The sequence below is a fragment of the Nostoc sp. genome (assembly GCF_036917575.1).
Taxonomy (GTDB): Bacteria; Cyanobacteriota; Cyanobacteriia; order Cyanobacteriales; family Nostocaceae; genus Nostoc.
On sequence record NZ_JBALDC010000104.1, the window covers coordinates 115,344 to 158,064 of the forward strand.

Annotated in this window: 37 protein-coding genes and 2 pseudogenes (1 of these 39 running past the window's edge); 12 read left to right on the plus strand and 27 right to left on the minus strand. The window is 42.0% G+C overall.

The features are described 5' to 3' along the window. The 3 genes from V7K79_RS29675 to V7K79_RS29685 all read right to left on the minus strand — a co-directional run. Nucleotides 1-70 carry the 5' end (the start) of a hypothetical protein gene (locus V7K79_RS29675; protein ID WP_334910231.1) on the minus strand. 146 nt of this gene lie to the left of the window's left edge, so the window shows 70 of its 216 coding nt (coding positions 1-70); the start codon lies at nucleotides 68-70; its stop codon lies beyond the left edge, outside the window. Nucleotides 71-393: 323 nt separating this feature from the next. After that, complete coding sequence (locus V7K79_RS29680; RefSeq protein ID WP_335053071.1) at nucleotides 394-1,230, minus strand: carbohydrate ABC transporter permease; 837 nt, start codon at nucleotides 1,228-1,230, stop codon at nucleotides 394-396. Beyond that, nucleotides 1,227-2,135, minus strand: coding sequence for a carbohydrate ABC transporter permease (locus V7K79_RS29685; RefSeq protein ID WP_335053073.1), 909 nt, complete (start codon nucleotides 2,133-2,135; stop codon nucleotides 1,227-1,229). The genes V7K79_RS29680 and V7K79_RS29685 overlap by 4 nt, the downstream gene beginning before the upstream one ends. Nucleotides 2,136-2,479: 344 nt before the next feature. Between V7K79_RS29685 and V7K79_RS29690 the strand changes: the two genes are divergently transcribed. Then, nucleotides 2,480-3,130 (plus strand): hypothetical protein, encoded by a 651-nt coding sequence (locus V7K79_RS29690; protein ID WP_335053075.1) that lies wholly within the window; start codon nucleotides 2,480-2,482, stop codon nucleotides 3,128-3,130. A gap of 161 nt (nucleotides 3,131-3,291) precedes the next feature. Here V7K79_RS29690 and V7K79_RS29695 read toward each other — a convergent pair whose 3' ends face one another. Next, nucleotides 3,292-4,161: a proline iminopeptidase-family hydrolase gene (locus V7K79_RS29695; RefSeq protein WP_335053077.1), complete on the minus strand. Its 870-nt coding sequence runs from the start codon at nucleotides 4,159-4,161 to the stop codon at nucleotides 3,292-3,294. A gap of 747 nt (nucleotides 4,162-4,908) precedes the next feature. Here V7K79_RS29695 and V7K79_RS29700 point away from each other — a divergent pair. Then, entirely contained in the window at nucleotides 4,909-5,580 is a 672-nt protein-coding gene (locus V7K79_RS29700) for a hypothetical protein (protein WP_335053079.1), read from the plus strand. 424 nt (nucleotides 5,581-6,004) lie between these two features. Here V7K79_RS29700 and V7K79_RS29705 read toward each other — a convergent pair whose 3' ends face one another. From V7K79_RS29705 to V7K79_RS29745, 9 genes are all read right to left on the minus strand, one after another. After that, nucleotides 6,005-7,261 carry an ABC transporter substrate-binding protein gene (locus V7K79_RS29705; RefSeq protein ID WP_335053141.1) on the minus strand — a complete coding sequence of 419 codons (1,257 nt, stop codon included), beginning with the start codon at nucleotides 7,259-7,261 and terminating at the stop codon, nucleotides 6,005-6,007. Nucleotides 7,262-7,607: 346 nt separating this feature from the next. Beyond that, complete coding sequence (accD, locus tag V7K79_RS29710) at nucleotides 7,608-8,558, minus strand: acetyl-CoA carboxylase, carboxyltransferase subunit beta (protein WP_335053081.1); 951 nt, start codon at nucleotides 8,556-8,558, stop codon at nucleotides 7,608-7,610. 173 nt (nucleotides 8,559-8,731) lie between these two features. Beyond that, entirely contained in the window at nucleotides 8,732-9,133 is a 402-nt protein-coding gene (locus V7K79_RS29715) for a hypothetical protein (protein WP_335053083.1), read from the minus strand. Nucleotides 9,134-9,212: 79 nt separating this feature from the next. Beyond that, complete coding sequence (locus tag V7K79_RS29720; protein WP_335053085.1) at nucleotides 9,213-10,040, minus strand: prepilin peptidase; 828 nt, start codon at nucleotides 10,038-10,040, stop codon at nucleotides 9,213-9,215. Nucleotides 10,041-10,073: 33 nt separating this feature from the next. After that, nucleotides 10,074-10,280, minus strand: a complete 207-nt coding sequence (locus tag V7K79_RS29725; protein ID WP_335053087.1) for a hypothetical protein — start codon at nucleotides 10,278-10,280, stop codon at nucleotides 10,074-10,076. Nucleotides 10,281-10,359: 79 nt separating this feature from the next. Then, complete coding sequence (locus tag V7K79_RS29730; RefSeq protein WP_104908437.1) at nucleotides 10,360-10,620, minus strand: hypothetical protein; 261 nt, start codon at nucleotides 10,618-10,620, stop codon at nucleotides 10,360-10,362. Nucleotides 10,621-10,710: 90 nt separating this feature from the next. Further along, nucleotides 10,711-11,799: a 3-isopropylmalate dehydrogenase gene (gene leuB, locus V7K79_RS29735; RefSeq protein WP_335053089.1), complete on the minus strand. Its 1,089-nt coding sequence runs from the start codon at nucleotides 11,797-11,799 to the stop codon at nucleotides 10,711-10,713. A 366-nt stretch (nucleotides 11,800-12,165) separates the two neighbouring features. Next, on the minus strand, nucleotides 12,166-14,916 hold the full coding sequence (locus tag V7K79_RS29740; RefSeq protein ID WP_335053143.1) for a cation-translocating P-type ATPase: 2,751 nt from the start codon (nucleotides 14,914-14,916) through the stop codon (nucleotides 12,166-12,168). 103 nt (nucleotides 14,917-15,019) lie between these two features. Then, nucleotides 15,020-15,562, minus strand: a complete 543-nt coding sequence (locus tag V7K79_RS29745; protein WP_335053091.1) for a hypothetical protein — start codon at nucleotides 15,560-15,562, stop codon at nucleotides 15,020-15,022. Nucleotides 15,563-15,853: 291 nt separating this feature from the next. On the opposite strand from V7K79_RS29745, the gene V7K79_RS29750 reads away from it, so the two are divergent. Then, on the plus strand, nucleotides 15,854-16,279 hold the full coding sequence (locus tag V7K79_RS29750) for a universal stress protein (protein ID WP_335053092.1): 426 nt from the start codon (nucleotides 15,854-15,856) through the stop codon (nucleotides 16,277-16,279). A gap of 114 nt (nucleotides 16,280-16,393) precedes the next feature. On the opposite strand, the gene V7K79_RS29755 is transcribed toward V7K79_RS29750, so the two are convergent. The 8 genes from V7K79_RS29755 to V7K79_RS29790 all read right to left on the minus strand — a co-directional run bounded on the left by V7K79_RS29755 (nucleotide 16,394) and on the right by V7K79_RS29790 (nucleotide 27,735). Continuing rightward, entirely contained in the window at nucleotides 16,394-17,668 is a 1,275-nt protein-coding gene (locus V7K79_RS29755) for a CheR family methyltransferase (RefSeq protein ID WP_335053093.1), read from the minus strand. Between the two features lie 509 nt (nucleotides 17,669-18,177). Further along, the gene (locus tag V7K79_RS29760) at nucleotides 18,178-21,312 is read right to left on the minus strand and encodes an ATP-binding protein (protein ID WP_335053095.1); all 3,135 of its coding nucleotides are present in this window, start codon (nucleotides 21,310-21,312) and stop codon (nucleotides 18,178-18,180) included. 647 nt (nucleotides 21,313-21,959) lie between these two features. Continuing rightward, nucleotides 21,960-22,184 carry an element excision factor XisI family protein gene (locus V7K79_RS29765; protein ID WP_335053097.1) on the minus strand — a complete coding sequence of 75 codons (225 nt, stop codon included), beginning with the start codon at nucleotides 22,182-22,184 and terminating at the stop codon, nucleotides 21,960-21,962. Beyond that, the gene (locus tag V7K79_RS29770; RefSeq protein ID WP_335053099.1) at nucleotides 22,130-22,321 is read right to left on the minus strand and encodes a hypothetical protein; all 192 of its coding nucleotides are present in this window, start codon (nucleotides 22,319-22,321) and stop codon (nucleotides 22,130-22,132) included. The genes V7K79_RS29765 and V7K79_RS29770 overlap by 55 nt, the downstream gene beginning before the upstream one ends. Continuing rightward, complete coding sequence (locus V7K79_RS29775) at nucleotides 22,309-22,725, minus strand: XisH family protein (RefSeq protein ID WP_335053101.1); 417 nt, start codon at nucleotides 22,723-22,725, stop codon at nucleotides 22,309-22,311. The genes V7K79_RS29770 and V7K79_RS29775 overlap by 13 nt, the downstream gene beginning before the upstream one ends. Before the next feature lie 9 nt (nucleotides 22,726-22,734). Next, entirely contained in the window at nucleotides 22,735-25,725 is a 2,991-nt protein-coding gene (locus V7K79_RS29780) for a hybrid sensor histidine kinase/response regulator (protein ID WP_335053103.1), read from the minus strand. 133 nt (nucleotides 25,726-25,858) lie between these two features. Further along, entirely contained in the window at nucleotides 25,859-26,893 is a 1,035-nt protein-coding gene (locus V7K79_RS29785; RefSeq protein ID WP_335053105.1) for a response regulator, read from the minus strand. A 452-nt stretch (nucleotides 26,894-27,345) separates the two neighbouring features. After that, complete coding sequence (locus V7K79_RS29790; RefSeq protein ID WP_335053107.1) at nucleotides 27,346-27,735, minus strand: hypothetical protein; 390 nt, start codon at nucleotides 27,733-27,735, stop codon at nucleotides 27,346-27,348. A gap of 138 nt (nucleotides 27,736-27,873) precedes the next feature. On the opposite strand from V7K79_RS29790, the gene rppA reads away from it, so the two are divergent. Continuing rightward, a complete protein-coding gene (gene rppA, locus V7K79_RS29795; RefSeq protein ID WP_335053109.1) occupies nucleotides 27,874-28,554 on the plus strand; it encodes a two-component system response regulator RppA in 681 nt (226 codons plus the stop codon). A 104-nt stretch (nucleotides 28,555-28,658) separates the two neighbouring features. Then, entirely contained in the window at nucleotides 28,659-29,939 is a 1,281-nt protein-coding gene (locus tag V7K79_RS29800; protein ID WP_335053111.1) for a sensor histidine kinase, read from the plus strand. Nucleotides 29,940-30,091: 152 nt separating this feature from the next. Here the strand turns inward: V7K79_RS29800 and V7K79_RS29805 are convergent, their stop codons facing one another. Continuing rightward, entirely contained in the window at nucleotides 30,092-31,369 is a 1,278-nt protein-coding gene (locus V7K79_RS29805; protein ID WP_335053113.1) for an APC family permease, read from the minus strand. 138 nt (nucleotides 31,370-31,507) lie between these two features. Beyond that, nucleotides 31,508-31,651, minus strand: a complete 144-nt coding sequence (locus V7K79_RS29810; protein ID WP_335053115.1) for a hypothetical protein — start codon at nucleotides 31,649-31,651, stop codon at nucleotides 31,508-31,510. 233 nt (nucleotides 31,652-31,884) lie between these two features. Between V7K79_RS29810 and V7K79_RS29815 the strand changes: the two genes are divergently transcribed. The 4 genes from V7K79_RS29815 (at nucleotide 31,885) to purT (ending at nucleotide 36,514) form a co-directional block, all read left to right on the plus strand. After that, the gene (locus tag V7K79_RS29815; RefSeq protein ID WP_335053145.1) at nucleotides 31,885-32,835 is read left to right on the plus strand and encodes an ABC transporter ATP-binding protein; all 951 of its coding nucleotides are present in this window, start codon (nucleotides 31,885-31,887) and stop codon (nucleotides 32,833-32,835) included. A 44-nt stretch (nucleotides 32,836-32,879) separates the two neighbouring features. Then, nucleotides 32,880-34,646, plus strand: coding sequence for an ABC transporter permease subunit (locus tag V7K79_RS29820; RefSeq protein ID WP_335053117.1), 1,767 nt, complete (start codon nucleotides 32,880-32,882; stop codon nucleotides 34,644-34,646). 156 nt (nucleotides 34,647-34,802) lie between these two features. Then, on the plus strand, nucleotides 34,803-35,285 hold the full coding sequence (locus V7K79_RS29825) for a pentapeptide repeat-containing protein (protein ID WP_335053119.1): 483 nt from the start codon (nucleotides 34,803-34,805) through the stop codon (nucleotides 35,283-35,285). Between the two features lie 65 nt (nucleotides 35,286-35,350). Continuing rightward, nucleotides 35,351-36,514: a formate-dependent phosphoribosylglycinamide formyltransferase gene (purT, locus tag V7K79_RS29830; RefSeq protein ID WP_335053121.1), complete on the plus strand. Its 1,164-nt coding sequence runs from the start codon at nucleotides 35,351-35,353 to the stop codon at nucleotides 36,512-36,514. A gap of 208 nt (nucleotides 36,515-36,722) precedes the next feature. On the opposite strand, the gene V7K79_RS29835 is transcribed toward purT, so the two are convergent. Further along, nucleotides 36,723-36,902, minus strand: a complete 180-nt coding sequence (locus tag V7K79_RS29835; protein ID WP_335053123.1) for a hypothetical protein — start codon at nucleotides 36,900-36,902, stop codon at nucleotides 36,723-36,725. A gap of 197 nt (nucleotides 36,903-37,099) precedes the next feature. Here V7K79_RS29835 and V7K79_RS29840 point away from each other — a divergent pair. Then, nucleotides 37,100-37,525, plus strand: a pseudogene (locus tag V7K79_RS29840) (transposase); the annotation flags it as partial. On the opposite strand, the gene V7K79_RS29845 reads toward V7K79_RS29840, so the two are convergent. After that, on the minus strand, nucleotides 37,509-37,721 hold the full coding sequence (locus V7K79_RS29845) for an Arm DNA-binding domain-containing protein (protein WP_335053125.1): 213 nt from the start codon (nucleotides 37,719-37,721) through the stop codon (nucleotides 37,509-37,511). The pseudogene V7K79_RS29840 and the gene V7K79_RS29845 overlap by 17 nt on opposite strands. Before the next feature lie 105 nt (nucleotides 37,722-37,826). Next, nucleotides 37,827-38,132: a hypothetical protein gene (locus tag V7K79_RS29850; protein WP_335053127.1), complete on the minus strand. Its 306-nt coding sequence runs from the start codon at nucleotides 38,130-38,132 to the stop codon at nucleotides 37,827-37,829. 185 nt (nucleotides 38,133-38,317) lie between these two features. On the opposite strand from V7K79_RS29850, the gene V7K79_RS29855 reads away from it, so the two are divergent. Both V7K79_RS29855 and V7K79_RS29860 read left to right on the plus strand, forming a co-directional pair. Beyond that, nucleotides 38,318-41,302 carry a valine--tRNA ligase gene (locus V7K79_RS29855; protein ID WP_335053129.1) on the plus strand — a complete coding sequence of 995 codons (2,985 nt, stop codon included), beginning with the start codon at nucleotides 38,318-38,320 and terminating at the stop codon, nucleotides 41,300-41,302. Nucleotides 41,303-41,464: 162 nt separating this feature from the next. After that, nucleotides 41,465-41,899 carry a hypothetical protein gene (locus tag V7K79_RS29860; protein ID WP_335053131.1) on the plus strand — a complete coding sequence of 145 codons (435 nt, stop codon included), beginning with the start codon at nucleotides 41,465-41,467 and terminating at the stop codon, nucleotides 41,897-41,899. Nucleotides 41,900-42,009: 110 nt separating this feature from the next. Here the strand turns inward: V7K79_RS29860 and V7K79_RS29865 are convergent. Beyond that, nucleotides 42,010-42,721, minus strand: a pseudogene (locus V7K79_RS29865) (hypothetical protein); the annotation flags it as partial.

Here is a 42,721-nt window from a genome sequence, read left to right on the forward strand (position 1 = left end):
AAAACACTTGTTCTACAGGAATGCTGTAGTCGGCTGCTATCTCTGCGATCGATAGGTCTGCAAAACCCATAATGCTTGTTTACTGATAGATAGAGATTGAGTCGCTGATAATACCAATATCACGTTAGGAGTGCAATTTGTTGCCCAAAATACTGTTTGGGGATCGGGAGGGGGGAAAGAGGGCAGGGGAGCAGGGGAAGAATTTTTAACTCTTGACTAATGACTAATAGTTCGCTTTCGTGACGAAAGCTCTTTATTGGGTAAGGGGGAAGGTGGGGCCCCCTCTGGGGATAAGGGGCAGGGGGAAAGGTTTTAAATCCCAAACCCAGTTCCCTTTCCCCTTTCCCCAGCCCGAAAAAGCGCATCTTTGGGTTGGCAGACTACTAATACCTATTAACCTTTTCCCCCAGTAAAGGTGACGCTTTGAATAAAGTAACGATTAAAAAAGGCATAAATGCCTAAAGCTGGCAGGGTAAAGACCATAGAAGCCGCCATAATATAGTTCCAATAGCTGATGTATTGACCTTTGAAGGTGTTCAGCCCCAAAGGAAGGGTAAACATTTCTGGGTCGAATAGGATAACTATAGGCAGTAAAAAATTATTCCAACTCCCCATGAACACAAAAACTGCCTGTGCTGCTAGTGCTGGTTTTGCCAAAGGTAAGACAATGTGTCGAAAAATTCCAAAAGTATTTAAGCCATCGAGTTGAGCTGCTTCTTCTAGCTCTTTAGGAAAATTAACGAAAAACTGCCGCATCATGAAGATAAAAGTGGCATTAACCATGCTAGGAACAATCATACCTTGGTAAGAATTCAGCCAGTTGATCGCTTTCAAAATCAAAAATGTGGGAATTAGGGTGATTTGCGTCGGTACTGCTAATACTGCCAAAATTAAAAAGAACCAAAAGCGCTTGCCCACAAAGTGCAGTCTTGCCAAGGCATAACCAGCCATTGAATTTAACAACAAGTTTAAAAGCGTAACACTGATGGCGATCGCTACACTGTTGAATAACCAGCGCCAAAATAGCGGTTCTTGTAAAAAGATTTGCCTGTAGTTATCGAGAGTAAAATTCTTGGGGAGAAAGTTGGGTTCACCACTGACAATTTCTGTTAACGGCTTAAATGATGCTGAAAGTGCCCAGAGAAAGGGAATTAGAGTAATGATGGCATAGAGTGTCAGCAAGACGTACAACAGGGCTTTGGGCCAGGATAGGCCAGAGGTGTTAGTCAAATTCGTTCGCCTCCGAAAAGTCGCCGTTGAATCAAACTGATGGCAATGATCACTGCTGCTAACAAAAATGCGATCGCAGCTGCATATCCCATTTGTAAATTCCGAAATACCGCTTGATAAATCAGCAGCACTACAGTTAAGGTAGCGTTGTTGGGCCCGCCAGTACCGCCAGAGAAGATGTAAGACTGGTCAAAAAGTTGAAAAGTGCCAATTACCCCCACTGTCGCCACAAAGAAGGTTACAGGCTTAAGCAAGGGAAGAGTAATGTGGATAAATTGTTGCCATCCATCTGCGCCATCAAGTTCCGCAGCCTCGTAAAGTGTTTGAGGTATATCTTGCAACGCCGCCAGATAAATTACCATAAAAAATGGCGCGGTTGACCAAATGTTCATGATTGTGATGCCTTTGAGTGCAACTGCCGGATCCCCCAACCAGTTATAAGTAGGTAGCCCCACAAAAGCAAGAAAATCGTTTAGTAGCCCATCAGTGTTATAAATCCACATAAAGATAAGTGTTAGCACTGATGAAGAAGTCACTGTCGGCAAAAAATAGAGAATGCGCCACCAGTTTTTACCGTGAATCCCAGAATTCAGAGTTACTGCCAGAATTAAAGCCAGGATAGTTTGAGTTGGCACAACAATAGCTACATATTCGGCTGTGTTTCTCAAAGCAATCCAAACTCTTTCATCTTCAGCTAATCGTGTGAAGTTCCGAAAACCGATGAACTCGTACTCAATACCACCGAGAAGTTGAACTTTTTGCAAGGAAAGAAAAACGGCGTAGAGAATAGGTAAGACTACAAAAGTTCCCAAAACTAGAATGGTAGGCATCATGAACAGATAGCCAGCCAAGTCTTCTGCAATCTTCCTCCTGTGCTTCGTGTACCGCCTGCTAATTTGAAACATAGTTGAACCTCCGCCTAATCCAGCATTAACCCGACTGTAGCGATGGGTTGTGCATGATTATTTATCGTACTCCTGTCACAAAAGTATTCAATCCTGATTTGGTAAGGAAAGGGTTATTCTGCTTTGGGAGAAGATTAGAAAATTGTTGAAAAAATTTCTTAATTTAATTGTTGTTCACTTTTTGGACTATGCACTGGAGTGAAATTTTTATCTTTATAAGAGATTTCTGTATATCATCTGATAAAAAATTATCAATATTATCAAAGGATTATTCATTGTAACTCCTCCTGATGTATTGTAGGCTCGGTTTCAAAATAGATACTTTTTGAAACTGGAGATATTAAATGATACTTCATTCACTCAAGATGTGGATTGTTCCATTCGTTATCACCTCAGTTAGTCTTTGCTCAAATGTAGCCAGAGCGACAGCACAGACTATTTTTCCATTTATTGGCAACTATCGGACAACAGTGAATATTACGCCTATTTCAGGCAACGTTTCGCAGGTCTTTGAGGTTGGTTTGAGTGATGATGCCCCATATAATTTGGGATTATACAAAGGTTTGACATACTCCGTGATTGATGACAAGGGAAATCTCACTTTTAATAATAATCCAGAAGTATTTGGTGTCCAAGGTTTCCCATTAGGCTACATCGTGTTTGGCGACGGTGCTAACAAGTTATTCGGAACTAGTGATGCCAGTGCTTCAGTTAATTTTGATAATCTAACAGCAAAAGGTTCTGGCATCGTGAATATAACTGGCGGTGAGGGCATATTCAAAAACGCTATAAGCAGACTATTGTTCTCCGAAGAGGACACAGTTAATTTGGGACCAACTACTACCTTGAATGGTCTGGCTTTAGTCAGCGGTTCTATTGAAGTTTCCCAAAAAGTTCCAGAACCAACAATGATCGTGGGGGTAATAGTAGTGTTTGGTGGATTAGGTATTGGTTCGTTTGCAAAGCGAAAGAGAACTGCTAGAAAACAACATTAGTGGCAAACATTAAAGTATTCATAAACGCTTTAATTCTTATTATGGATGCTTTAATGTTTACAATATCGTAACTTCAGGCTCAGAACTCGGAACTTCGAGAATTCGAGAATAAATGAAGAATTAGGTTTAAGGAATATGAGACTCAACTTACAATCTCACCTTTACAGGGCTGTTTCGACACGATTCAAAAATTCGCTCAAGACTTGCAAGAATCGTTCCGTCTCTTCGAGATGAGGCATGTGTGAACTGTTTTCAAATAGTACCCACTCCGAGCCAGAAATACCCTGGTGAACTGTTTCAACACAAGTAGGCGTAACCTCATCGTAGCGACCTGAAAGCAGCAGTGTAGGCACGATAATTTCACCGAGGCGGTCTTCAATATTCCAGTCGATAATTTTGCCAGCACCCCGAAATTCTGTACCAACTTTAGTGTAGGCTGTAGTTAAACTGCTGGGCCAAGGGTCTAGTCGGCAAAGAAAAGAATGATTGAATACTTCCATTGCCTGTTTGTATTCAGGGTCTTGAGTAGTACCATCAGCTTCGTGTTTACGAATGACCTCTTGTACTTCGATTGGTAACTCATTCATCAGGCTATAAGCTTCAGTGACAAATTGTCGAATGCTAGAAGGCGTGTTAGCTAGAACAAGACTGACTAACCCAGTAGGTTGAGAAAGAGCATGTTCCAGTGCTAAACAACCGCCCCATGATTGCCCAAAAAGATGAATTTGGTCTAAATTTAAGGCACTGCGGACGGCGAAGAGTTCTTCTTTGAACAAATCAATGGAATATAAGTTAGGGTCTGTAGGGCGATCGCTATTTCCACACCCTAATTGATCGTAAAAAATCACCCTGTGTCCGGTTGTGGCGATGGCTTCCAAAGGTCTTAAGTAGTCGTGGGGTACTCCTGGGCCTCCATGAAGACACAGCAGCGGTAGCTTTTTAGCATCTTCTTGGTTTGGTTTAACGATGCGATACCATACCTGATGACCACGGAATGAGATAAAGCCTTCGAGGGCAAAAGTTACAGTCATGAAGTTAGTGTTTTACTGCTGAAACAAATATACTCAATTACGCGATCGCTTGAACTTCATTGAGTAAGTCTTTGGTTTAGGAAAGCGATCGCTTTTTGTTGTGCATGAGTAATTGAATAAGCTGAAGTGCCCCTACTTAAAAGCTGTGGAAGAAAAGCTACAGCATTATATAAAGCTTATATGAACTTGATTGTTGCTTGAGCAGATATGTTATCAGCTTAATATATAAAATTAACTTATGTCTGTGTTAAGCACAATCAGATATCACAAAATTATTTTTGATAGAAAAAGAAATTGTGTTTTTGTGAAGAACAAAACAAAATTTCACTAAATATGGAATTTTTAAGAAGTGAACAAAATATATCTGTATGAAGGATAAATTTTTGCTTATATCTCTGGTGAAATGTATTAGATTTTCCAGAAAATTACATCTTGAAGACTAGGTAAAGAAATTTACTTTACTTGGAAATAGTGATAAATAAATAATTGTGTTGACTAACCCTCTTTAATCACTGTCTCCAGAGAAAAAAGCAATAATTTTAATAAACAAGATTTTCAGGCAAAAGAAACGATTTTAGCCAAAACATAATGTTATAAAATAAAGCTCCAAACCGAGTTTATGTCTCTTGTTTAAAAGTTAGCTCTTATTTTCTTAAACCAGAGTGATGGAAGAGCGCTAAGTAGATAAACACAAAAAAAACTAGCTGTGTAACAAAATGTAAACTTTTGAAACTGTGAGTCAATATCATGAGAATCAAAACTCTAATTTCTTTTATTAGCGCCTTCTGCTTTAGTCTTGTTGTAGTGTTAGGTGTGCTTTTTATACCTGGAAAAGCAACTTCTACTGTAAATATCAATGGGCAACTAAACAAACCTGTTCTCATTGAAAATTTAGTGACAAAGCGGTATGTGTTTTCCGATGGAGATCCAATCAAAGGAAACCGAGGAGATGAGGGAGGCTGGTTAGCATCAAGCGGCTTTGAAAGTCCTAAAGTTGTTGGAACTGATGCCAATTACTACAATCGTGCCCTATGGACGATTACACCAATTGCTGATAATTTTCTCATTGAAAATCTAGTGACAAAGCGGTATTTGTTTTCCAGTGGAGATCTAATCAAAGGAAACCGAGGAAATGAGAGAGGCTGGTTAGCATCAAGCGGCTTTGAAAGTCCTAAAGTTGTTGGAACTGACGCCAATTACTACAATCGTGCCTTATGGAAGATTAAACCAAGTGGTAATAGTTTTCTCATTGAAAATCTAGTGACAAAGCGGTATCTGTTTTCCGATGGAGATCCAATCAAAGGAAACCGAGGAGATGAGGGAGGCTGGTTAGCATCAAGCGGCTTTGAAAGTCCTAAAGTTGTTGGAACTGATGCCAATTACTACAATCGTGCCCTATGGACGATTACAACGCCATAGTACAAAATCAAGTCTTGTCCTTTTCACTGTCCATTCGCTTATTTTTAGAGAAGAAGAGGAATTAATGCCTTGAGAGGAAAGGAATAGGGCAATCAGGGACTTCCAAAGAATAGACCTCTTGCATAATTATTTTGTGATGTGATTGGAGGTTTTGTAAAAAATCTATATCAGAATATATACATAGAACTTTTGTAAGCTCATTAGGATGTCTGATAGAGATAGAAAGTAAATTTTGAAAATCCCCCATCGTACAATAATTTATTTATGCAAGAGGTCTAATAAATTAACGGGTCATTGTTATAGCTTTTGGAAGTGCTTGTTTTTAATCTAACTTTATGACTTGGGTTCAAACTCGAATTGCAGTCATGATGTATGTTCTCTAAAACTTAGGAAAAATGCTGTGAGTAAACTTTGTTGAACGCAATTACTGCATCGCCTTGATTTGTTGATTAGCATCATTTTCAGCCCGCATGATCGCTTGCTTTAATGGTTGTTGTCCCAATAAGGCGCTGACAAACTGGTTATCAAAGTTATTGACGATCGCACTTGGATACTGACCTACCTGCCACGATGTAGCATAATTCACACCTGCTACTAATGGCGATCGCAAAGGATCTTGGTCATAGCCCAAATTCTTTGCCACTGATTTACGTGTTGGCAAAGCAAACCCTGTTCCTGTCCACTTTTGCATTCCTTCTTTACCCGTGAGATAAGAAATCAACTCCCAAGCTTCGGCTTTGTGTTGTGCTTGCTTATTCATCACGTAGGCAACGGTAAACACCATCGTACCTTTTTTGTCATTAATAGTAGGCACTTGTGCGGTAGCAAACTCTACTTGGGGAAAGGTTTCGGTTAAATAGGGAATTGCCCAGTTCCCTTCAATCACCATCGCCACTTTATTCTGACCAAACATTTCACTACCTGAGTTTGTCCCCACATCAGATTTTTGGGCAGAGGAGCGGTCTTTTTGATACTGGTTTACTACCAACTCTAAACCCTGTAAACCGGCTGTACTGGCAAAGGTAGCATAACCATTTCGATTTATAAGTTGTCCACCAAAAGCTTTTATTTTATAAGCCTGACGCGCCAATTCAGGAATTTCGCCAAAGCCATACTTGTTAAGTTTGCCTGTTAATTGTTTCGAGTAGTTACGTAATTCATCCCAAGTCGCTGGCGGACTACTCAAGCCTGCGGCGACAAATGCCTTTTTGTTATAAAACAGGGCGAGGGTGGAATAGTCTTTGGGAAGACCGTAAATTTGATTTTGGTATTTGAAACTGTCGAGTAGGGTATCCTCGAAGTCCGCAAGGTCAAATTCGGGGGTGATGTAACTTTCTAACGGTTCTAAGACATTCTGACTCATCAAGAAAGGAGCTTCTAGCGCATCTAGATAAAAAACATCAGGCGCAGCTTCTCCAACCAAACGAGTTTTGATTACATCCATGTATTGGTCGGAAATTACCTCATATTTGACCTTAATAGTTGGATGTTGTGCTTCAAAGTGTTGCAGTACTTGTCTCAAGAGTTTTTGCTCAACAGGAGAGCCTCCCCAACCACTGAGTTTAATGGTGACTACGGTAGATGCTAACGGTTTGCTTGGAAATTGTAGGCTTTGACAAGCAATAATAGCGATCGCGATCGTGATCACCAATGCCAAAAAATTAAATAATCCTTTATTAATCACAGACAAATAATACGTCTCTTTCCTCGCTCATACCTTGTGTTATTAAGGACTGATATGTTAATTATTTGAAATTTTGGTTAAAAATTGCAAGCTAAAATATCGAAAAATTATCAGCGATGCTAGTTAAAGCATACTGAGATCCTTTGCAAGCTGATTTATCCGAGGATACTTCACCCATAATCTATGTTTACGGATTCTGTTCAGATTGGTTTCTTCAAGAGCCAGGCAGAGCATGAGGGGGAGCAGGGGAGAAATCAATTCAAAATTCAAAATTGAAGATTCAATCCCCATGCCCAATGCCCAATGCCCCATGCCCCATGCCCCATGCCCCATGCCCCATGCTTTATTCTGCGGCGGTAGAAGTCAAGGACATTGTTTCCCACAACACCATGTGAGGTGTTGTTAGTACAGGCTGGTGTAGGGCAATCAACTGGGCTAAGGTGTTCTTTAATTGGGTACGGGATACGATATCATCAACAAAACCATGCAGCAGCAAATCTTCAGCAGTCTGGAAATTTTCGGGTAGTTTTTCCCGTAGGGTTTGCTCAATCACTCGCCGACCTGCAAAACCAATGGTTGCCTTGGGTTCTGCCAAAATTATATCGCCCAACATTGCAAAACTAGCGGTAACGCCACCCGTTGTCGGATTGGTCAAAATTGGAATATATAATAGTCGGGCATCTTTATGGCGCTGTAAAGCTGCGGAGATTTTTGCCATCTGCATCAAAGAGAGCATACCTTCTTGCATTCTCGCGCCCCCGGAGGTACAGACGATAACTACAGGATAGCGTCGTTGAGTGGCTTGCTCAATCATTCGGGTGAGTCTTTCTCCTACAACCGAACCCATACTACCACCCATGAAGCGGAAGTCCATAACCCCAAGGGCAATGGGCAAACCATTGATTTGACCTAAACCAGTTCTAACCGCGTCTATTAAGCCAATTTTATCTTGTGTTTCCCGCAAGCGATCACTGTAGAGTTTGCGATCGCGAAATTCCAGTGGATCGGTTGGACGCAAATGCTCATCAAGCGCTTTCCAGGTATTGTTATCTATCAATTGACGAATGCGCTCATCGCTGTCTACCCGATTGTGATGACCACATTCAACACAAACCATCTGATTAGCTTTTAAATCTTTTGTATATGTCAACACGCCACACTTGGAACATTTATGCCATAATCCATCAGCAATTTCACGTTCTTGGCGTTCGAGGCTGGTAGGGCCTGACTTCCGTCGATTTGCAAACCAGTCAAATAGAGACTTTAAACCACGTGATTCTTCGTTGTTAGCCATTTTTTATTTTATTTTAAGTGGGTACGAGGTCAAAAACATTTCAAACTGTATTTGGTTATCCTTAGTCATTAGTCATTTTTCTTTGTTAAGACTAATGGCGATATCGTCAAACTAAGCTTTTAAGCAATTGAGACCTTAATTTTCATCTTTGGTTGCCAGCTTAACGAAAATACTTATACCAATACAAGTCTCTTGCTCTTTTTTTCAGCAGACTTAATTATATGGACGTAGTGACAAAGCCATGAGAATACCAACCTCCAAATAAGATGCTCTTTCCCTGCCACCCAAATCAATAGACCTCTTGCAAAAGTTACTTTTGCAAGAGGCGGGAAAAGGGGAAAGGTTAAAGGGGAAAGGTTTTTTTTATTCCTTTTCCCTTTCCCCCTTACCCTTTTCCCTACTTCTGCAAGAAGTCCAATTATTCCTATTGCTAGGCTCTGAACAATCGGCATTTGTTGCACTAGTTGTACTTGCCAACGGTTAATCGTCGTTAAGAGGGTAATACAAGTCACAAGCTGAATATTATCAAAATGTGAAAGGTAGATGGGGTAATGTTGGTTACAGTCACGAATCATAAGAATTTATTATGAAAGACGATTGGGGATTGAGTATGGTTATTCTCCCTAGTCTCTAGTCCCCAGTCCCCAGCTCAATTCAAGATGCTGGAAAAAACAACCGCAGGTAGCTAGACAAAATGGCTTCGCCGCTAAACAGCGCAATCACAGATCCTAAAGCCAGAAAAGGGCCGAAAGGTATCTTTTGTCCTAATTTTTGTCGCGATCGCTGCATAATCAAAATACCGATGCCAATTAATGCTCCCAACGCACAGGCAATAAAACTAGCCAAGAGCAAATATTTCCAGCCTAACCAGGCTCCCATCATGGCTGCTAACTTGGCGTCACCTGCACCCATTGCAGTTTTACCAAAGGCAATTGAACTCAATAGAGCGATCGCATCAAACAGCCATAATCCTAATACTGCACCGACTATAGCGATTATCAGGTGATTTACCAAAGCCACAAAACTACCCTCTGGTAGAAAACCAACTACCATTTGAAACAAAATCCCTACCACTAAACCCGACTGAGTAAGTGGGTTGGGTAGGGTCATTGTATCTAAGTCGATGAGTGATAGTGCTAATAACCAACTACAAAAAGCCCAATAGCCTATTGTTAAAGTTGAAACTTGAAATACCAAAAAAATTAGTAAAAAAATTATGCCCGTTACCCCTTCTACCACAGGATAACGGACAGAAATTTTGCTTTTGCAATATCGACACCGCCCTCTTAAGGAAATCCAGCCGAACACTGGTATATTGTCGTAAGCTTTTAGCTGGTTTAAGCATTTAGGACAACGAGAAGGCGGCCAAAGAATTGACAACCCAGCAGGTAGGCGATAAACAATAACATTAAGAAAACTACCGATAGATGCACCCAAAGCAAAGACCATTACACTCGCCGGGATGGCGAACAAAATGTCCATACAGTCATTATGTCCTTTGTCATTTGTCCTGTGTCATTTGTGCTGTGTTATTTGTGCTTTGTCAATAACTAATGACCATTGTAGAGACGCGATTAATGAGCCAGCGCGTTGCGGTGAGGGGGTCGCAGTCTTGGCGGTTCCCGGCGATTGCGTTAGCGTAGCGTTAGCGACGTTCGCGTAGCGTCTCCCCTTGGGAGAAGGAGCGTCACCCCCGAACCCGAAGGGGGGTTCCCACGCCACTTGCTCCACCTGGGGAAACCCCAAGACCGCAGTGGCTCCCCGTTGTAGCGACTGGCGTCGCGTCTCTACTGACTAATGACTAATACATGTGCGATTCAATTTGACTTAAGGGCACAAAACACTCTTGAGGTAAAAGAACTGGTTGGTTAGTAAAAATAACCTTACCTCGATGAGTCACACGATTAATCGCTACACCGGAAGGTTGCCCAGCTATTTCGGGATGAACTTCACAGTGAGTATAGTATATCTGCCCAGCAGCTCTAATTACAGCAGGATCAATCAAAGGCGATTGGTTCTTTGGGGCGGTAAAATTTACTTGACCTTGTCGTAATGCGTACACTATCGACTGTTATTTGATTGCTAGATTTCACTTTAGTCTACCCGAAACTTATAGCAAAGGTTGCCAAGTTGCCCAAGTTAATCTATAAAATTATTTTTTTTCAATAGCCTTAATGAGTGAATCTCCCATAGCGCGGCAACCCAAGAGGTTTTTTCCTGGAGAAATTATATCCCCGGTGCGATCGCCTTGTTCTAAAACTTGCAATACAGCTTGTTCGATATGATCTGCTGCTTTTGGCTGATCTAAACCGTAGCGTAACATCATCGCCGCACTCAAAACCTGTGCTAAAGGATTTGCCTTATCAAGTCCAGCAATATCTGGGGCGGAACCGTGGACTGGTTCAAACACACCAGGCCCAGAAGCGCCCAAACTAGCCGAGGGTAACATCCCAATACTACCCGTGAGCATGGCAGCAGCATCAGAGAGAATATCACCAAACAAATTGCCTGTGACAATGGTATCGAACTGCTTGGGAGCGCGTACTAACTGCATAGCAGCATTATCTACATATAAATGAGAGAGTTCAATATCTGGATATTCTTGAGAAAGTTGGGTGATGCGATCGCGCCACAACTGAGATACTTCTAATACATTCGCCTTATCCACCGAACAAAGTTTTCCACTGCGTTTTTTAGCTGCTTCAAACGCCACCCGCCCAATACGCTCAATTTCCGATTCGGTGTAAACCATTGTATTTACACCGCGTTTTTCACCATTTTCTGTAGCAAAAATTCCTTTGGGTTTACCGAAGTAAATTCCACCAGTGAGTTCGCGCACCACCATAATATCTACACCTTCTACAATTTCGCGTTTCAAAGTTGAAGCGTCGATTAGCTGAGGCAAAATTTTTGCTGGGCGCAAATTGGCAAATAATCCTAAACCGGCACGTAATCCTAACAAACCTGCTTCTGGGCGTAAATTGGATGGCAGGGAATCCCACTTGTAACCACCAATCGCAGCGAGTAACACAGCATCACTGTTACGGCAAGTATCTAGAGTGGCAGATGGTAGGGGTTCCCCTGTGGCATCAATTGCTGCACCACCGATCAGGGCTTCTTGGAATTCAAACTTCAGATCAAATTGCTTCCCTACGACTTTCAGTACATCTACCGCCACTGCCATAATTTCAGGGCCAATGCCATCGCCGGGGAGTAGAGTAATGCGGTAGTTCTGGGTCATAGCTGATTATTACTAGGTAAATGCTTACAGATTAAATATCATACCTAGCAAAATGTACTGATGGAGTTTTTAATTTATAAATAGAATTCAGGAGTCAGGAGCCAGAATTCAGAATTGAATTGGAGTGTGACTGGCGGATAAATAACTGGGTTTAAGACCCCGTCTAAATTGTTCGCGCAGCGTCTCGTAGAGAAGATTTAGCGGTCTACAATCACCTGTAAGGGTCTGAATCCCCCACGCTCTTGATTCTTGTTATCGGATAGCTAAGGTTTAGCCCATTCTGACTTCTGAATTCTTCTTCAATTGGGTGCAGATCCAACGTAATTATTTGGCATTGGATAAAACCACTATCAGACTTCTATATCACTAGTTGAGCGGATCGAAACGCTGCAAGATAAGAGCTATAAACACCACTGGCAAACCTACACCCATGCAGATGAGAGCTTGGATAAACGTTAAAGGTGTGGTGTCAAACACTTGATTCATCATGCTCCACTGACTGAACAGACATTGTAAAATCACTACAGCCACAATTCCGATCGCAGGTGCATAAGCTACGGGTGTGCGTTTACCTTGGATTCTCACGACTAGAGATGGTAAAAACTGGGTAATACTTAACAGGTAAAAGACTTCTGCTGCCACCAATCCATTAATCGCCATTGTGCGAGCTAAGGCTTCATTGCCTGTAGTTTGAAGTATCCATTGAAACACCCCAAAAATTACCACCCAATTGAAAACAGAAATCGCTAATATGCGCTTAAGTAAACTACCTGATAAAAGCTTTTCTCTAGGGTTGCGTGGTGATTGCTGCATCACCTGTCCAGATTTTGGCTCAAAGGCGAGGGGAACAATCAACCCTACTGAACTAACCATGTTGAGCCAGAGAATTTGGATTGGTAAGATGGGAAGTACGGTGGCCAGGAGAATGGCAATTAAAATTGTCATGGATTCGCCCACGTTGATTGGCAGCAAGAAAGCGATCGCTTTTCGCAAGTTGCGGTAAACACCACGCCCTTCCTCCACAGCAGCTTCTATTGAGGCGAAATTATCGTCAGTTAGAAGCATATCCGCCGATTCTTTGGCCACCTCTGCCCCGGCTATGCCCATCGCTACCCCAATATCCGCCTGTTTGAGAGCAGGAGCATCATTGACACCATCTCCAGTCATGGCAACAATTTCACCTTGAGACTGCAACGCTTTTACCAGATGCAATTTTTGTTCTGGGGCAACTCGTGCAAATACCATACCTTGTTCAGCCGCTTGGGTGAATTCTTTTTCATTCATCTGAGTTAATTGCTGTCCGGTGAAGACTTGTGCTTCAGTCGAGCAAATTCCCATTTGACGGGCGATCGCAGCTGCTGTAAGTGCATGATCTCCAGTGATCATCTTCACCTGAATCCCGGCAGATTGACAGGCTTTGACTGCGGCGATCGCTTCCTCACGCGGCGGATCGATTATGCCCTGAAGTCCCAGAAACACCAGTCCTCGATCAATATCATTGCGATTTAAAGAGCGCTTAGTGGCAACTTCTTTGCTGGCAAAAGCTAGCACTCGTAACCCTTGGTTTGCCATACTAGCAACTTCCTGTTCCACTGCCGCAGAATTGAGACGAGCCAGTTGTCCTTGAGCATCGAACATGCGATCGCATCGTTGGAGAATTGCCTCTACAGAACCTTTGAGGTAAATGACATTGAGCGATCGCTTTGCATCTAATTCATGCAAAGTCGCCATGTACTGGAATTGAGACTCAAAGGGAATGGTGTCTATTCTACGTAATTCTTGCTCTAGATTCGCTTGCGTTAATCCCGCTTTATTGGCAGCCGCAATCAATGCTCCCTCGGTTGGGGTTCCTACTAAGTTCCACTGTCCATCTCCCCATTCGATATGAGAATCATTGCAGAGCAATCCTGCTTCTAGGGATTCCCAAAGCGCAATATGTCCATCTGCATTAAAATCAACAGGTTGTTGATCCATTAGGATTTCACCGTCTGGGGCATAACCGATACCGCTAACGGTGTAATGTTGCCCACCTGCATAAATCTTTTGAACCGTCATCTGATTCTCAGTTAACGTCCCAGTTTTATCAGAGCAAATAACAGTAGTACTTCCCAAGGTTTCCACAGCAGGTAGCTTGCGAATAATCGCCTTACGTCGTGCCATCCGGGAAACTCCGATCGCTAACGTGACTGTAACAATCGCAGGTAATCCTTCTGGAATCGCGCTGACTACCAAAGCTACACTCGCTTTGAAAACATCAATCCAAGATTCACCTTGTCCTAATCCGACTGCAAATGTCAGGGCAGCTAAACATAAAATCACATACAACAAGCTTTTGCTAAACTTGTCAATATTTCGCGTTAGCGGTGTTTTCAGATTTGTGCTGCTTTCAATTAACTGCGAGATCCGACCGGTTTCGGTGGCATTTGCGATCGCTACTACAATCCCTTCTGCCTGTCCAAAAGACACAAAACTTCCTGCATACACCATATTGCTGCGTTCTGCTAACGGTGTTTCCACAGCCAGCGATGCCCTTGCTTTCTCCACCGGAACGGATTCGCCTGTTAACGCAGATTCGTCAACTTGCAAACCACGCACACTTAATAGCCGCAGATCGGCGGGTACTTTATCACCAGATGCCAGTAATACCAAATCACCAAGAACAAGTTCAGTCGAAGCTAAACGAGTTTTTTGACCATTGCGAATTACAGTTGCTTCAGTAGTAACAGCTTTGGATAAAGCAGCGATCGCACCTTCTGCTTTCGATTCTTGAATGTAGCCAATGATGACGTTAATCAGGGTGACACTAAAAATTACTCCTGCATCTATCCAATCTTTGAGCAGCAATGTCACCACTCCTGCTGTCAGCAAAATATATAGTAGTGGTTGATTAAATTGCTCTAAAAATCGTAGCCAAGGACTTTTTCCACTTTTACCAGTCAGTTGATTTGCACCCATCTGCTGGTGTCGTTTGCTAGCTTCTTCACGAGTCAAACCTGCTTGTGTATGGCTGGCTAAGGTTTGCACAACCTTTTGTTCACCCAGAGTATGCCATTCATAGTTGAGTAAATCTTTTGTTGTCTGGGCAAAAGTATTTGTCGCGATCGCATCTGCTGTCATCTCTGTCTCCAAAAACTAATTTGTAATTCATAATTAAGACTCATCAGATTTATATAGATTTCTCTGTTTGAATCTGTACTTTTATTTTTTGAAATTGGTGTGATTACGAGAATCTTTTGCTAAATTCATAAATATGCCATTCCTGTACACCCCAATAACTGAGAATCGATTCTGCTTGCCAGATTTCATCTGTTGTTCCTTCTACCTTCACCAAAAATTTTTCTTGGCAGGTGGTTGGCTCACAGAGTCTAGGTTGCCTTTCCGGAGCAAACCAACCTTGAAATGCACCATAAACACTGCCAAAAATCGCACTTGCTCCACCCGCCAGCAGTGTACTCACCACAGATTCAACCGCTAATACTGGCCCAAAACCGGGAATAATTAATACCCCAAGTCCAGCTGTTAGTGCCAGGAAGCCCCCGGTTGTTCCTCCTGTAATTGCACCTGCTTTAGCACCTTCGACTGGAGTTATGGGATGTTTACCCGCATTCGCATCCTCGTGCAACTTTTCGTCTTCAGAGTCTAAAGTGAACACAGAAATTTTCTGCATGGGAAAGTCAATTGCTCTGAGTTCATCAAGCACCTGTGTTGCAGCCTGACGGGTAGAAATGATACCGATTGCATTTTTAACTGAGCTGAAATTCATTACAACATCTCCTATAAAAATTAATAAGTTTAAAATGAAGCTTTATTTATCTCCAAATAGTAAAAAAATATAGTTTTCTGTGTGAGCAGAAACCGTATTAGTTCGGATATTCGTTTTAAACCTCAGTTGGCTTAGTTTCGTTTCTCTGCTTCTTTTCCAGGATTACTGATGAATGTGAACGAAAAGTGAATAAATTGCTTATCGGGACTTAATTTCACTTTTAAATCACATTTTTCCCTCAAGCTAAAAGACAACAAATGTGAATGAAGTAATTGATTATTGGAGCTGGATATGAGCTTTAAGAAGATTTTGGTGGCGGTTGATGATTCACCTGCGACTGCAACAGTGTTTATAAAAGCGCTAGAGTTAGCCCAAAGAGATGCTGCTCAGTTAATGATTGGTTATAGCATTGAGCTAGCAGTTTCTAGTCAACTCACTGTGAACTTAGTAGACCTGGAAATAGAAACACAACAGGCACAAAGTTTACTTCAGTTGTACTATCAGAAAGCAAAAATACTAGGCATTATCACAGAATCCAATTATCAAACAGGAGATCCTGGAACTAACATCTGTGATTTAGCCCGGAGTTGGAAAGCAGATTTGATTGTGCTTGGTCGTAGAGGACTTAAAGGATTTGCTGAACTTTTAGCAGGAAGTGTGAGCAATCACGTCGTTCATCACGCTCCATGTTCCGTTCTGGTTGTTCAAGGTCAGTAAGTATAGCAAATCAGGCGAACATGATATAAGATGTCCACCCCACAAGTAGTAATTTATTTGTTGTCAGTCCCTTAATCCAGATTTTTTACTAAGCTTACTTCTTTAGGATGATATTCATCCTATTTCTACAGGTATTGAACGCTTGTAATTTGGCAAAGGTACTGCAATAAAAGTGAGATTTGCTCCAATTAAGCTACCACTCGGTTTTATTATTGGTGTAATGTGGATATCGAAATAACGATTGCCGTGGCTAGTTGTCCACTCTACGTTCTTTTTACTTATCAAGGAGCGATCGCGATTTAATTGCTTCATCAAGTCTGTAAGATTTGCAACTTGTCCTATTTCTAAATTTTGCACTCGCACACCTAGGTCGTCATCTTTTAAACCAAACAGGGTACTAGCCTGCTCGTTAGCCATAATTAGGCAACCACAACAATCGACTGCAAGTAAGGCAAATGGGCTATTTTGGAAAGCAGCTTGCCAAAAGCGGATAAATGGAAAATCTGAAAAGTCAAATACTTTCTTTTCAGCAGACTCAGGTCGAATCTGCAAGTATTCTTGCAAACTGAGATTCTCTGCTTTATAAAAAATCGAATGCTTCATACTAACGGGGATGAAGATTTGTTTGTCGTTAGTCAAGCTTTCTGTTTTTCCTAAAAAAAGAAAACCGTTATCCCTCAAGGCAAAATGAAAGCGAATCAGAATAGTTGCGTAAGTTTTTGCGTCATCGAAATACTTTAGGACGTTGCGGCACACAAGCAGGTCAATTTTAGATATGGGCGCATTCATCACTAAGTCTTGGCGACCAAAAATGATTGACCGACGCAGTTCAGGACAAAAAACATAAAATTGCTGAATTTGCTCAGAGTACTTAGACAAAAATTCGTAGGGGATGTCTGCTAACTCAAAGTCATTATAACTACCTTGTCGCCCTTTATTAAGCGCGTCTTCTTCTCTATCAGTGGCGAAAATTTGCACTCGTTGCAAATATTGCTCTATACCCAGAGCTTCTGCTAGCAACATACTTACTGCATAAGCTTCCTGTCCACAAGCACTGCCAGCAATCCAAACTCGAATTCTTTCGTCTGGATGCTTGCTTTGAATAATTTGGGGAATGATTTTGTTGGCTAAATAATCCCAGGAATCGCGCTCAGAAAATGAGTCGGTGGAATTTTTGATAATGGTGTCAATTAAAACATTAAGTTCTTCGGGTTTAACTTGTAAGTATTGTAAGTATTTACTATATTTCTCAACTTTTAATTGCTGCATACGGTCTTGTAACCGAGCTATCAAATTCAGCTGTTTATAATCTTCTAGATTATAAACAGAATTTTGCTGAAGGTAATCTAATAAAGTCTCTAACTCTTGCTGGCAAACTGATTTACTCATATTATTACCTCTTTGCGCTGCTAAATAATTACTCAAGCACCCAAGCTAATGTAAAAAGATATCGTTAACAGTACTCAGTGAATTTTTTTAAAACAATGTATTATTAATGTCAATGATAAAGAATTTGACTAAACATTTGTAGATAAAATTATTTAATCTTAAGCTAGAGGGCAATTATTTAGCTTATAACAAACTTTAAGTATTAAAAAATTGCCTTAAGGCATAGAAGTTGTTTGAAAAGTGATATGATTTACTGTGATTTTAATTACATTATTACTTCCCTTAATTTCTTTTATAAAAGCTACCGTGTATACACAAGTTGTATTACCCCCCTTAATCCCCCCTTTCTAAGGGGGGAAATAAGAAAAATCCGGTTCCCTCCCCTTTATATCGTGTTCGATTAAAGACTTATCATTAAGACCGCAGGGATGGGATATTTTTTTAATTTGAAGTCCCTATGGTGGGGTAAAAAACATTTGATACACAATAATAACTTTTAAAACATCTTATTAAATACTATTACCGCTCAACAGTAAGTTGACAATAAAAGTTGTACCCTGCCCAACTCCTGGACTTTGGGCATAGATAGTACCACCGTGGAGTTCTACGAAGTTACGTGCGATCGCCAGTCCTAACCCTAGTCCTTTTTTTGCACCCTTTGCTTGACGGAATGTGTCAAAAATATATGGCATAAATTCAGCATCTATTCCGCAGCCAGTATCAGTTAATACAATCTGGGCTTGAGTTTTAACAGCTTCAAGACTAATCTTAATCCTTCCTCCATTAGAAGTGAATTTAATAGCATTGGTAAGTAAATTTAAGACAATTTGTTGTAATCGGTCTGGATCGCCTTGAACTATCCTTGGTAATGAGTCAAGTGTACAATTAAATAAAATTTCTTTGGCTTCTAAAGAGTGATGCACTATGGCGATCGCAGCTTCAATCACTTCTTGCAGTTCAACTGGTTGAAGATTCAGGTTAACTTTACCCGCAGCAATCCGCGAGATATCGAGCAAATCTTGAACGAGTTTGGCTTGTAAAGTCGCATTGCGTTCTATCGTTTCCAGGGATTTCATCAGCATGGTTTGACTAGGCTGGCTGCTACGAAGTAACCGCGTCCAACCAAGAATAGCGACTAGAGGGGTATTCAGTTCGTGAGAAACTTCTGCTAAGAACTTATCCTTCATCCGGTTAATTGTTTTCTGCTGGTGAAGTGCTTGAGAGCGCAACTGTGCCATTTGAAGATGGGCTAAGACACGGGTAACAAGTTCAGTAGCAGAGAAGGGTTTAATCAGGTAATCGTCAGCCCCAGCAAGGAGTCCTTCGATTACAGACTCTTCTCCTGCACGGGCAGACAGCAGGATGATGGGTACTTCTTTTGTCTGCGCGTCGGCACGCAATGCTTTCAATAACTCAAAGCCGTCTAAGAGTGGCATCATCACATCAGAAACAACCAAAGAAGGCACTCGTTCAGTAACAATTGCCAGTGCAGCTGCCCCATCCGCAACGGCTTCAACTTCAACATTGTGTTCGCTTAATATCCGCTTGAGGTAATCGCGCATATCGGCGTTGTCATCAACAATGAGGACATGGGGAATTGGGGAAGGTGGGGCCGCCTCTGAGGATAAGGGGTAATGGAGATTGGGTACTGGAGATTGGGTATTGGGGAAGTTTTTCTCTTCTGCTCCCGGCTCCCTGCTCAAGAGCTTTTTCCCAGTCCCTATTCCCCAGTCCCTAGTCCCTTTTTCCGATATCCAGCGCTCTGCTTGCTGAACATAAGGGGCCGCATTTAATGCAGTTGATCTCAGCGTGCGTGTTGCTGTGATACGATCGCCTACGACTCGACGTAGGCGATCGCTTTGCAGGTGGGCTGTACCTAATAGAATTGTGACGGTAAAGCAGCTGCCTACCCTTGGTGTGCTGCTTACTTCTATGGTTCCACCATGTATTTTGATTAACTCATGCACTAAAGCTAGACCAATTCCCGAACCTTCATAAGTCCTGGCTGTGGCTCTCTTGACTTGGTAAAATCGCTCAAACAGATGGGGCAGTTCTTCTGGCTCAATCCCGGTACCTGTATCTTCTACCTGTAGCGTTACATGATCGCCATCCTCAAGATACACCCTGACGGCGATTTCGCCTTCTAAGGTAAACTTAAAGGCGTTGGAGAGCAAATTCAGGACAATTTTCTCCCACATTTCTCGGTCTACATAGACTAGTTCGCTTATTGGTGGGCAATCTACACTTAACTGTAGCCCAGCCTGTTCAATGGCAGAACGAAATACACTGGCTAACTCAGTTGTGTACAGTGCCAAGTCGGTTGGTTCATAAACTGCTTCCATGCGTCCGGCTTCGATGCGGGAAAAGTCGAGCAGAGTATTAACCAGTTTTAGCAAACGCAAGCTGTTGCGGTGAGCGAGTTCTAGCCGTTCTTGTTGTGCTTGAGGTAAGGGATTGGCAGAATCGCTCAAGGCATCTTGCAGGGGAGAAAGTAACAGCGTCAGTGGAGTACGGAACTCGTGACTGACATTACTGAGGAACAAAGTTTTGGCTTGCTCGACTTGCTTGCGCTCGGTGATGTCGTTGAAAAGAACCGCCACCTGATGCTTGTTTGGTTCGCCAATGCGGAAAGCGTAAACGGTGAACCATCGGTTTTCCAACTCTCTACCGCCGTGTTCAAAGCGAATTGGCTCACCCGTCAGCGCCACATCACGGTAAATCTCGAACCACGACTCCTCGTGATTCGGTTTCAGCTGGCGCATCCATTTCCCTTGCGCGTTGAAGAGGGTAGATTGCTTTTCAAATGCCTGGTTGGTTGCGATAAAGCGGTAATCCAGTGGCTCGCCCGGTTCGATGTGCATTTCGATCACGCAATAACCTTCGTCAATCGAATCGAACAGCGTGTGATATTTTTCCTCTGAATCGTGCCAGGCTTTTTCGGCGAGGGCGCGTTCGATGAAGTCTGCGGACAAGAGCGCATCTGATGCGCTCTTGTCCGCTTTTGCCTGTTGGCGATGCCGTTCCCCAATAAGAGCCTCTGGTTGAGCATTCTTCGCTAGCAATTCTTGGGCTTGTCGCTGATTGAGCAAAAGAGCTACTGCTGTTAAATCTGCCAAACTCGTCATCACCCGCACGTCTTCACTGTCAAAGTGCCGTTGCCGATCGTGCGACATAATCCAGATTGTGCCGAGAGCGTGATTGTCAGCAATTAAAGGTAACACCAAACCTTCGACAATGGTCGTGTTGGCTTCTTGCAAGTAGATGAAATACCTTTCGGGATGAGAAAAAAGCACAGGTGTACCGCGATCAAGACAGATACCACAGGGACTAAAGTTACGCGGTGTAGTGCCGCCGACGCACTGTGACAATGTTCCTGCCAACACATTCCAGCGAAAGATTTCTTCACCACTGGGGGTTGTTTCTAGCAAGCTGACTCCTGCTGTTCCGCATTGGCACAGTTCGAGTGCCATTTGTGCCAGATTTTGGAGCATCGTTTCTGGCTGATTCACCAACTGCCGTACCAATGCGTGCAATGCCTGATTTTCTGAGATGAAATTTGCAGTCCGAGGAGTTCGATGGGACAATTCCTCAGTAATTAAAATATCTTCTAGTAGGGTGAGAGTTTCTCTTTGAGGACGTTGCATGGCACTTATGGCTTTAGCAGTTTGGCAAAAATTTTATCTTACTAAAAAAGGTTTAAAACCCTATCCTCTACAAGTTGCATATAAGCGTGTTGGAGTTTAAATTATAGCAGGAGGCAGGAGGTAAAACTATTACTATTCCTAGCTTTCACTCTTTTAAAATGTCCTAACCTATGTGACTACGGCTATAATTACGAATACATCAAAAATTAACTGCGCTTCTGGATCGTTGACAGCTAAATCCTCTAAAAATTACACACAGCTTGACGATATTTTAGGACTTACGCACAAGTTTCGCTTTCCTTGCAACAACTTCCGCTTTCACGTTTACGTGTTTCGCGCAGGCTGTAGCAACTTCCGCCTTGGCTGTAGCGGCTTTTGCTTTCAGGTTTACGTGTTTCGCGCAGTCTGTAGCAGCTTTTGCTTTCACGTTATTAGAAACAGATTTGTGTTACAGCATCTTCTCTTAAAATAAACTACTAACGACTAAAACAGTCTTGTAAGTAAGTCGGCAGAATAAAACCAAACTATATAAATAAAAATTAACTAGGCTAAAACCCTCTTCCCTCGTCCCTCCTGCCCCCTGCCTCCTGCCTTCTCTCAACGATAAATTTTCCCACCCACCTACTTTTTGCCGTTTCAAATTTTCTTTAAAGCTTACTGCCATCTGTGTATAAAGCAACGGCAAGCCGTTCTCTGACGCTGGGCGATCGAAATCCTAAAACAATATCTTGGGGTGCAACACCGCGCCCAATCAGTTCTCGATCGATAAAAATTTCAGTACTGTTGTGCTGAATCCAAACTTTGCCTTCAATCAGGTCTAGCTGCATCGCACAACCGTAGATGCGGGATTCGCCGCGCCAACCATTATGCATGACGAGATAGCGATGCCTGCGGCGGGGCAAAGCCCAACGCGCTCAGTATCAAAAATCAACTGGGCTTCTGGATCGTCGGCGGCGAAATTCTCTAAGAAATCACACACATTTTGGCGATATTTGTTTACTCGATCCATTGTTCAATCACCTCTTGATTCGGATTGTAAATAATCAAGCGAACTTCATAACGTTCTATCACCGTTTTAGCTGGCTCAAAACGCAAAAAGGTTTGATGAACATCGCTTGGAACTGCCAGATAAAGAATGCGGTCTGGCTCTTTTGAAACTTCTAAGGCAATGCGATAATTTAAGAATTGACCGAGGGCAGTATGAAATTCAGAGATTGCTGAACTGCTGGCAAAGCTTTTCACTTCTACTGCAATTTTACGTCCTGCTTTTTGGGCAGCGATCGCTTCTTCTGCGGCGAGGTTAATATAAATATCGGCAATACCATAGCGCAAGCGATAAGGATCGTGGGTGATTGTCCAGCCGTCTTTTTGCAGTGCCAGCTTCACAGTATCGTGAAAAATGTCTTTTGCCATATTGCCCTGTTAAATTAATGGCAGCTTGACGGTAAAGGTTGCGCCTCGTCCAATTCCATCACTCGCTGCCTCAATTGTACCGCCGTGCAATTCTACTAGTTGACGAGCGATCGCTAGCCCCAACCCCAAACCCCCTGGCGTGTGTCTGCTAGGAACCTCTGCTTGCGTAAAGCGATCAAAAACGTCAGGCAGAAACTCGCTACTAATTCCCACACCTGTATCCTTGATTTGAATCGTAGCTAGAGAATCAATAGTATCAAGCCGAATTTCTACTACTCCTTCCTTTGATGTAAATTTAATCGCATTGGCAAGTAATTCTCTGACAATTTGCTGCAAGCGATCGCGATCGGCTAAAACGGTGTCACGTTGTTGGGAAGTTGCCTGCAAAGTTTTGACAATATTAATTTCCTTTTCCTTAGCATTTGAGGACATTGTATTAATAACTTCTTCAATAATCTTTGTGAGTTTAACTGGCTGGCTTTGCAAGCAGACTTGACCTGAGATAATCGTTGAAATGTCCAGCAAATCCTCAATTAGCTTTGCTTGGTTTTTGGCACTGCGCTCAATTGTATCCAAAGCACGTAAAGCAGTAAGCTTGTCGAGTTCCTTTGAACGCAGTAAGCGAGTCCAGCCCAAAATTGTAACTAAGGGAGCATGAAGTTCGTGCGTAACTGTTGCTAAAAATTCATCTTTTAAGTGATTAGAAGATAACTCTTGGCGCAAACGTACCATTTGCAAATGAGATTCTACACGAGTCAGCAGTTCGCGAGCAGAGAAAGGCTTAATTAGGTAGTCATCAGCTCCCGCCTGCAAACCCTCAATTGCCGCCTCTTCTCCTGCACGAGCCGACAGCAGAATAATCGGTATACCTTTTGTCTTTGGATCTGCACGTAATGCACTCAGCAATTGAAACCCGTCCATTTCTGGCATCATCACATCAGTAAGTACCAAATCTGGCAGTTGCTCGTAAACAGCAGCTAGTGCAGCAACTCCATTAGCGACAGCTGTTACCTGCCATTGCTCCCGTAGCAGACGCGCCACATAGTCTCGCATATCGGCATTATCATCGACTAACAAAATGCGCGCAGTCGAGAACTGGGAGGGCTTTATCGGGGGTGGTTTTGGGGCCGCCACTTTGTGGCGGCCCCAAAACCACAAATTTTCTTCTTTTTGCCATTGTTGTGCTTCCTCGACATACGGGGCAGCACATACTGATGTTGATGCTAGTGTACTGGTACTAATTTGATTGCTTGGCAAGTGCGATGAGCCTGTGGGTAGCGTTACTGTGAATGTCGTTCCCTTACCCAGGACACTTTCTACTTCTACAGTTCCCCCATGTAGCTGAACGAGTTCAGTTACCAAAGCTAGCCCAATGCCCGAACCTTCATGACTCCTTGCCTTCACTCCTCGTAGACGGTGAAAGCGCTCAAAAATTCGGGGTAATTCTTCGGGAGCAATGCCTATGCCTGTATCTCGTATTTTTAGCTCTACTTTGTCACCAATTGGGCGTAATGAAACGGCAATTTCACCAACAAGGGTAAACTTGAACGCATTGGAGATTAAGTTAAGAACAATTTTCTCCCACATTTCGCGGTCTACGTATAGGAGGTTGCACAGGGGTGGACAATCCACAATCAATTGTAAAGAAGCTTGTTCAATCACCGAACGGAACACTGACGCCAGATCAGCTGTGAATCCAGCTAAATTGGTTGGCTCATAGACTGCCTGTATTCTGCCTGCCTCGATTTGGGAGAAGTCAAGTAAGGTATTGACCAGTTTGAACAGTCTAATAGCGTTTCGTTGGACAATATCGAGCTGTTCGTGTTGTTCGGGCAGGAGTGAACCATATTTAAGAGCGAGTACTTGCTCAAGTGGATTGAGAATTAACGTCAGGGGCGTGCGAAATTCGTGGCTGACGTTGCTAAAAAAAGCCGTTTTTGCTTGGTCTAACTCTGCCAATGCTTCTGCCCGTTTACGTTCTGATTCATAAGCACGGGCATTAGCGATCGCTGACGTCACTTGCCCTGCAACTAGATCGCAGAAACCTTGGTAATCATCATCGAATGGTCTTAAAGGGCTAATCCCAACAATAATCGCCCCTAAGATTTCTTGTCCAGCCCCGGTAAGTGGCAGTGCGATCGCAGTGTTTGGTGATTCAGTCCAAGCACCGCCTGGAAGCGGCCCAAATTGTTCGACTAAATTCTTAATGACTCGGCTTTCACCAGTGGCTAAAACAGAGTTGAGTGACCAACAATCAGCCGATTTCAGCACGGAGGTAAGCTCAATTGCAGTTGGGCTGGCAAGGGTTCCGACGGCTAAATTTGTTGTACTCGCAAGTTGGGCAAAGCTTTCATTCTCTAGTAGATAAATTAGAGCAAAGGGGATGTCGTGAAGGTTGTTTGCTAACACGCTGGTGGAAATGTTGCAAGCCTCGTTCACAGTCTTTGCTTTTGCCGTCTCTGCACCTAATTCACGCAATGTCCGCAGGCGGCGATCGTCCAATACTCGCCTAGTGTCTTCAGTGCAGGCGCAAAAAATACCCCCGACTCCACCATCGTCATTGCTAATCGGACTGTAAGAAAAGGTAAAGTAGGTTTCCTCTGGATAGCCATTGCGCTCCATAATCTCCAGGAATTCTTCATTCCATGAAGGGTTGCCTCGATTCAATACGTCCTCTGCAAACGGCCCAACCGAATGCCAAAGCTCTGCCCAGATATTACGAGCCGATTCACCCAAAGCTTGAGGGTGTCGCTTACCCAGGACAGAAATATAAGCGTCGTTGTAGAAGTTGAGTAGTTCCTGTCCCCACCAAACGAACATTGGATAGCGGGAACCTAAAATAATCCGAATAGATGTTTTTAGGCTTTGCGGCCAGTTTTCAACTGAACTGAGCGAAGTTTTTGACCAGTCCTTGCGTCGCATCAACTCACACATCTCGCCATCGCCAGCAAACACTTCCATTGCATAAGCGGCTTTCTTTCCTTCAGTTAAGCTGTCCATATTTCCTGGGGAAAAGATATTTACTTAAGTCTGAAATCTTTCGGTTAAGAAAATTCTAGACTTTTACTTAATTGATATAAAATTCTGCTTTTTCAAAAACTAAAATCTTTTTCTCCCCTGCCCCCATGCCTCTTTAAGCTCGCCCAGCAAGCTGTGCAACCATTGCTATTAACTCCGTTGGTTCAGCAAGTTTGTGCAAGTGCGACTGGAAACCTGCTCTTATTGCCTTTGCGCGGTCTTCTGCAAGATAAGCACTCAAGGCAGCAGTAGGAATCTGCCATCCCTTCTCTATTTCTAGTGCCTTTATTTTGCGAATCAAAGCATAGCCATCTTCATCGGGCATTCTGATATCACTAATTATCACATCAGGGCGCGATCGCTCCAACTCAGATAGCGCCTCAGTAACAGAGGCAACTGTTGTCACCATCACCCCACATTGCATTAGCACTGCTGTAATCAACTCGCGGGTATCAGCTTCGTCATCTACAAAGAGTACGTGTAAGCCACTAAGCTTATGAGGCGTTTTTACAGGTTCGCTCAAGACAGGTTGCTGACTTGCTGCTAATTGCGATCGCTCTAGATGCTTGTACTTAGTAATATCATGTAAGCATATCTGTAGTAAACTTTGCGTCCCCAAAGCTTCTCGGACAGGCTTCACTAAAAGTAAAGCATCAAAAGCTTGAGCGTTCCGTGGACAGATAGATACTTCCCATTCTTGCACAGACTTTACATTTGACGACTGGTTCAGTTTGGTACGAAAGAATGGACGCTCTTTTAGAGAGACGAAATCAATTAATAATTTGCCAACTAAAAAACTGGGCAACATATTTAATAATGCAGCAGCAGTATAGTTTATTTGTTTAATTCTTGCTTGGGCATCTATTACCAAATAAGCATTAGGTGCAAATTTAAACAAATCTCGATAAAACTTGTGTTCTTTTATTTTTTTTTCATTTTCTTGTAGTAGTTGTTCCTCAATAATTTCCATTGCTTTTAAATTAGTCTGCATTTCTTCATTGAGTATTTCTAGCTTGCTGATAGAAACGTCAAGAGCTTCTAACTTTGCAATCACCTGTTGCTCTATTGGTGTCCCTTTAATGTGTTTATACAGCGTCTCTATCTGCTTTCTAATGTTTTGAAACTCAAATAGCAACTCATCTGTGTTCATAATTAACTTGTCTCTTTACAATACTTTAGCCAAAATAAAAGGATGAAATAGAGAGGGGTGCTGCTGTAGTAGAGTTATTGTCTTCCCAAATGACAACTCAAAAACTACTGTTCAGCCCATGCCCAACATCTTATCACTACTACAGTGTCTGTTACCGTAGATAAACGTTACAACAATACGTCAATTGAACCAGATAATCTTGACGATGTTAACTCTTAGGGGCTGATTTACGATGTTGGAGATTACCCGATAACAAGGATTAATGGTAGTCATAGCACTATGTTAGGGAGCCACTTGCCCAGGTTCCCTACGTTGTAGCAAGTAACGTAGGATTAAGGGAGGTAATAATGCAATTAAAATCACAGCCAATCACTTTTCAAATATCCTCTAAAAAGCTTTTCAATTGTCTGCTTATTTACGCAGTGCTCTATTAGCCTGAAATACTGTCAATGTTATTCCACAACTTCATAGCGCACTAACTTTCTAACATCCTGACGGGGTAGACCTAGTTCTTGGGCAATTGTCGCTTCTATTTGGTTGAATTCTATTGTTTGAAGTTCTAATTCCAATCGCTTGAGGATAGGATCTGCTGTTTCTACTTCAACCTGGGTAATTCTTTTAGTTCGGTTAACAGCAGCGTTAATGAGTAACACATTGACTGATATCCGTGCTTCGAGTTGGGTATCTGACTGAAGTTTATTTTTTGTGGAATAGGGTCGGCTTAACTCTTGAGCAGCGAGGAAACTACAGCCAAGCCAAAACACAACCGCTACTAATGGTAGAGGCAACCAAAACTCTAATCCCAGCCCTTGTAGCCAACGTTTACTAATACGCCACACCACTACACCTGCTTCTAATTTTGCTAGATCGCACTTTATCTATATCCTAATGGGGTAGACAATCCTCTGAAATCTTACTAATGAAAGACGTTGAGATTGCATCAATGGATTATTCTAAACAAGCACAAGTGTATAAAAGCGATGAAAATCTTACTGGTAGAGGACGATCCAAAGCAATTAATGCCGCTGCAAATGGTTCTCTCTCAGGCTGGACACAGTGTTGATGGTGTCAAGGATGGTGAAACCGCTCAATGGCTTTTGGCTGAAAAAGAATATGACCTGCTGATTTTGGATTGGATGTTACCTCGGATTAGTGGAGTGAGTTTGTGTCAACAGTATCGGGCGGCGGGAAAAACAGCTCCTATATTAATGATCACGGCAAAAGATACCACACCTGATAAAGTCATAGGATTAGATGCTGGAGCAGATGATTACCTCGTCAAACCGATTGATATCGTGGAGTTCATGGCACGGGTGCGGGCGTTGAGAAGGCGATCGCCCCTCTGGCAAGGAGATACTCTCTGCTTGGCAGACCTGGAACTTCATCTCGATAGACTAATTTTGGAGCGACAAGGAGCGATCATATCCCTTTCCAGCCAAGAATTTCAATTACTAGAGTATTTCATGCGTCATCCTAAGCAAGTCCTGACTCGCAACCAGATTGAGCAAGCTGTATGGGAGTGGGGTAGTGAGCCAGAAAGTAATGCAATCACCGTTTTAGTTCGTAAACTTCGCCAACGTTTGCAAACATTAGCAGCAGCCGATTGGATTGAAACTGTTTATGGCATGGGCTATCGTCTCAACCCTCCAGAAACATCTTGAGATTTAATAATGGCTACCCAGAGTATAAATATAGTCTAGTTTAATTACTTGAAAAGCATTGTAATTACGAATTATGAATTACGAATTACGAATTATCATGAGTTGTGTTTAACCGCAGTCGTCGTAACTTAGCTCGTTGGTTTACCCTTTCAATGGGGTGCATTCTGATTCTCTTTGCTGGAGTCATTTATCATCTGGAGGTAAAAGACAAGCTCAAAGCATTAGATCAACTGCTTTATAAAAGAGCAGAGCTAATGGCAGCCAGTTCGCAGTATCGGCTGTATCAAAAACAAAAACAAGTCGATCTAAGCAATATACCGCTATTGGGTAGTGGTTCTCACCCCGCTGATATTGAACTGGTGTATATTCGCTGGTATGACCCCAATAGCAAACTCAAGCGGTTTTTTGGTACTCCACCTCCAGAAGAGTTAAAAATTGCATCTGAATTTCTCACGATTAAGTCTGTTGATTCATTTACAGGTAAGACACTTTGGCTGCGTCAAGTCACGCTACCTGTGCAAGGCGGAAATTCAGTCATCGGTTATCTGCAAGTTGCTATCCCACTGACAGAAACTCAAAACGAACTCAGAGAATTTCAGTTAATATTGACCCTTGCTGTACCTGTAGCACTGGGGTTAATTGGACTTACAGGTTGGGTACTTGGTGGTATAGCTATGCAACCCGTTCAGCAAGCCTATAATCAACTGCAACGCTTTACATCAGATGCTTCTCATGAGTTGCGATCGCCCCTTTCTGCGATTTTGACCAATGCCCAAGTCGGGTTACTAATGGCAGCAGACCATCCCCAAATCCATCCCACAGTGGAGAACATCATCGATAGCGCCAAATCGATGAGTACCTTGGTCAATAACCTACTGCTGTTGGCTCGGCATCAGGGAAAATTAACTCCTGAATCTCTCAAAAAGGTTAATCTCAATAGCTTGCTAGAAAATTTAATTATTCATTACAATACTGTTGCTGCAAAAGCGTCGCTCAAGTTGATCAACCATTTACCAGAACGACCCATTGAGCTATGGGCTGACCCTGATTTGTTGCGGCTAGCTATTGAAAACTTACTTAACAATGCTTGCAATTACACTCCGTCTGGTGGAACTGTCTGGTTACGCTTAGAACCTCACCCAGATCGGGCAGTCATTCAGGTCATCGATACTGGAATTGGGATTCCAGAGGCAGATTTACCTTACATTTTTGATCGCTTTTACCGAGTTGATACAGAACGTGCCAGAGAAAGCGGCGGATTTGGGTTGGGATTAGCGATCGCTCAACAAATTGTCCAGGCTCACGGCGGTCACATTCATGTAATGAGCAATGAGGGTAAAGGCTCGACATTCCAGATAAAATTACCGCTTATCAGCCATTTATAAATCACTTTTAAAAGATGATTCGTAATGAAAATCCAAACCAAACAGCTATATTTAACGCTCCGCTAACAGACAAGGCACTGTTAGCGAATTCAAGTTAAATTAATCCAAACATGGACTATTACAAATACGTCCTACATTTGAGGTAAGCTTCTTCAAAGGTGTAGCCGTCGATTGTTTGATAGATAGTAAATTACTTCAATGCCTACAGCTACTCCTACCATAAATACTAAAACCCAGACGGTTTGTGGATCTGTTTGTAAAGCAAACCAAATTAAAATTCCTAGTGCTATTAAACATATTCCAGCACCTAGAAGTGAAATCCATTGCTTGCTTTTTGTATAACGATGCATACGAGCGTTAGCTAAATTAACCGCAGTAAATATTAGGAGAAACCCGGCACTACCCATCGTTGATATCCGACTTATATCAAATAAATTGGCGATGATAAGAGTGATGCCACTAGTAATAAACAAGCCAATTGAAGATTGATCTATGCTATTTATTTGACTGCCAAAGTCAAACCCTCTAGATTTAGCAATCACAGAGCTAAAACGAGCTGAACCGTAGAGTGTTGCGTTACTAGCCGAGATAGTTGAGAAAAGAGCAGCAATAGTAATCAAAACAGATCCAAATTGCCCCATAATAGGTTTGGCAACTTCAGCCAAAGCATAGTCTTTTGCTGCCAAAATCTGTTCTATTGGTTCTGCTCCCAATGTAACCAGTGCTATTAAAACGTAAAGCACAATAACAAACCCGATTACAGAGTAATAAACTCGTGGCAAAGTATGCTTGGGATTAACAAGATCCTCTGCTGCATTGGCGATTAGCTCAAAGCCTTCATAAGACAAGAAAATTACCATTGCTCCTGCAAAAATTGACTGTAGCGACGATACTGAGACTGGTTGTAGACGGGAAATGTCAATATGACTACTTCCCATAGTAATGAACAGGATCAAAATCCCCAGTTTGAAGCTGACAATCCAGATTTGAGATTTACCAACATGATTGGCAGTTAGTAGATTTAATCCAGTTGTCCCTAAAATTGCCAAGCTAATCAGTAAATGCTTCCAAATAGGTTGAGTAGACTCTGTGAACAGGCTAACTCCATAACTACCAAAAGCCTGCAAGTAAAAAGAAAGCATGACTACATAGCTAAACCATAATAGAAGATTTAGTGTTCCACTAAACAGCCCTGAACCAAAAGCCTGGTTTAAGAAGGTTACTGTCCCGCCTCGACATGGATGAGCTACTGAAAGTTTTGCATAAGCATAAGTAGTTATCAAAGCTATTGTGCCGGCGATCGCAAATGCTAATGGTGCGCCTGCATCAGCTATTTGAATTACAACTCCCAGCGCTGGGAAAAGTCCACCAACAATGCCGCCGACACCCAATGCCCACACAGACCAAAAACCGATTTTTTTGCTTGACACCTGTAACCTCTTTAGGAATAGATAGTTTTATAGTCGTTGACTAGCAGGCATATAATCAAGCAGAGATTAAGCAGTTGGAAATATAGCGGTTCTCGATCATAAGTAGGTAAGGCATACGTCCTACCTACTTTTGCTAAGTTATGACCTATTTGCCATCTTATCTTTATCACCCCACCACCGCGAATCATTGAGGTATGTTTGCCCCCACTCTCTACCTGCTTCTATTGCACTAGCAATAGTTTGCCCGATGACAGGCATTTTCATAATCGATTCAAAATCCATACAGCTTTTACCTGATTAACTGAGAAGACCTAGAGATTTCTAGTTTTAGTATTCCCAGTAGTAGCTAAATATTTATTGGTATTATTTGAAACTTTGCTGAAGATAGTGGTAAATAATGCCCATAACTCAAAGCAGCTTTACATAAAACCAGTTTCAATTTCCGAAACCAGCCTGACAGAATTTGTAGAAAGAGGTTAGGTTAAGTGTTAATCACAAGCCGCACCCCAGCCGCGATGGTAAAAGAAATAGCAATTTGCACCCGTGGACTAACTAAGCAATTTGACCGCCATGTTGCTGTCAATGATGTGGATTTAGAAATCCATGCAGGGGAAGTATATGGATTGATTGGGCCGAATGGCGCGGGTAAAACAACTCTCATCCGGATGTTGGCGACTGCTGAGGAACCAACTACGGGTGAGATTTTTATTAATGGCGATCGCCTACTCCGTGACAAGAGTAATCCCAAACTTAAGCGTCGTTTAGGCTACTTACCCGATGACTACCCGCTATATGAGGATTTAACAGTCTGGGACTACTTAGATTACTTTGCGCGTCTCTATCGCTTGCAACAATCGCGCCGCACTCAACGCCTACATGAAGTTTTAGAACTCATTCAACTTGGTAATAAACGTAATAGTCAGATTTCTACACTGTCGCGGGGGATGAAACAGCGCTTAAGTTTAGCGCGAACCATTATCCACGAACCGATTTTACTACTACTAGATGAGCCTGTTTCTGGGCTTGATCCCATCGCCAGGATGCACTTTCGCGAAATCATCAAGGCTTTGCAAGAAGCTGGAATGACTGTAATTATTTCCTCTCATGTTCTTAGTGATTTAGCGGAACTGTGTACATCTGTGGGAATTATGGAACTTGGCTTCTTGGTAGAAAGTACTTCCCTACAGCAACTTTATCAACGTCTAGCCCATCAGCAAATTGTGATATCAACTCTAGGGAACCTAGAGGCACTTTTAAGAGAACTAAAACATCATCCTTTAGTAGAAGAGTGGGAGGTGATATCAGGAAAAAACAGCGTGCGGGTAAATTTTTCGGGCAAAGATGAAGATAGTGCTGAATTGTTGCGATCGCTTATCAAAGCAGGCATTCCTCTAACTGATTTTCACTGCATGCAAGAAGACTTAGAAAGTATCTTCTTAAAATTAGGTCACAAACAAGCATCTTGATACGTCAATAAATATCACTCCCCATTTTTGGAGAATTTTTTGCTATGATGCCAAATTTGATAGATAAAATTGGTGATTGGAATCCGCAACTATTGCGGGAACTCAAAGGACGACTGAAGTTTTTTAATGTTGCGATCGCATTTGCAACTTCACTACTACTGCAATCAGTAGTTTTTTTATATCAGTTTCGCGAATTTCCTGGTGATAGATACTCGCTAACTGCTACATACTGTAATCTACGTCAAGTATATGAACAGCAACAAAACCGACTTTACCAGCAATCAAATCAATCTCTAATTGATGAATTCAATAATTTCCTATCAAAGAATTTTTGTCCCCAAAATGAAATTAATTGGCAGTTGTGGTGGCGACACCATTGGGAATATATATTCCTCTCTTTTACTGTAGTTTTTGGATTTACACTATTAGTTGCAGGAACTTATTTACTAATCAACGATTTAGCCAAAGAAGAAACTCGCGGTACGCTGAATTTTATCCGTCTTAGTCCCCAGTCAGAAACAAGTATATTGATTGGTAAGTTGCTAGGAGTTCCAAGTTTAATTTATCTGACTGTTTTAGTAGCAGTTCCTTTGCATTTGTGGGCTGGACTTTCTGCCCAAATTGCCTTTAGCTACATTTTGAGTTATTACGCAATTCTTATTGCTAGCTGTATTTTCTTCTACAGCGCCGCACTACTATTTGCCTTAGTTAGTCGCTGGGTGAGTGGTTTTCAACCTTGGTTAGGTAGTGGTGCAGTTTTTCTTTTCTTGTTGATAACGTTTCAGATAACATCATCAGATCATTCAGGCGCTTGGTATAATTCAACGGCTTGGTTGAGGCTGTTTGCTCCTTGGGATGTAACAAATTATCTCTTTCCTAACTTATTCCATCTAGGCAATGGTTCTAACTTGAAAAACTTGCAGTTTTTCTATTTACCATTAGGGATAGGTTTTGTCAGTATTGTTGGCTTTTATTTATTAAACTTTGGATTGTGTAGTTACAGTATTTTGCAAGCTCTTAAACGTTGCTTCCGTAATCCTCAAGGCTCAATAATCAGTAAGAAGCAAAGTTATTTACTAGTAGCTTTTTACCAATTGATGATATGGGGATTTGCCCTACAAAATGGGAATAATAACACATGGGATGAACAGGTTGCAAAAAATTTCGTTTTGCTGGCAGTGTACAACTTGGTGTTGATTTTAAGTTTAATTGCAATTCTTTCCCCTCATCGTCAAGATGTACAAGATTGGGCAAGATATCGACATCAGGGAGTTTCTAACCATAAGAGTGTTTGGCAGGATCTAATTTGGTCTGAAAAAAGCCCTGCACTTGTGGCGATCGCTATTAATTTAACAATTGCTGCTATCCCCTGGTTAGTTTGGTTTTTACTTACATCTGTTGTTGACGCAAACAATGGCCGAACTGAGATTGTTAATGAGATTGACAGATTTAAAGTACTTTTAACTATAGCTTTGTCCATCAACTTAATGATGATTTACGCTACCATCGCCCAATTGATACTTTTGCTGAAAACTCCTAAGCGTTCTTTCTGGGCAATTGGGACTTTAGGTAGTGTAATATTTTTACCACCGATGATTCTAGAATTTATTGGTATCTCGTCGTGGAAATATTCTATTATATGGATGTTTACAACTTTTCCTTGGACAGCTGTAGAAAACGCTGGAGCGACAACAATTTTCATGGCACTCTTAGCTGATTTAAGTGTTCTAGCGTTATTAAACTTCCAGCTGACAAGGCAGGTGAAGTTAGCAGGCGAATCTGCTACGAAAGCATTATTGGCAAAACGTTAGGTAAGTAGTTATCGATAAAGTTAGAACCCTGATTTATTTGAAAAGTCAGGGTTCTTGTTTTTCATGAATGATTTAAGACTGCTATATTATCTATTATTTGCTTACATCGGCTGTTAAATTTTTAATCGGCACAAGGATCGCGACAATCTGAGAATCATGTTAAATATCTCTACTCAAGACTTACGCCATACAGCTATCCAGTTTTTAGAACAAAGTCCCTCACAACGTCTGCAAATTCTCAAGCAACTAGGCATCGCTCGTTATGAGTTTTTAACCAAAATCCGACTAAATGAAGCAAATATCATTTGTATAATGCGGTTTTTTAAAAATCCGAATCAGCTAAAGTTTCCTAATCTTATGGGAGCAGATTTATCTGGTTTAATTTTAGATGGTGTAAACTTCATCCGAGGAAATTTGTCAGGAGCGAATCTACAAGGTAGCAGTTTAGTCGATGCAGACCTTTTATTTGTAAATTTTACAAAAGCTGACTTGAGAAATGCAGATTTACGAGGTGCAACTCTGAACGAGACTATTTGGTTAGAGACTCTAGTAGATAAGTGTCAACTTGGCGTAGGTACTGGTTTAAATCACTTACAACGTCAAGATTTACAACTACGCAAAGCTATATTTAATTTTTGAGAGGTTAATAATGAAAACACAAAAAATTATAAGATTATTGAATTGAAATTCATTTGGATAAGTTCATGAGTATTAAGTTGCCCCAAAAATTGATGTTGTTGGGTTCAGGAGAACTAGGCAAAGAATTTGCGATCGCTGCTCAACGTCTTGGTAATTATGTGATTGCTGTTGACCGCTATGCCAATGCTCCAGCGATGCAGGTTGCTGATACTTATGAAGTTATTTCTATGCTCAGTGCTGATGATTTAGAAGCTGTAGTGACAAAACACCAGCCACATATTATCATACCAGAAATTGAAGCAATTAGAACAGAAAAACTTTTAGAATTTGAACAGCGAGGAATTACAGTTATTCCAACTGCGGCTGCCACTAATTACACAATGAATCGTGACAGAATTAGGGAACTGGCACATAAAAAATTGGGCATTAGAACAGCTAAATATGGTTATGCAACAACTATAGAAGAATTGATTGCAGTTTCGGATAAAGTTGGCTTTCCCAATGTTGTTAAACCTGTGATGTCATCCTCTGGTAAAGGTCAGTCTGTAGTTCAGGATAAAAGTGAGGTTGAGAAGGCTTGGAATTATGCGATCGCTAATTCTAGAGGAGACAGTCAAAAGGTGATTGTCGAAGAATTTATTAACTTTGAAATTGAAATAACTCTACTAACAATTAAACAGTGGAATGCACCGACAATTTTCTGTTCTCCCATTGGTCATCGTCAAGAAAGAGGGGATTATCAAGAATCGTGGCAACCCGCAGAAATTTCTGAAGATAAAATTTTAAAAGCTCAAGAAATAGCTATAAAGGTAACTGATGCTTTAGGAGGAGCCGGAATTTTTGGCGTTGAATTTTTCATTACCAAAGATGAAGCGATTTTTTCGGAACTTTCTCCTAGACCCCATGATACGGGTATGGTAACATTAATCTCACAAAATCTCAATGAATTTGAACTACATTTAAGAGCTATTTTAGAGTTGCCAATTCCTCATATAGAACAGCTAGGAGCCTCAGCCAGTGCAGTAATTTTAGCCTCAGAAAAGTCTGATTCTATTGCTTTTAATGGGGTAGCCGATGCTTTATTGGAAAAAGATGTAGATATTAAATTATTTGGTAAACCTAATGCTCATCCATATCGGCGAATGGGCGTAGCTTTGGCGAAGGGTGTTAATGTCCAAGAGGCTAGGGAAAAGGCCACTAGAGCAGCAAATAAAATCACAATTATCTAATTATCATAAGGGCACAGAGCTAAACTAAATCACATCTAGTTTACATAATCTGAAATTGTACATTTATTGTGGGGTGGGCGTCTCGCCCGCCCAATATATGCAAGGTTATTTGTGGAACAGCTTATCTGTGCGCCCTACTGCTATTTTATAACACTGTTAGGCGAATTAACCGCAGCAACTGGAAGTCCCTGATTCAGATAATCGTAAACTAATTGGGAAACTTGACGGATAAAGTTTCTTCCTCTTGTGTCCTTATAAGCATGGGTAACGAAGATAGCCGCCAGGTAACGCTTACCATTAGGCATCCTTCAGACATAGTAATGCCTGTGGCAACTTCTTGGGGAAACGCAATTCTATAAAGCCGCGCCCATTCAAACCAAACTATCACATTTGATTTCACCTATGTGGCTTCTGGTTTCCTCGCCTACTTACAAGCAGTTACAAAGACAATCTCTTGTGACTTATCCTTTTATGGTTTGGATGGAGTGTTTTCTTCAAATAACCGATGTCTGCGACAAGCCGCTAATAGCGTCTATGTTTCCTGTATATAATCCCAACAGCCTTGACTCAAGTTGGATTTGGGCAGGGCGTAAGCGCCATATAGTTGTAGATTCTCAAGGTTTGTTGATTGGTGTTTTAGTTACTGAAGCTAATGCTTCGGAGCGTTTAGGAGCCGTCCTTGTGCTGCATGAGGCTGTTGAAGAATTGTCCAAATTGGAAGTTGTTTGGGTAGATCAGGGTTATTCAAGCAAAAACTTTGCTCAAGCTGTCAAGCAGGTTTGCGGTGAACAGGTTCGTGTTGAGGTGATCCAAAGGAACTCAAAAACATTTGAGCGATTACCGAAACGATGGATTGTAGAACGTACATTCGGGTGGCTCAATCGATTTCGGCGTTTGAGTAAGGATTATGAGTTGTATACAGAGTTAAGTGAAGCAATGATTTATGGCTCGTTGATTCGTCTGATGTTAAGGCAATGGCAGCTTAATATTTTCTTTACGAATCAGCTCTGATGGGTGTAACGGGTGTAATCGTACTTAAAGCAGATTGAGTTTGGTACTTCTTTAGATTTAAGTCTAATCGCTCGCAGAGTATATCTTTCTCAATCTCAGAGGCCTTAAGTTTAGCCAACTTACGGTTATTTGGGGTATCTGCTAAACTAGTAGAGATATAATAACGCTTGCCCCTAAATCTGAACCGTAACTGCAATCGCTCATTAGAGTTAAGGATAGAGACAGAATCTTTAGATGCCCGCCAGGAGTTTTGGAGAACATAGCTTTATAAGGCGTAATCACTCCTCTACTCTATACTTTCTTATCCACCCGCATGACCACCACGACCGAAACTACCAAAACCACTACGACCCTTGGAAGAACCGCTAGAAGTACCGACCTCCGATGAATTACCATAACCGGATCTTCTAATGCTACTACCACCAGAATAACCACTCGATCTGCCGCTACTATTAGATGAAGAAGAACAGTTATCGGCTTGTTGGTTTGGTGACGTTGTGGAGATGCAATCTGACTGTCTTGCTTCTGGGGTTGTTGCACAAGAAGTAAGTAGCGATACAGTAATAACGAACACGATGAGTTGAAATAAACCTGGTTTCAATTTCATGAGTATTTCTGGATGAATATACAGATGTCAGCTACGGAATTTATCAAGATAACTACAAGAGTCAAGAATAGATTTCGCATTTTCAAATTTTTTAAGGAGTACATCTACGATTTCGAGAATTGCTAACCAAACCCTCTCCAACCCTGTGGCAAAATTTATAAAAGTCCTTCCTTATTTTGCCCCGCATGACCGCAACCATTCCCAATCTCCCCAGTCTCTACGACCCCTTTTCCACCGAAGCCAAGTGGCAAAAATTCTGGGAAGACAACCAAGTTTACAAAGCTGACCCCAACAAAGGCGGTGAACCCTACTGCATCGTCATTCCCCCGCCGAATGTCACCGGCAGCTTACACATGGGTCACGCTTTTGAAAGTGCGTTGATTGATACCCTTGTGCGCTACCACCGGATGCAGGGACGCAATACCCTGTGGCTACCCGGAACTGACCACGCTAGCATTGCTGTGCATAGTATGCTGGAAAAGCAACTCAAAACAGAGAGTAAGACTCGCTACGAATTGGGGCGCGAAAAATTCTTAGAACGCGCTTGGCAATGGAAAGCGGAGTCTGAAGGAACGATTCTGAATCAGCTACGACGCTTAGGTGTCTCGGTGGACTGGTCACGGGAAAGGTTTACCCTGGATGAGGGTTTATCTAAAGCTGTTATCGAGGCGTTTACTCGCCTTTACGAGGAAGGCTTAATTTATCGTGGTGAATATTTAGTTAATTGGTGTCCCGCTTCTCAGTCGGCTGTGTCTGATGTGGAAGTGGAAAATCAAGAGGTGAATGGAAATCTCTGGCACTTCCGTTATCCCCTCACCGATGGTTCCGGTTTTGTAGAGGTGGCGACAACTCGACCAGAAACGATGCTAGGTGATACGGCTGTAGCAGTTAATCCCAATGACGATCGCTACAAACATCTCATTGGCAAAACTCTCACTCTGCCAATTCTACAACGAGAAATTCCGATTATTGGCGATGAATATGTTGATCCCACTTTCGGCACAGGTTGCGTGAAAATAACTCCCGCCCATGACCCGAACGATTTTGACATGGGTAAGCGTCACAATCTGCCGTTGATCAACATTATGAATAAAGACGGCACTCTCAACGCCAATGCTGGGGAGTTTCAAGGACAAGACCGCTTTGTTGCGAGAAAAAATGTGGTTTCTCGCCTAGAAGCAGATGGCTTTTTGGTGAAGATAGAAGATTATAAGCATACCGTTCCTTACAGCGATCGCGGTAAAGTACCCATTGAACCCCTCCTCTCGACTCAGTGGTTCGTCAAAATTCGCCCCCTCGCTGACAACACTCTCGAATTCCTCGATGAACAAAATTCCCCAGAGTTTGTCCCTCAACGCTGGACAAAGGTTTATCGTGATTGGCTAGTAAAACTCAATGATTGGTGTATCTCTCGCCAATTATGGTGGGGACACCAAATTCCGGCTTGGTACGCTGTCAGTGAAACGGATGGGCAAATTACTGATAATACGCCGTTTGTGGTAGCAAAATCGGAAACCGAAGCTTGGGAGAAAGCTAAATCACAATTTGGCGAAAATGTCAAGCTTGAACAAGACCCAGATGTGCTAGATACTTGGTTTTCTTCTGGACTCTGGCCATTTTCGACTTTGGGCTGGCCGGAACAAACTCAAGATTTAGCAACCTATTACCCGACTACCACTTTGGTGACAGGCTTTGATATCATCTTTTTCTGGGTAGCTAGAATGACCATGATGGCTGGGCATTTTACGCAGCAAATGCCTTTCCAAACAGTTTACATCCACGGCTTGGTGCTGGATGAAAAAGGCCAGAAAATGTCAAAGACCAAAGGTAATGGTATTGACCCGTTGTTATTAATTGACAAATATGGTACTGATGCCCTGCGCTATACCCTAATTAGGGAAGTGGCTGGTGCGGGTCAAGATATCCGCTTGGAGTACGATCGCAAAAAGGATGAATCAGCATCGGTGGAAGCATCGCGCAATTTTGCTAACAAGTTGTGGAATGCTGCCCGGTTTGTGATGATGAATTTGGATGGACAGACGCCGCAACAATTGGGGAATCCAGTAGCCACAGAACTGAGCGATCGCTGGATTATCTCGCGGTATCATCAAGTTATCAAACAAACCATCAATTACATTGATAATTACGGTTTAGGGGAAGCAGCAAAAGGACTGTACGAATTCATCTGGGGTGATTTCTGCGATCAGTATATTGAACTAGTGAAATCCAGATTGCAAGCAGATACCGATCCAGTATCGCGGCGGGTAGCACAGCAAACCCTCGGCTACATCTTGGAAGGAATTATGAAACTGCTTCATCCCTTCATGCCTCATATTACCGAAGAAATTTGGCAAACTCTCACGCAACAATCAGCAGATTGTCCGCAAACTTTGCCACTACAAATCTATCCCCAGATGGATCCGAATTTAATTGATTCATCTTTAGAGGAACAGTTTGAATTACTGATTGGTACTATCCGCACAATTCGGAATTTGCGGGCGGAAGCGGATATTAAACCAGGGGTAAAAATAATAGCGAATTTACAAACTGAAAGCCGGAAAGAGCGGGAAATTCTCATTTCTGGACAAGATTACATTAAAGATTTGGCTAAGGTTGAGACTTTAACCATTACTGACAAGCAAGAAAAGCAAACTGTTACTGCAAAAAAACCTCAAAGAGGTTTGAAGACAATTGGCTTAATTATCGTGGCCATTGTCTTTGCTAGAGTAGGTTTAGCTGTAGGAAATGCCATTGATGACATTCCCATCGTCGGAACTTTCTTTGAACTAGTTGGTTTTGGTTACACAGCTTGGTTTATTAGCCAAAATTTACTCACTGCTCAAGCAAGACTTAGGTTGTGGAGCCGATTTTTCCCGCAGAAAGAATTAGAACAACCACAAGAACCAGAAAATGCGATCGCAGGTGTAATTGGTACAATACAAGTGCTAATTCCTCTAAGCGGTGTGGTAGATATTGAAACTGTGCGTGCCAAGCTAGAAAAAAGCTTGAGTAAAGCTGAAGCAGAAGTTCAGTCCTTGAGTACCAGATTAAACAACCCTAGCTTTGTGGATAGAGCTAGAGCCGACGTGGTACAAGGAGCGCGTGATGCTTTAGCAGAAGCACACAAGCAAACTGAAATTTTGCGCGATCGCCTTAAAGGGTTAATGTAGGTATCGCCTGCGTGGCTTAGGATAACTGTAATGAGTAATGGGAGTGTTAATAATTCCCAACTACCCATTACTAATTAACAAGATCCAAATATCCATTCTGACACTTATTTTTAATCAAATTTTTTGAATGCGTGAATTTTCAATTGGAGCGAAGCGACCTTCATGTTATATCTAGCCCAGGTGCGTAAAAACGATTTTTTAGACCAGCACCAGTTACGCTTATTGGCGCGTCAAGAAGCTGATAACTTGTGGGCGATAATTCCAGAAGAGGCTTTCATTCTGCTTGGAAAGGGAAAAATCATGAGTGAGAACTTGCTTGTTCTGGTGGAACTTTCTCCTACAGGCGACATTGAAAGAATAGAAGACGCCACCAACTGGGTACTGCATCTGGTAGAAAGCTACCTCACCATTGGCATTACTCCAGAATTTTTGCAGCACGAAGCCGAGCGAGCTGAACATTGGCGACAATCCCTGACATTGCAAAACCAAGACTTAGCAAGGCGTTCTTTGGAATTGGAAGCCAGACGCGAACAAATTCAAGCCTTAGAAGAAAACCTGAAACGCGAGAAAAACGGTTATTCTCAAGAGGAAAGTTAAAAGTTTGCAGTTGTGTTCCACTCAAATGTGTATTTATGACAGATTACCCAGCAAGAGTTGATCTGTCTTTTACTGGGTAATATCTAGATGCCTGCTATAGTTAGCTTTCGTTAGGCAATGACAGTAATATTTGCATTAGTAAGCATTGCCTGATTCGAGAACTGAGCGATTTGAACTTGTGCAGCCTTACCAATTCCATCTGCATCAAAGAAAAGATTACCTGTAGTTTTATCGTAGATAAAGCGATCGCTTGTTGTTGTAGCACTAGTACCAAGTCGGAACAAGCTGACATTAAGCGTAGTATTTTGAGATTGGCTAAGTGCGAATTCTTTCTTGGAAACGAGGATAGTATCATCTCCAACAGTAAAATCAGCAATGGTATCATAACCTCCAGTGCGGCTACCAGCCAGATCAAACCTATCTTGTCCAGTTCCACCAGTCAATACATCTCGACCAACTCCACTAGCGAGTAGATCATCACCTGCGCCACCGAACAAGGTGTCATTACCTGAGTTACCAAAGAGGCTATCATTGCCATCTCCTCCGCTTAAGATGTTAGCGCCAGTATTTCCAATCAGGATGTTATTAAGACTATTACCAGTACCATTGATTGCTCTGCTTCCAGTCAGAGTCAAGTTCTCCAGGTTATCTGTCAACATACAATTCACAGAAGACTTAACTAAATCTGTGCCTGGATTTAAGCCTTCGCTAATAACATCGTTCACATTAAGTAGAACGACGTGAAAAAACCAAACTATGTAAAGATAAATAAATACGTAGAATGTATCTACCGAGGTAAGTGAAATATGGGCGCTCGTATAA

Coding starts and splice junctions, on each gene's coding strand:
- V7K79_RS29820 (WP_335053117.1), top strand. CDS start 32,880: ATGATGCCAAATTTGATAGATAAAATTGGTGATTGGAATCCGCAACTA.
- V7K79_RS29685 (WP_335053073.1), bottom strand. CDS start 2,135: ATGTTTCAAATTAGCAGGCGGTACACGAAGCACAGGAGGAAGATTGCA.
- purT (WP_335053121.1), top strand. CDS start 35,351: ATGAGTATTAAGTTGCCCCAAAAATTGATGTTGTTGGGTTCAGGAGAA.
- V7K79_RS29810 (WP_335053115.1), bottom strand. CDS start 31,651: ATGGATTTTGAATCGATTATGAAAATGCCTGTCATCGGGCAAACTATT.
- V7K79_RS29690 (WP_335053075.1), top strand. CDS start 2,480: ATGATACTTCATTCACTCAAGATGTGGATTGTTCCATTCGTTATCACC.
- V7K79_RS29780 (WP_335053103.1), bottom strand. CDS start 25,725: ATGGACAGCTTAACTGAAGGAAAGAAAGCCGCTTATGCAATGGAAGTG.
- V7K79_RS29715 (WP_335053083.1), bottom strand. CDS start 9,133: ATGATTCGTGACTGTAACCAACATTACCCCATCTACCTTTCACATTTT.
- V7K79_RS29775 (WP_335053101.1), bottom strand. CDS start 22,725: ATGGCAAAAGACATTTTTCACGATACTGTGAAGCTGGCACTGCAAAAA.
- V7K79_RS29755 (WP_335053093.1), bottom strand. CDS start 17,668: ATGAGTAAATCAGTTTGCCAGCAAGAGTTAGAGACTTTATTAGATTAC.
- V7K79_RS29745 (WP_335053091.1), bottom strand. CDS start 15,562: ATGAATTTCAGCTCAGTTAAAAATGCAATCGGTATCATTTCTACCCGT.
- V7K79_RS29815 (WP_335053145.1), top strand. CDS start 31,885: ATGGTAAAAGAAATAGCAATTTGCACCCGTGGACTAACTAAGCAATTT.
- V7K79_RS29850 (WP_335053127.1), bottom strand. CDS start 38,132: ATGAAATTGAAACCAGGTTTATTTCAACTCATCGTGTTCGTTATTACT.
- V7K79_RS29770 (WP_335053099.1), bottom strand. CDS start 22,321: ATGGATCGAGTAAACAAATATCGCCAAAATGTGTGTGATTTCTTAGAG.
- V7K79_RS29860 (WP_335053131.1), top strand. CDS start 41,465: ATGTTATATCTAGCCCAGGTGCGTAAAAACGATTTTTTAGACCAGCAC.
- V7K79_RS29855 (WP_335053129.1), top strand. CDS start 38,318: ATGACCGCAACCATTCCCAATCTCCCCAGTCTCTACGACCCCTTTTCC.
- V7K79_RS29695 (WP_335053077.1), bottom strand. CDS start 4,161: ATGACTGTAACTTTTGCCCTCGAAGGCTTTATCTCATTCCGTGGTCAT.
- V7K79_RS29760 (WP_335053095.1), bottom strand. CDS start 21,312: ATGCAACGTCCTCAAAGAGAAACTCTCACCCTACTAGAAGATATTTTA.
- leuB (WP_335053089.1), bottom strand. CDS start 11,799: ATGACCCAGAACTACCGCATTACTCTACTCCCCGGCGATGGCATTGGC.
- V7K79_RS29750 (WP_335053092.1), top strand. CDS start 15,854: ATGAGCTTTAAGAAGATTTTGGTGGCGGTTGATGATTCACCTGCGACT.
- V7K79_RS29785 (WP_335053105.1), bottom strand. CDS start 26,893: ATGAACACAGATGAGTTGCTATTTGAGTTTCAAAACATTAGAAAGCAG.
- V7K79_RS29720 (WP_335053085.1), bottom strand. CDS start 10,040: ATGGACATTTTGTTCGCCATCCCGGCGAGTGTAATGGTCTTTGCTTTG.
- rppA (WP_335053109.1), top strand. CDS start 27,874: ATGAAAATCTTACTGGTAGAGGACGATCCAAAGCAATTAATGCCGCTG.
- V7K79_RS29700 (WP_335053079.1), top strand. CDS start 4,909: ATGAGAATCAAAACTCTAATTTCTTTTATTAGCGCCTTCTGCTTTAGT.
- V7K79_RS29740 (WP_335053143.1), bottom strand. CDS start 14,916: ATGACAGCAGATGCGATCGCGACAAATACTTTTGCCCAGACAACAAAA.
- V7K79_RS29765 (WP_335053097.1), bottom strand. CDS start 22,184: ATGCATAATGGTTGGCGCGGCGAATCCCGCATCTACGGTTGTGCGATG.
- accD (WP_335053081.1), bottom strand. CDS start 8,558: ATGGCTAACAACGAAGAATCACGTGGTTTAAAGTCTCTATTTGACTGG.
- V7K79_RS29825 (WP_335053119.1), top strand. CDS start 34,803: ATGTTAAATATCTCTACTCAAGACTTACGCCATACAGCTATCCAGTTT.